This window comes from Traorella sp. mt218 (assembly GCF_055420025.1).
Window position 1 is genome coordinate 1 of the sequence record NZ_JBVAYM010000011.1, and the last position, 57,671, is coordinate 57,671.

Below are 57,671 nucleotides of genomic sequence, written 5' to 3' on the forward strand. Positions count from 1 at the left end.
GACCTACTCCATTATAGCAAAGGAGCTTTTTGTTTTCTTTATCGCTATCGCTTCTTTGGCTCCACTTGCATAGCAAGTGGTTTTATAGAGAATAAAAAAGCTAGCCCAAAAGGTTAGCTTTTTTGTAACATATCACTTCTAAAAGATTTCTTCTTTTATTTTATTATTTCTATCGCATCAATAATTAAATGACAGACAGCCCATATCGCAAAAAATAAATATATGGGTGCCGTTACGATCTTTCTTGTTCTCGCCAGTTTATTAAATCTGTTTTTTATATAATCAATACATACCCCTATCATCAATATACGAATCATGATATCAAGGATCATATCCCATGTCATCATCTTCATCCACCTTCCTAACAATTTTTTACATGATCGTATTTTTTTCAAAAAGCCTCCATGAAACAATACAAAAACAATTTCAAAACTACGATCTCTTGATTTTTTAGTCAAACTTTACATCAAAAAAGCACAAGTTAAAAACTCGTGCTTAATCATACTCCATTCTTATATCTTTGAGGGCTATGTTTCAACATATTCATTTTTTCTCTATTCATCACCCTCATTTTACCATATCCCATTTTCAGTGTAAATGAATATATATGCCTATCCGATCATCTTTTTTATTATAATTCTATCTTGCTCAGATAACAAGCCGGTACCGCTCGTATCAGCCAAACATTGTTGGCAGAGAGATAAAAATCATGACCATCGTCAACCATTCTTTTCGCATCAGCCTTATAAACAACGACCTTTCCATGACGTCTGCCTACCTTAATTGCAGTATCAACATCCCATGACAAATGCACATACAATCTGGATTTGGGCAATAAGCCTTGCTGATCGATCGATGAAACATATTTCTCACCTGTACCATGATATAAGATTTCCGGAGGATTTCTTTTCTCCAATCCAACATCCACCTGTATCGAATGTCCTTGATTGGCGCGAATCATCGTTTTATCGGCATTCAATGCATATCGCTGTTTTTCATCAATACGGACGATTTCTTCCAAATCTGCCATATCAAATGATTTACTTTTATTTTTTTGGATTCCTTCAATCAAATCATTAACGCTGACCCAGCCATGCTCATCCATTTTCAGACCTATTGTTTCAGGTTTATGACGTAAAAGCATGGCAATGAATTTACTGATCTTGGTCAGTTCTGCCTTACGATCATTCATTGATGACCTGTTCCAAATAATCCCGTTCCTTGCTTTTCTTTGTCGGAATAAAATGATTCACAAGATTGATCTTGCCTTTATATTTGATATAGAAGAATCCAAATACCGAGAATACTGCTGCTCCGATGAAATTGACCATCAGATCCTGCATCGTATCGATCAGGCCGATATCCAGATATCCGCTGATCGGTAAAACCGTTCCGTCAACAATGACCTGACTGATATCTTTAAAGGTCGTCATGGAACCATCGGCACTTAAAGAAACAGAATTGATGGCATGTATGATCGTATCCTTCTGGGTATCCATCCCGAAAAGCTGATCCATACTAAATTCAAAGAACTCCCAAACGACACCGATCGTCATTGAAAAGCAGAAAGCAACGATGACCACAAAGATCGGCGATAATTCGAATTGGATCTTTTCACTGTCATTTAAAAGGTTTACAAGCGAAAAGCCGATGGCAGCTGCCAGAAAACCGTTCATCGTATGCAGCATCGTATCCCAGAATGGGAAAAGCAGGTAATAGTCGTCAATTTCTCCTAAGATTTCTGCCGCAAAAATAAATAGTAAAATAATGATTTCCAAGGTCGTTGGCAATTCCACCTTAAAAGTCAGCTGGATAAAACTTGGAACCATAAACAGAATCAATGTTAAGATGCACAAAAAGACATTCTCATAATTTCCATTGAAAAATTGTAATACTCCGACTGCGATGACCGCTAAACGAAGCACCGAATAAACAAGAAAGGTACTTCTATGTTCCCGTATTTCCATCATCAAAGCCTTCATGAAGCGCTTAAATATCGATTTCTTCATATTGTTCCTCCTAATCGATCGTTCCTACCGGTGCAGCATAGACGACAAACTCTTCTTCACCATCTAACTTAAATGTTTCATTACAGCTATGATCATCAAAAGCCGCTAAGCAACAGGTTCCCAGTCCCAATGCACTGCATGCCAGATATAAATTCTCTCCCACATGACCGGCATCGATCAAAGCCGGACGGTGTGCATAAATACCATAGCGCCATTCACAGCGATAAGCCACAAATGACCAATAAAAGATCACATTTGCTTTCACGGCCCATTTCTGTCCTACAAGCGTTTCATCAATGATATCCTCCGCCTGCTCGATACTTCCCAAATATTCCAGCTCATGCGTCAAAGGAAGATAATGATACCTTCCTGCCTTTAATCCCTCCACATGATTAACGATCAGGTAAGTTTCAAAACCATGGCGAGCTCCGCCGCTTGGTACCGTACGCATCGTGGCGTAATTTTCACCCTTGATTTCCTTGACTCCCTGAGTCATATATAATAAATATGATAGCTGAAGCAATGTCATTGCATGCTGCGTATAGACACGGCTGCTTTTTCTTTCCATCAGGATCGTTGTAAAGTCTTTGCTGATGTTCAATGCATCGAAATCCTTTGAAAGAGGAATCACACATTCACTGCTTTTTTCTTTACATAAAGGAGGCTGTGGTTTTTTTAACTGCTGATCCGACATAAAATCACTATATTCATCTTCAGCTCTAAATTTCATAAAATTTCTTCCGTTTCTTATTCTTTCTTTAATTTCTTTTTCTTCCATGTTGTTCTCCTTTCGCAGTAATAATAAAGATTATATCATATCCGATAAGAAAAAAGCATAACTTTTCTATTATGCCTTTATCTCATCATTATTCAGCCAATGATATTGCTGATAGAAAAACTGTCCGGCAAGACAAGTAACAAAATTACTGATGACCATGGCCCACCAGATACCCGCAGGACCCAGATCCGTAAAATAATAAAATAAGTAAATCATAGGAATCCTTAATCCCCATAAACGGAAAGTAGAAAGATATAAAATCAGCCTTGTTTTTCCTGCCCCGCTGAACACACCATGTATATTCTGAAACCATCCCATAAAGAAAATGGTCACAACCACATAGAAGCAGTATTCAAGTGTCAGATTCATCAGTTCATTCGATGCATCACTGACAAACAATAAGACAAGATAACGGGAGGCAAATAAACCAATCAGCATGACGATGGCACTGCATATCGCTGTCAAGATCATTGCCTGTTTAAAGCACTCCTTTGCTCGTTCACGATTGCCAGCTCCGATATTTTGACCGATAAAAGGCGCCAGGGCACCTCCGAAGGCATTGACAGGAATATAATACAGATCAGTCACCTTATTTCCTAAACCATAGGCACTGATGGCGATCGACCCATAACCAACGATGGATTTATTCATCAAAACAAATCCAAAACTAGACAGAAACTGTGCCAAAGAAGCAGGAATACCTACAAAGATCAATTCCTTGAACACCTTCCATTTCATCCTGCTTTTAAAGGAACAGACAACATGATCCCGATCATGAAAAAGAATATAGAACACAAAAGGCATGACCAGGACCTTGCTTAATACAGTAGCAATTGCCGCTCCCAGAACACCCATATGCATAGTAAAGATAAAGAAAGGATCAAGGATCGTATTCAAGATAGCAGCAATCGCATTAAAGACAACAGCTGTTCGTGCATCACCATCTGCCTGCCGAATCGTCTGAAAAATATTCAATATGAATAAAAATAAAAAATCAAAGGAAATACCAAATAGATAAGCCGATGCATCCTGATATATATCCGCAGGTGTCTGCAGCCAATCAAGAATCAAAGACGAAAACAAAAGACAGCCGACACCGATCACAATACCGAACAACATGGCTATGACCAATAAATGTGTGGCATACTCATTGGCCTTTTGTTGATCTGAAGCACCCAAAGCTCTCGAAATCATCGAAATACCGGCAGCACTAAGACCTACGACCAAAGCACTGCCACATCCCATGATCGGTCCGATCAAAGCTACCGCACCTACCTGAAGTTCTCCCATCTTACCAACCCAGAAGGTATCAACGATATTGTATAAAGAATTGACAAGATTGAGCACCATTAAAGGCAGGGCCAATTTCATTAGCCCTGCTTTGATATCCCCGTTCAATAAATATGACTTACTTAATCCGCTCATGGCTACTATTGTAGCACAATCTTTCAAATTATTTTATAGAAATTGTATTTTTTTTATGTCATTTATTTATATTTAGAAATATAAGCATTCAAAGCCATTACATCCCGAGCTTGAAGAAATTTACGTTGATTGGTTGTATGAATACGATCATGAATCAAATGAAATGCCTTTGATATGCTTACCCAAGACAAGGTCGTTCCATTTTCAATTTCTTCATTCGGGAATAGCCTGAATTGTTTTTGTCTTTACCACAAAATAACTATCCTTCAATTGTCTTCACATAAAAGCTGCGATGGCGCGGTCCGTCAAATTCACAAAAATAAATACCCTGCCAGATACCTAAAACCAGCTTTCCTTCATGAACGATAAATGTCTGATTACAGCCAAAAGCACTGCTTTTCATATGAGCCGCTGAATTTCCCTCTGCATGATGATAAAAATCATCATTGGTAGGAAATACCTTTTCATAACCATAGATCATATCGTTGCATACAGCCGGATCGGCATTCTCATTGACACTGATGCCACAAGTCGTATGTACCGTATAAACAACACAGATACCTTCTTTAATATCTAAATCTTTTTCAACCATTTCTGTAATATTGATTAGTTGCTGTCTACGCTCAGTTTTAATTTCATGCTTCACTAAACTCATCTTATTTCCTCACTTTCTTTAATTTTACTCATGATCCATTGATCAGCATATTCGACACACTGTGCTAACGTCAGATTCGAAACATCCAATACACTTATTTCTCTTTTCATAAGCCTTTCTTTCAGAGCCTTTTTCATCAGTTTGTTATGGCAAATGTTCCATCTGTTCAGTAAAAGCTACATAAGACCACTGATTTTCCACCTGTGATGCTGCACATACTCTCATCCATCACTGACGTAAGCACGGTAATCATTTTCCGGGATATCATAAATTTCATGCCGCAACAGACTGCTTTTTATGCCAAGATAAGCACTTTCTTTTACAGCTCATATCGCTAATTTGCTTTGGGTATAATATGATATTTTCCCCGGACAACTAACATCATTATACACGTTTCACCGGCAACTTTCAGTATATTTCCTTAATATAAATAAAAGAGGTCCTTTCAGACCTCAATCGATCACCGTCGGTGTTCGCCCAATACCTACGACCATGCTGACAAGCTTACGCCATGTATTGCATCCGGCAATACCATCGGCACTTAAGGAATTGTTTCGTTGATAGGAAATCAAAGCATTTCGTGTCTGTGTTCCAAAGATACCATCCAGATACTTGGTACTATAACCAAGAGCGTTTAATGCATCCTGAAGAATAATGACATAGGTAGAAGTATCCCCCATCCTAAGCAATGGATAACCACTGCCCGGATTACAGGCTCCTCTCCCATATCTTCTGTCAAAATGAACCCATGTCGGTGTCATGCTTAATGGTTCTACATAACCCCAAACACCTAAATTAGTTGCTACCTGATGGATACGATTACGCTGAGTTTGACTTAAGCGCTGACCGACATCAAAGGATACGCCTGCATAATGTTGGGACTGCTGGCCATGCCCGCCTTCCCAAATACGTTTAAAAGCATAGCCTACCGGAATTCCCGAACCGTAGGTCCTTCTTGTCGCATTCCACGCTTCCATGGCCCGTGTTGTCGTATATAAAAGAGAGCTACGAGAAGAACCACGGAATTCTCTCACTAATAACGTTCGCTCATAAGAATAAGGCATCGGACTGTTTTCATCACGATTTAAAGTCAACATTTTGTTATCTGATTCATCATAAACAAGTATTTTTGTCATAAGAGCCTCCACTCTAATTTATGATTAAAAAATGAATATGTGAATCTTGAATATACATTCATATTGAAAAAGAATTTATATATATCATAGCTGATTTATGTTTTCAAAGAAAACAGAAGAAAAGCAAAATCAAAGCTACAAATTTATCACATAAATTTCATCATTTTCATCTTTCATGATCATAAACGATAAGAGCTTTTATGAAATCAAGTCTTTTAATTTGTTTATCTGTGAGGTCTATGGTAATATTCAAGGATACCAAAGAATATATTGATTTCAGAAACGGAATGATTAAATATTCTTTATGAAGGAGGTCTTTTATGGAAATTATCGCAGGAATCATGATCGTATTGGTGGTTTTGATCTACTATGCTTGGAGCAATTATAGGATTGAACTCACACACTATGATCTTCCATCATCAAAGATTAAAACTTCTTTAAGGATCCTTCATATCAGTGATCTTCATAACAATCAAATATTCATTGAACAATTAAAAAAGATCGTAAAGGATACAAAACCAGACCTCGTTCTTTTAACAGGAGATTTTGTCGCAAGGAATAACTATATGAATGCTGTTGATTTTTTTAAAACACTTACGAATATTCCTGCTTATTATATTGATGGAAATCATGAGCTGGCCATGAAGGCAGAAAAAAGAAATGCCTTTTATGAGCAGATGATTCAAAACCATATCATCATCCTCGATAAAAATCAAAGCGTATGTTTCAAGGACAACATCAAGATCTTGGGCTTGGATGAAGCTGTTATCCGCTACGGTGATGTCAGCAAGAGCACGATCAGAAGAAACGCGTCTGATTTCAACATCCTTCTCATGCATCAGCCTGAAGTCTTTGATAAGTTGGATACTCATGATATCGATCTGATCTTTGCCGGTCATGCTCATGGCGGCCAATGGCAGATTCCTTTGATCAATCAAGGTATATTTGCCCCGGACCAGGGTCTTTTCCCCAAATATACAAATGGTATCTATCAAAAGGGAAACACTAAGATGATCGTCAGCAGAGGAATCGGTACGATGGTTGCCATTCCACGTATCTTTAATCGTCCGCAGGCGATCGTCATGGATATAAACAAAAGCCGAGAGTCTTAAAGATTCTCTGCTTTCTTTGTCTTGATTTTGAATATGAAATAATACATATGAAAGAGCCATACGCATACTAATACGATCTGTCCGATCAGCACTTCATCCATCATCACAAAGCCAATGCTCATCAAAGCTGTTACTAAGACCATGATCTTGATTTTGTTTTTCAAGGTCATTTTCTTTTCATCTCTTAACGGAACGACCACTTTTTTATACATCTTTGTTTCTACAAGCCAGTCATGCATCCTTCTTGAGCTTTTCGCAAAGCAAATCGCACTTAACAGAAGAAATGGAAATGATGGCAGCAAAGGTAACACCGCACCGATAGCTCCGATGGCTAAAGCAATGACTCCGACAATAAAATAAACAATTTTCATATTAACCTCCGATAAAATGTCTGATCGTTAGAAGAGGATGATAGAATAACATCCTTGGACCTGAATAACGCATGACTTTTTTGATTTGTTCCTTTTTGTCAGGCTGATAACAATGAATGCTGCATTTTGAACAAAACATATTTTTTTCCTTAAACGGACACTTTTCTAAGCGGTATTGCGCATATTTTTTTAATTCGACACATTCTTCACACTGCACACCGCCTCTTTTTTTATAATAAAGATCGATCATTTGAATAACGATAGCATTCTTATTCATCAGCTCACTCTCCCGTTTTCCATAGAAATCATCCGATCACACCAGCTGATCGTTGAAGGACGGTGAGATACTAAGAGGATGATCTTGGAAGTCTGTTCCATCAATGCCTTTAAGATAATTTTTTCATTCAATGAATCCAAATTGCTTGTCGGTTCATCCAAAAGCATGACAGCTCCATCATGAAGAAAAGCTCTTGCCAGTCCGATGCGCTGTTTCTCACCGCCGCTTAACGAATCACCACACTCACTGACAGGGGTGTCATAGCCCTTAGGAAGGCTCATGATAAAATCATGGATGCTGGCTTTCTTACAAGCTTTTTGTACCTCTTCTAAAGTTGCGTCCAGCTTTGCGATCTTAATATTATTTAAAATAGAATCATGAAAGAGATGTGTTTTCTGCGTCATATAGCTTTCATGATCACGTAGTGACTGTGTTTTGATCTGGTCAATGGCTTTTTGATCGATCCTGATCTCACCTCGATCACTGTCCCAAAAACGCATCAGCAATTTTAGTAAGGTACTCTTACCGCTGCCGCTTTTACCGACAATACCGATTACCTCATTTTCGGATATATGAAGACTTACGTCCTTTAATATCTCATCATGTTCATAACTGAATGAAACCTGATCGATCTTAATTTCTTTGCCATTGATGGCTTCACCTGTTTCATTTTCAATGATCTGCGGCTTTTCGTCTAAAATTTCTAACACACGTGAAGCAGCAGCAATCGTCGGTTGGATCGTGCTTGCCAGATTAGCAAGCGTAAGAAACGGTGAAAAGGATGAAAACATCGCTACACTGACAATGACGGCCTGTTGTGTGGTCAGCATGCTTTCAGATACAAGCATTATGGAGAAAATGATCATCCCGATCGAAAGAAGAATGATAGCTGAAGAACTCAGTGAGGTATTTTCTGCCTGAACCTCTTTCATTTTCTTTTCAATAACCGATAAATGTTCACTGCGCTCTTTCAACTGGGAAAGCTTTTCTTCGAAAGCATCATATTGAATGATTTCTTTCTGGCCACGCAGATTTTCAAGTACAAAGCTTGATAACAAACCTGATTCATGACGAACCTGATTACCTAAGCTGCCATAGTGATGATGTATCCATAACGGTATTACAAAACCGACAAGGACATAGGACAGTAAAGCATATAAGGCTAATAAAGGATGAAAGATTCCAAAAAAAATCATCATGACAACGATCATGACCATGGCAATCATGACAGGTGAGATCGTGTGAGCATAAAACACTTCCAAAAGCTCAATATCGCTTGTGATAATTGAAATCAGATTTCCCTTATCCTTACCTTCCAGCTTGGCAGGAGCCAGCCTTCTTAATGCGCCAAACACCCGATCACGAATCAAGGCTAAAAGCTTGAAAGCAATATAATGATTGCAAGTCTGTTCACCATATCGTAAAAAGCCGCGGGCAAAAGCAAAAAGCAACAATACAAATATGACCTGTGATACAGCTTCCTGCCGGATGAGCTTCAATAAACCGATAGCAGCCACGACAGTTAAAAAATTAGCACAGATGAAACCAAGCACGCCTAAGATGATGGCTAAGACCATATAGGCAAGCAGAGGCTTGACCAAAACGATCAGCTTGAATAAGACACTCACACTGTTTTTTTTCATAATGACCTCCCCTTCAAGGCTTCCAGTTTTTTCTGGCTCTCCCATAAATTTTTATAAGTACCTTCCTGCCCCAGCAATTCCTCATGTGTACCTTTTTCAACGATTCTTGACTTTTCCATCACATAGATCTGATCGCTCTTAACAACATTCATCAAGCGATGTGAAATCAAGAGGATCGTTTTTTCATCTTTCATTTCTTCCACCAGCTTCATCAGATCATTTTCACTTTCTACATCAATATTAGAAGTTGCTTCATCAAAAATATAGATCTCACTGTCATGCAACAGGGCCCTGGCAAATGCAATACGCTGACACTGGCCCCCTGATAAATTACTGCCATTTTCAAGTATAGGCGTATCTAATCCTTGCTCGCCTTCCAAAAAGTCATAAATCTTCACTTTCTTCAAAACATCGATCATCTCATCATCACCGGCATCTTTCTTTGCCATCAAAAGGTTCTCACGCACCGTCCCTTTGAAAAGCAAGGCATTGCTTGAAAGATAAGTTATTTTCTTCATCCATGCCTTTCTTGAAAAATGAGCCAGATCCTCATCTCCTACCAGAATTCGGCCATGATCGATCTTCATCTCTTTCATCAGCAAAGATGAGATCGTACTCTTTCCACAGCCGCTTTCACCAACGATGCTTGTCATCTGATGTGGCTTAATTTCCATAACGATGTCATTTAAGACATTTTGGTCTTTTTCATAAGCAAAGCTGACATGATCCAGACAAATGCTCTGATCAGCCTTGATATCACTGATCGTACCATCTTCTTCTACCTCTTCATCTAAGAAGCAAAATAATCGGTCACTTGCTGCTATTCCATTCATTGCGACATGAAACAATGAGCCCAGCGTACGCATCGGAATGAAAAAATCAGCTGACAATAAGATGATCAGGATACATTCAGCGATGGAAACAGCTCCACTTTGATATTCAAACAAAGCAACCATCATGCCGATACCAGCGCCACCATAAGCAATCAGATCCATGATCGTAATTGAATTAAGCTGCATCGTTAATACCTTCATCGTTACCTTACGAAATTTCTCTGCCTCTTCATTCATCTTTTCATGTTTATAACCATCCGCCTGATATATTTTAAGCGTGGTCAATCCCTCAAGATTTTCTAAAAAGCTATCTCCCAGCGTCGTATATTGACCCCAATATTTACTTAACAGCCGCTTAGCTAACTTGCTGACAAGAATGATCGTAATCGGAATCAACGGCACACAGATAAAAAGGATCAGAGCAACCTTAAAATTCACAAAAGCTAAGACAGCAAATAAAGTCAAAGGTGCCAATATGCTGTACATAAATTGTGAAAGATAGGAACCATAGTAAATTTCTAACTGATCGATACCCTCCACACACATCTGCACGAGCGTTGACGTGGCAATTCTTTGATGATAGCCGCTGCCTATCTCATTCAGCTTTGTTAAGATCTTTTCACGGAGGATCTTTTTAACCTCCTTGGACGCATCATAGCCATACATCACACTTTTCTTAGAAAGCATAAAACGCAGCGCAACGATCACGATCACACCTGTAAGATAAAGCATCATCTGATTCATCACCAGCGCATTCCTAAGCAGGCCTTCCAGTGTCATTGCAATCAGCATCATCATGATGATATTCAAAATCAGCATGATCCATTGCATCAGCACATTTTTGTAAATAAAGACAAGAGAACCTTTCATTTCCCGTATCAGTCGCTTATTGATCATAGTACCTCCTTGTTAGCCGAATATAACATATAAAGCAAAAAAAATATACTTTTGTTAGTATTGTCTAACATAGTATAAAGGAGTTTTAAATGTTTGTCAAGGCTAACTGAAGAACCAAAGACAAAGACATACATAGTATAAAGCGAAAGGAAGAGTACAAATGGAAAAAGTTTATATGGAAGCACCGAAGCAAGCACGCATGTGGAAACCTGAGGATATTTCACCTTATGATTTTAAGGATGATCTGCCTGTTAATTCTTCTTATGTCATGGATGATGAGAATGATGATGAATTTGATATGGATGCCCTTCTTGACGAAATGAACAGCATGGATGATGAAATGAATTTTGAAGATGATGAAAGTCGTGATATGTATGAGAATGGTAATATTGATTGGCGCTGCAATGAAGATATGAGTCAAAGAAATTGTAAGAATCTTTCTATGGAAAGAAAAACGATCGTAGAGGAAGAAAATCCAAAAAGAGTTACGACTACTTGGATGAGAGTAACAAAGCAATATTGACAAGCATCTGTTATTTTTCTATAATGTTATCAGCAAAGGCGCTACAAAGGAAGTAGTGTCTTTTTTTTGGAGGAACTATGGAAATCAGATTTGAGAAAAGAGCAGTTTTAAAAGAAAAACCCGATTTTGAGCATTTAGGCTTTGGGAAGTATTTTACGGATTATATGTTTGTCATGAATTATGATGATCATCACTGGCATGATGCCCGCATCATTCCATATGCACCCATTCACATGGATCCGGCCAGCATGGTTCTTCATTATGCACAGGAAACCTTTGAGGGATTAAAAGCTTATAAAACAAGTCAAGGTGAGATCCTGCTATTCCGTCCGGAAATGAATGCACGCCGCATGATGAATTCTAATCAAAGATTATGTATGCCTCTTATTCCGGAAAAAGATTTTGTGGAAGCAATAGAAGCCCTTGTAAGAATAGAAAAAGACTGGATACCTTCAAAAAAAGGCACCAGCCTGTATATTCGTCCATTTATGTTTGCCTCTGAGGCCGGAGTAGGCGTTCATGCCTCTGAAAGCTATCAGTTTGTCATTATCGCTTCACCATCTGCTTCTTATTATAAAAACGGTCTGGAACCGGTGAAGATCTATGTCGAAGATGAATATGTCAGAGCAGTCATCGGAGGTACCGGGAATGTGAAATGCGGAGGTAATTATGCTTCCAGCATCATTGCCCAAAGCAAAGCCAAAAAGCTGGGTTACGATCAGGTATTATGGCTGGATGGCATCGAAAGAAAATATGTCGAAGAAGTAGGAACGATGAATGTGATGTTTGTCATTGATGGCAGTGTTTATACCGCTCCTCTTACAGGATCCATCCTTCCGGGTGTGACCCGTGATTCTATCCTTCATATTCTAAAAGACCAGCATATCGAAGTCAAAGAAGAAAAGCTGGATATCGATTTCTTAATGGAGGCTGCTCAGGAAGGCCGCCTCAGCGAGGCATTTGGCTGTGGTACAGCTGCCCTGATCACACCGATCGGTGAATTGCTTTATAAAGATCAAAATGTCATCATCAATGATCACAAAATCGGTCAAATCACCCATCTTCTTTATGACACGCTCTCATCTATTCAGTGGGGAGAAGCTGAAGATATTTATGGTTGGACAAGAAGAGTCAAATAAAAAGTGCCTAGGCACTTTTTTTCAATGATTGTAATTGATTCATGACCTTTTCATAATCAGGTTCATTGGAAACATCTTCAACAATTTCTAAATAGCGAACGATATTATTTTCATCAACAAGCAACACGCTTCTTGAAAACAAACCGATTTCCGGCATGATCAATCCGCTTACATCCGCAAAATCATGATATCTGAAATCACTTGCGGCAATGATATTTTCAGCAGCATGACTCTGGCACCAGCGATCCAATGCAAAAGGCAGATCCATGGATACAGAAAGGAAGGTAATTTCCTCATCCTTTAATAAATCAATAAAATGTGCCAATTCACGTGAACATACCGAAGTATCGACGCTCGGTACAGTAAGAATGATCTTGATTCCTTTTAGATCATTGCTTTTAATTTCATTCATATTTGAATCTACAACGATAAATTCACCCAAATGATCCTTTTCCTTTATATTCTCACTAAGCGGTGTATATTCACCTTTAAATTTTACTTTCATAACAGTAACCTCTTTTCTATATCTTAACTATATACCATTTAGTGAAAAATACCCATTCATATGCCCATACTGTCTTTATTTTAAATTCTTTAATGTTTCACAGATTTTATCCATTCCCTCTTTCTGATTTTTTACTTTTGTCGTGAAATGATTATTCACTAATGATATTTTCAGTTTGATATTCTTTCCCTTTATTTTTATAATACGCTGTGATGGGATGATTCCACGTTTGATTGAAACACTCTCGATCTCTTCAAATGGCAGACATACTTTATCTTTGATCCTATCAATATTTAATGTCCCGACGATTGCTATGACCAGATAATGTTCACTTACCCCAAGATAACAGTAGGTATTGCTGAAAGCTCCAAGCGTCAACACTTCTGCCGTTTCTGCCAATATCGTTCCCCATGCCTTACCACGATAAGTTTCTTCTTTAGGTCGGATTTCTTCTAACATCCGATCCATATCTGTGTCATTCATCATCAATGCCATGTTTTCATCACTTTCTATCGTTCTTATATACAATCACAAAACAGTAAAATCAACATAAATAAAAGAGTAAGCACATCAGTCTATGCTTACTCTTAGATTTTTATTTACTTGCTTCAACCATCAGTTCACAGACAGCATTTGAGAAGGCAATCGGATCTTCCAGATCAAAGCCTTCGATCAACAATGCCTGATCATAAAGCAGATCTGCATATTTTGAAATCTTATCCTTATCTTTCGCATACACATTCTGCAATGCTTTAAAGATCTCATGGTTTGGATTGATTTCTAAAATACGGACGGCCTTCATACCATAAGGATTACCATCCGGCATCTGTGACAATACCTTTTCCATCTCAAAGCTAAGTCCCTCATCAGCACTTAAGCATACAGGATGGCTCTTCAAACGGGTTGACAGCTTCACATCGCTGACCTTATCTTTCAGGCTTTCTTTCAAAGCTTCCAATAAATCCTTATTTTCTTCCTGCTTCTCTTCTACCTGTTTCTTTTCTTCTTCACTTTCAAGATTCAAATCACCCTGTGTGATATTCTTGAACTTCTTAGAATCATATTCCTGAAGTACCTGCAAAGCAAATTCATCAACATTATCCGTCAAGTATAAGATCTCATAACCTTTATCCTTTACAAGCTCAGCTGCCGGCAATTGATCGATCTTATTGACATCATCACCACTTGCAAAGTAGATGACATCCTGTCCTTCCTTCATTCTTTCTACATATTCTTTCAAAGTGACAAGCTTCTTTTCCTTACTGGATGTAAACAGCAATAAGTCTACAAGCATATCCTTGTGGGCACCAAAATCATTGTAGACACCATACTTTAACTGTAAACCAAAGTTGGCCCAGAACTTTTCATATTCCTCACGTTCATTCGCCAGCATCTTCTTCAATTCAGACTGGATCTTCTTTTCGATACGATTAGCCATGACTTTAAGCTGACGGTCATGTTGAAGCATTTCACGTGAAATATTCAGGCTCAGATCCTGAGAATCAACCAGACCTCTGACAAAGCGGAAATGTTCCGGAATCAGATCGCTCGCTTTATCCATGATGAATACACCGCTGGAATACAGCTGTAAACCTTTTTCATAATCCTGCGAATAATAGTTATAAGGTGCATGACTTGGAATGAATAAAAGCGCATCAAAGGTAACAGCACCTTCTACATGTGTATGAATGACCTTTTGAGGATCGGCATAATCATTGAATTTACTCTTATAAAATTCATTATATTCCTCATCCTTGATTTCTGATTTCTTTCTCTTCCATAAAGGAACCATTGAATTTAAGGTCTTTTCTTCTACGACTAACTGTTTGTCATCGCCTTCACCCTCATATCTGGATACCATCATCGTGATCGGATAACGGATATAATCCGAATACTTCTTCACTAGGGTTTCAATCTTAAACTGTTTCGCAAAATCAGAATAATTTTCTTCCTTTGTATCATCCTTCAAGAATAATGTAATCGTTGTACCGCGATCCGCCTTATCACACTCTTCGATACGATAGCCGCTGCTGCCATCACTGATCCAGCGATAAGCCTTCTCTTCATTGTATTTTTTACTTTCTACGACAACTTCTTTTGCGACCATGAACGCTGCATAGAAGCCGACACCGAATTGTCCGATGATATCAACATCATCTTTCTTATTTTCATCAAGCTCCTGTTTAAATGCCAGTGAACCGCTCTTAGCAATCGTACCAAGATTTTCTTCCAGCTCGCTTTCATTCATACCGATACCATTATCACTGATCATGATCGTTTTATTTTGTTCATCCGTACTGATTTTAATCTTTAAGTTTTCTCTGTCAATTCCTTCTTCATTGAAAGAAAGATAATTGAGTTTGTCAAGGGCATCACTCGCATTAGAAATCAACTCTCTTAAAAAAATCTCCTTATGTGTATAAATTGAATTGATCATCAAATCAAGCAATCTTTTAGATTCAGCTTTAAATTGTTTATTGCGACTCATAATTACCTCATCCTCCTTTAGCACTCTAAACATTCTAGTGCTAATAGTATTATACTCCACTTTTTTAAATATGCAAGCACTTTTATGCTAAGAGTGCTAATTTTTTTAATTTTAATAATTTTTCATAAAAAAAGAAGAAGAGGATTACTCTTCTTCAGGAGCAAATGTTGCAACCAGACTATCAGTTAATGTATTGATTGCTTCTTCTGAAGCATCATCTAATGTATAGTTAACAAATTTATCTTTTGTCTGAATGACCACAACATCTTCAAATACTGCAAAGCGTGCATAATTTGGAGCTGAAACGGCATTTAAATCAACAATGAACAATGGTGTTCCATAAACTTTTTTCTGATCGTCAGCTTCTTTAAGATCCAAAGATGAGATCGTATCTGCAACTTCCTTCTTAGCATCAGCAGTATCTGCATCAAATTCCCCTTCTGCCAAAGTAACTGAAGTATCTTCCGGATCATTTACATAAAATTTTACAGTTTCAGTTGATTCCAGTTCCTTCGCAAATGTTGCGGCATCTAAGGTCGTAATAGCTGCTGATTGATCTTCTTTTGATGAATTTCCATTTTCTGCCGGAGCATTGCTACAACCAGCAACAACCAAAAGCAATGCTAAAGCTGATAAAAATTTTTTCATTCTGTATCTCCTCCTGTGTTATCCACACGGATACAATTCTATAACTTTTACATTCGAAAAGCAATTATTTTCAAACAATTATTCTACAATTTGTTAATTTTTTCATTTATATATAAAGCTTTTCAATAATTGCTTCCGTAAATTCACTTGTTGATGCATGACCACCGCAATCCTGAGTCCGTATCTTTCCTTCTTCAAGTACTTGATTGATCGCATTTCGAATCATCTGCGCCTTCTCTTCTTCTCCTAAATATTCCAGCATCATGCAGGCACTTAAAAGCAAGGCTGTCGGATTGGCCTTATTTTGTCCGGCAATATCCGGAGCACTTCCGTGAACCGCTTCAAACATCGCCACATCTTTTCCGATATTGGCACTTGGCAAAAACCCTAAGCCGCCGATCAGACCGCTTGCCAGATCGCTTAATATATCACCGTATAAATTCGGCATGACCATGACATCAAATTTTTCAGGATGCATGACCATCTGCATACAGGCATTGTCTACGATATAAGCATCTGCCTCAATCGACGGATATTCTTTGCTGATTTCATGAAAAACCGATAAAAACAAACCATCGCTCATCTTTAAAATATTGGCCTTATGAATACAGCTGACTTTTTTACGTTTATGTTCAAGCGCATAATCAAAAGCTGCCCGAATGATCCTTTCAGAACATCTGCGAGTAATGATCTTGGTTGCATAAACCGTATTTTCATCAATTTTCTCTTCTTTACCGACATATAAATCCTCTGTATTTTCTCTAAAGATCACCATATCTACATGATCAAAAGGACTTTTGACATTTGGAAGATTTTTAGCCGGACGGATATTGGCATAAAGATCATATCTTTCACGAAGCTGAACGTTACAGCTGCGAAATCCTTTACCGACAGGTGTCGTGATCGGTGCTTTCAAAATGACCTTATTCCGTTCTATGGAATCAAAGGCTGCTTGTGGTATCAAAGCACCATGCGCATAATATTCTGCTTCTCCTACATTAAATTCTTCAAATTCAACTGCTGCCTGACTCGCTTCAATGACCCGTTTGACCTGGGCACAAATTTCAGGACCAATGCCATCCCCTTTAAACAATGTTACTTTTTTCATCTTTCTACCTCTTTTATCTTTCCTACGTATTTTGTTGCCGGACGTACGATCTTATTACAGTAGCACTTGTCTTCAATGTTATGCGCCAGCCATCCGACCATTCTGGCACATACAAACAGCGGAGCAGCTAATTCAAATGGAATATTCAACATTTCATAGACAAGACCACTGTAAAAATCAATATTGCTGGAAACATGCTTATGCTTCTTTTCCCATAAGACTTCTTTGGCACACTTTTCAAAGCGCTGATAGAAAGCAAATTCCTTCTCCATCCCTTTTTCCTTGGCCAATACCGCGGCTTTTTCCTGTAAAATACAGCTTCTTGGATCAGAAAGCGTATAGACGGCATGTCCCATGCCATATACCAATCCTTTACCATCGTAAAATTCTTTATCGACGATTCGTTGTATGAGTCTTTTGATTACGGACTCATCTTCACAATAACCGATTTCTTCAATGACGGCCTTCATCATCTTAATAACTGCCTGATTTGCCCCGCCATGTCTTGGACCTTTCAAGGCACCCACGCTGCCTGCCATTGATGAGTATAGATCGGTTCCTGTTGAAGAGATGACGACATTGGTAAAGGTCGAGTTATTACCGCCGCCATGATCCGCATGGAGCACCAACATGCTGTCCAACACTTCTGCTTCAGTATGCGTATATTTGCCATCACTTCGAGTAAGCCGCAATATCGTTTCGGAGATGCTTTCATCAGGCAGGACACGATGGATGATCAATGACTGATCATCAAAATTATGAATCTTTGTCTGATATGAATATGCAATGATGCTTGGCATTTTTGCCATAAGGCTTAAACCTTGCATCAATGTATTATAAGGAGAGATATCATCGGCTTTCTCATCATATGCATAAAGCATCAAAATGGCCTGCTGTATCTTATTCATCAGATTTTTTCCCGGCATCCTTAAGATATTTAATTCTAAGAAATCTCGCGGCAATGCGGTATTCTGCCGATAATAATCTAAAAAAAGGTTCATTTCTTCATCACTTGGAAGATGTCCGAACAGAAGTAAAAAGGAACATTGTTCAAAACCGCGATGATGATAGAAATCAAAGATTCTCATCAAATCACGGATTTCATAACCGCGATAATAAAGCCTTCCTTCACATTCGATCTTTTCATTACCGATTCTTTCATAACCGACTACATCAGCAATCTGTGTCAGGCCTACCAAAACACCTGTGTGATCTTCATTTCGCAGACCTTTTTTGACATTATAAAGCGAATATATTTCATTGTCGATTCTGTTTTCTTCAATTGCCTCTTCTAATATCTTTTTTAAAGTATTTTCCATTTCATCACCTGTTTCATTAATGTTTCAATTATTTTCATTATATTACATTTAATGTCTTGTTTCAATGAAAACTGTGTTATAATCATGGAGAGGTGATAGGATGAACACAGTCAGTGAAAAAATACTTGCACAGCATTTAATCAGTGGTGAAATGCGTGCTGGAGAACCGATTAAAATAAAAATCGATCAGACATTAACACAGGATGCGACAGGAACGATGGCTTATCTGCAGCTGGAAAGCATTGGGATCGATCGCGTAAAAACGGAATTGTCTGTCAGCTATATCGATCACAACACGCTTCAAAACGGTTTTGAAAATGCCGATGATCATGCTTATTTACAAAGTGTTGCCGATCGTTATGGCATCGTCTTTTCAAAAGCAGGAAACGGTATCTGTCATCAGGTACATCTAGAACGTTTTGCCATTCCCGCTAAAACATTGTTAGGCAGTGATTCCCATACGCCGACAGCAGGAGGAATGGGAATGCTGGCAATGGGAGCCGGAGGCTTGGATGTCGCGGCAGCTATGGCAGGACGTCCTTTTCAGATCGTCATGCCGAAAATCGTAAAGATGGAGCTGAAGGGAAGGCTTCAAAAAGGCGTTGCTGCCAAAGATATCATTTTGAAGGTGCTTTCAATGCTGAGTGTTAAAGGCGGAGTAGGAAAGATCATTGAATATACCGGTGAAGGTGTTTCGACACTCAGCATTCCACAGCGGGCAACGATCACGAATATGGGTGCTGAATTAGGTGCGACCAGCTCGATCTTTCCAAGTGATGAAAAAACGTATGAATTTTTGAAGAAACAGCACCGTGAAAAAGATTTTGTGGAAATAAAGGCGGATGAGAATGCTACCTATGATGAAGAATATGTCATTGATCTCAATGAGCTTGAACCACTTATAGCACTGCCACATATGCCTGACAATGTGGTTACCGTAAAAAGCATGGTTGGCACACCTATCCAACAAGTGAATATCGGTTCATGCACCAATTCTTCTTATTTAGATATTGCCACCGTTTCAAATATCTTAAAGGGACATGTCATTCATCCAAACGTTTCTGCTTCCCTTTCTTGCGGCAGCAAACAGGTGCTTTGCATGCTCTCAGAAAACAATCAGCTGACACCGATCCTTGAAAGTGGTGTACGGCTGTTAGAGTGTACTTGCGGGCCTTGCATCGGTATGGGTCAATCCCCGGCTACCAATGCTTTCTCACTAAGGACATTTAACCGTAATTTTTATGGCCGAAGCGGAACCCTTAGTGCCAAGATAGGTCTTGTATCCTGTGAAACAGCGGCTTATAGTGCCATTCAGGGTGTAATCAGCGATCCACGTGAATGTAATTGTGAATGCGCCAAGGATTTAGATACTTATACGATCCATGATGAAAATATTATTTATCCAAGCTGTTCAAAAGATGTAGAGATCGTACGAGGTCCGAATATCAAACCGCTTCCGGTCAACACGCCGCTTGAAGATACTCTTTTTAAAAAAGTGATCATCAAAGTAGGCGATAATATCACGACTGACGATATCATGCCTGCAGGAGCCAAGATCCTTCCTTATCGAAGCAATATCGAAAAAATATCTGAATTCTGTTTCATGAATCAGAAAGCTTCTTTCCATGATGACTGTTTAAAAAACAAGGGTGGTTTCATTGTCGCAGGACAAAACTATGGTCAGGGCTCTTCTCGTGAGCATGCTGCTTTAGCTCCTATGTATTTAGGTATCAAAGCTGTCCTGGCTAAAAGCTTTGCCCGCATTCATCAGGCAAATCTGATCAACTTTGGTATCCTGCCATGTATTTTTAAAGATGAAGCGGACTATGATACGATCGATGAAAATGATGAATTACGCTTTACGGATTTACATGATCTAAAACCAAATTCAGTGATTGAAGTTCAAAACGTCACAAAAAACAAAACTTATCAAATACTTCTTCCTTATAATGAAGAACAGATCAATATTCTTGAACATGGCGGATTATTAAACACACTTAAATAGACAAAAGCAGTGGTATCCATTGATATCACTGCTTTATTTTATACATGATGCATGATCATGCATCTGTTTTTTCATTCAATAATTTTAGATAATAACTTTTTTCTTCCACAGGTATCTGTAAGGCATCCATCGCTTCATCAACACTTAGCTTCAAGGTCTTTGTCAGACTTTGGATAGCTTCAATGGTTTTATTTTCAATTCCCTGCTTTAAGCCCTTTTCAATCCCTATGCTCTCTACATATGCACCATAATCACACATCCTGCTGACCTCCTCTTCCTCTTTCCCCGTTAGCTTTACATCATACTTCTTCAGTCTTTCTATCTTCTCTTCTGATGACATATTATCTGCCATCACTTGTAAGATATTCATTGATACTTTTTCGCTTTCCTTACACCCTAAGTATAACACAAGGATCTGCTGCTTATCAAAATATTTTTCTTCCTCACATGTTTCCCCAACGATATGCTCCTCCACCATCCGGTACCGGTTGATACTTCCCTGCTTGTACTTCGGTGCATTGAACACGATCCAGATCGATACTACCTTCACGATATCATCATAACAGCCATGATCAAACAATTCCTCCACCTGCATCGACGTATTGCGGGAATTGTAGTAATGTGCCCTGCTTAGGACATGGCTCTTTGATTTTAATTCTCCCTGTGCTTCCAGATTGAGGATCATGGCAATCTTACCCTTGTCTTGCGGTAAAGAAGCATAGACAAGCGAGTCAAAGAAGATGCTGGTATCATCCTCATTATTTTCGTTTCGATGACCGCTGACGGTATGTTTATGTAAAGGCACATCCCCTTTTGGTTCAATGCATTCCATGATCTCATCAATCGGAACATTCATATATTCTTCCAGATAATCTTTCATGATATGAGCCAATACGATCTTATATCTTAGAATATGTTTAAAAAATTGATCCAGTGAAACTTTTTTCTGCATAAAATTTTACCTCCTACTCTTTTATATGCAGTCAAGCTTCATTTTTCCCAATTTTTATTCAAACTTTTTACTTTTAATAATAAAAAACCTCTATGCCTTCCGACATAGAGATCTTATCCGATTTTATGAATCCTTTGATTCAAGATCTTTAAATGTGCACCAATTATAGGAAGCTGATCCAATTGTCCGATATCGACCCATCTCACATATTCATCATCCGGTATTTTTCCATCTTGATATTCATATATTTTCATTTTCCATACCTTATGGGAATATACATGTTTCATTTCTTTTATGAATGTATAGCCCTCTGTATCATAGTTTTCATATTGAGGCAAACGATAAAAATCTTTCATCAGGCCATCCCGATCATCTTTACTTAAAAGAATCTGATGATCTTTGATGATCAAAAGTGTCTGATACGTCAATACAGGAGCTTTCTTAGGTTTTGTTTTCACCGGAAAATTCATCTGTGTCTGATGCGCATAGCCAAGACATTTTTGATTCAAGGGACATTCTTTACAAAGAATGACCTGTGGCATGCAGACCAAAGCGCCCAGTTCCATTAGGCCTTGCGTAAAATCACTCGGATTGCTTCCAATCATCATTTCACTGACGACTGCCTTTACTTTCTTTACCGTTTTCTGTTTTGAAATATCATCATCTATTTCCAGCAGCCGTGTTATGACGCGCAATACGTTTCCATCAACAGCCGGAGCAGGCATACCAAAAGCAATCGAGGCAATCGCCCCTGCCGTATAAGGACCGATACCACTGATTTTTTCCAGTTCTTCCACATCAGCCGGAAGCTGTCCCTGATATTGTTCAACGACCTGTTTAGCACCTTCATGAAGCTTTCGCGCACGATTATAATATCCCAGTCCTTCCCAGCTCTTTAACACCTTTTCCAAGGGAGCGGTTGCTAAAGCAGTAACGGTTGGATATTCTTGCATCCATCTTTCATAATAAGGCAACATCGTTTCAATTCTTGTCTGTTGTGCCATGATTTCACTTACCCATATCGCATAAGGATCCTTACTTTCACGAAAGGGCAGTTTTCGATGGTTTGACACGAACCATTCACATAATTCCTTTTGTATTTCCATATGATTCTCCAAATAAAAAGCTCGCCATTGAGCTTTTTACATATGTTTGACACGATCTCTTTCTTCAGCCCGCTTTGCATCATTGAAGCGATCGACCGTACCTACCAGATAACCGGTGATACGACGAATCTTTTCAAATGACTCCGGTGCCAAATGAGTTTCAATATCAACATCATCGCCATTGAAGTTCAGCTTGACTTCATCAATTTTCTTGCCGGCATACTTTTTCTGTGCCCATTCAACATAAGCTTTACCTTCTTCTTCGCTTATTTCACAATTACTCGTTACCAGCACATCATTTAACTGAATTTTATAAATCATCCGCTTCACCTCCATATATCATCATTATAAAACAGCACTATTCAGATGTCGATTCTTTTGACTGATTTATTTCCAATATTTTTTCTGACTGCAAAGCATCGATACTTGATACCTTATCCAGTTTTTTCTGAATCTGCCGGGTGCGTACACCGACCAGATTATCCAATTCTTTTTGAGCCATATTCAATTTATTTTGTGTATTTTCTAACACTGTACCAAACTTCTCAAATTCACTCTTGACAGCTCCCAATACTTCCCAGACTTCACTGCTTCTCTTCTGAATCGCCAATGTTCGAAAGCCCATCTGCAGCGAATTGAGAAGAGCGGCCATAGTCGTTGGTCCCGCAATATTGATCTTATAATCACGCTGCAAGCTTTCTACAAAGCCTCGGCGTACCACTTCCGCATAAAGTCCCTCAAAAGGTAAAAACATGATCGCAAATTCTGTCGTATTAGGAACATCAATGTATTTATCATGAATATCTTTGGCACTCTTTTTGATAACAGCATCCAATTCCTTCTGGGCAAGTGCGATCTTCGCCGGATCACCTTCATCATAAGCATCTACCAGCTGGGCGTATTTATCTCCCGGGAATTTTGAATCGATCGGCAGATAAACGATTGATCCCGAGCCATCACCGGGAAGCTTTATCGCAAATTCTACGACATTGCTGCTGCCTTTCTTAGTAGCGACATTTTCTTCATACTGCTCCGGAGATAAGATTTCCTCTAAGATGGCTTTTAATTGAATTTCTCCCAAAATACCACGCGTTTTAACGTTGCTTAAAACCTTTTTCAGATCACCTACACCGTTTGCCAGCGTCTGCATCTCTCCTAAGCCTTTATATACCTGTTCCAGACGATCATTCACCAACTGAAATGACTGACTGATACGCTTGTCTAAAGTTTCCTGCAGCTTCTCATCTACGGTAAGACGCATCGCTTCCAGCTTCTTGGCATTATCCTCCTGCAGAGAGGTAATCTTGCTTTCAACAGTTAAACGCATCGCTTCCAGCTTGCTTTCATTCTGCAAGGTAAGACCATTCACTTTTTCTTCTAACTTACTTGTTGTTTCCGACAACTGTTTACGAATGGATTCATTGGTCTGAAATGACATTTCATTCATTCCCTTGATCGTTTCATTCATCTCACGCAAACGTTCGCTCATCAGTTCATTACTGACCTTCTGTGTTTCATTTAATGTTTGAATCTTAGAATGAAGATTTCTCATTTCATCCTTATTTTTATTAGGCTTAAGTAATAAAACAAATAAAAGCACAATGATAACTGCACATAATATATATAAAACTATAAATTCCATTTTCCCACATCCTTATCTTTGTATATTGTAACACAAAAATCATTCCCTTCATAAAAAAAAGCTGCTAGCTGGTGGTAATAGCAGCAAAAAAAGCTTTTAGATAAATATCTGATATGTGAGAAACAGATAAACTGTATATCAAACACTTATCTTCATTCTTCGAACATATAATATAAAAATATATCAGTATAATTTTCTAAAAATTCGTTAAATGATCCCATTTAACGCATATCCATTCATTTTCTAAAGAGTAGCGCCCCTAAAGGACGCTTTTTTAGACGATTATTTGTATTTCTCTTCCAATTCACTTGTATCTGTTCCAAAAGTTTTTAACGGCTGAGCAAAGATCTTCGTATCTTCTTTCTTTTGATTCTTATTTTTAATTTTTTTATAGAAAAAGCGAATCATAAAATAAGCTATGCCGATTACGACCATGACTGTTATGATATCTTTTCCCGTTATAGGCATATTCATAATAGACCTGCCTGTGGTTTCAAAAGTATCCGCTATCATTTCCTCAATGGATAATGAAGTATCATAATAGTTTTTCTCAAAATTTACCCAGAAAATAGTTAATGCTTCCTCATCCATGATCTTATCAGCTTCTAAGCCGCTGAGATAACGGAATTCACCGTTCATTTCTTCTTTTGAATCATCTAAAGATGAAAAATAAGCAAAGACGAAATGTCCTTCATCACTGAATTTTTCTCTATATAATTCCTCTAAATATTGATCAGCCGCTGCTTCATCAAAAGAATCCTGCCAAAATTCATCAGTACCTTTAATCAAAATGATATATGGCTGTACGCCTGTTTCAGAATAAAAATAATTCAATCCTTTTGTTAAGAGATTACTGTCATGTATCCATCCCAGTTCATCCTCATACCACTCTGTTTCTATGACGATCCCCTGCAAAGGTTCCCTTTTTGTCGTATTATCAGGAATATTTTCATCTGTTGATGCAGGTGAATAACCAAGAAAGCTCATTATGGTAGCGATCAATACATAAAAGATAAAAAAATATCCGAAGCCTTTTAATAATATCTTGAACCTAAACTTTCTCGGCTTTCTTGGTTTTGAAGGCTTTGGTTTTCTCCTTACCTTTGCTTTCGGTGGTCTTGGAGGAGGTACATGATAAGTACCATGATTTTCTATCCCCTCATCAAATGAAGATTCATCATAATCATCATAAGGCGGTGTGTACACTACTTTATGTTCAAATGCTGAATCAGGTTTTCTTTCAGGTTCTGGACGCTTATTAGAAGATGTGCCGGTTGATGGCTTTGGTGAAGAGGATGTTGTACTTCTTCCTGAAGTACGTCCGCCGGCACTAAAACCACCGGAAGATCTTCCTCCGCCGCTAAATCCCCCGGAAGAGCGTTTATTCCCTAAACCGCCACTGCTATGTGATCCACTGCTGCTTCGATTTGCTTTACTGCTGCGTGCACTGCTTTCAGAGCTTTTACTGCTGCGCCCGCCACTGCTTCTGCCCATATGACCGCCCCCCATTCTTAATTACATATATTATATATTATTTTAAGTAAAACTGGCTTCCATAATTAAAAAAAAGAGGCCTTTGTAGCGAACCTCCTAAAGTTGGTCCAACTTTAAGGGTTCGCTACATTTCGCCTCTTAATGAATCTTCATGAATTGCTTTCGTCCTCCTGTATTGAGATAAATAAAGAAGACGATATCAAAAAGTAATAATAGTCCATTCAACAATAGGACGATGATCGTAGGTGAAAGATATTCCGTCAGTTTCAATCCCAAGAAAATAATACCAAAGGATGCAACCATGCCACCAATCGACGTAATATATACCGGCATCGACTGTTTCACGATAACCGCAGCATTATCCCAATCCAGACGATAGAAATGTAAGTTTAAGATCAACCCTAAAGCACTGATGAAGAAACTGCTGGTCAATGCCGTTAATACACATAACAGAAAATCACCCATTGATAAGTTCAAAAAGATAAGTGCCATCACGCTGCATATCAGTGCACAAGGTATGATGACCAATAAATTAACGCTCATCTTCGCCATAAAAATATCCATGACATCGACTGGATAGGATTTTAAAGAATCAAAGTTTTTCCCTTCCAGTGATATCGAAGAATTCGTCGTACAGCTCACCAGCGATAAGAATAAGATTGCCCCGCAGAACACCGGCATGATCATTTCAGGCATGACACTCTGTACAAGTTGAATTTCATCTCTCATAAAAATGCACAGATAGGCAAAACCGATCACCAATAATATCGGCATCACCGCCGTATTCATAAAATATACGGTATTTGAGAAATATGTTCTTAATTCTTTATTGAAAAGAGCTTTAAACGATGAATTTGCTTTCGTGGCTCTAAGTTTAAAGTTTTTTACTTTATAACCGGATTTGATCTGTGAATTTAATTTCATGAAATTCTTTGAGAATAATCCGACAAACAAACCAAAGACCACTACATTGATCAAAATACCTAACACATACTTGAGTATATTTCCAAAGACCATGCCATCAAAAAGAAAAGACATGAACGGAAGATATCTTTCCATATTCGCAACCAGCCCCAACAGCTGTCCCGCTTCCTGATCTAACAGACTCTGATAAGCGAAAATAAGTACGAACACGGCTCCCATCAGAATAATATAGAAAATATTATTCATCAGATTTTTATATTTAAACTTTCCTGCCATATACATAGACAAATAAGCAAGAAGCGCTGCCATTACCATTGGTACCAATGGTATGATCAGCCAGGCAATGAAGCCTAACACATAGTACATCAGACCATAATGGCATACAAGACCGACAATTACGATCGAAGGTGCCAATAAAAAGAAACCATAAAAATATTCAAGAAATAAAAAAGATAAAAATTTACTTACAAGTACTTCTGATTTCTTAATTGGCAGTGACATCAAAAGATCATAATCCTTAAAACCAAAAAGATGTCCTCCGGCACTTTGATAACCAAAGACCAGTAACATAAATATCGTTACCATGCCCATGACATATAAAGCAATATACTGATATCCCTCTGGAAATGCCACTACCATTCCCGAAACATAGACGACTGACATATACATGAATAATATTGCCAGCAGTATCAGCATACCAAATCCTGCAGCCTTCTTTTTCTTATTACGGTGTGTGGTCGTTCTAAACAAAAGGCCCTGGATCTGAATCTTCATTAAAAGCCATAAATTAGTCATGTTCAGCCAGCTCCAAGAAAACATCTTCCAGCGACTGATCACCTACGACCTCTTCAACCGTACCATCCTTGATGATCTCGCCGTTTTTAATGATACATACATGATCACATAGCTTTTCCACAACTTCAAGCACATGTGTGGAGAAGAAGATACATCCTCCTTCATCACAGATTTCACGCATGATCGTTTTTAAGATATGGCTTGCTTTTGGATCAAGACCGACAAAAGGCTCATCTAATAAAAGCAGTTTTGGTTCATGAATCAAAGCGGCAATAATTGCCAGTTTCTGTTTCATACCATGGGAATAAGATGAAATGGAATCACCGAGATTTGCTTCCAGTTCAAAGGCCTCACTGTATTTTTTAATCAATTCCATTCTTCTTTCGCTGCTGATTCGATATATATCAGCAATAAAATTCAAATACTTGATTCCTGAAAGCCCATCGTATAATTCAGGATTGTCAGGAATATAAGCCATGATCGATTTACAGGCAATCGGATCTTTTTTAATGGATTTACCATTGATCAGGATATCACCTTCTTCAAAATCAAGAATACCGGCAATGCTTTTTATCGTAGTCGTTTTTCCGGCACCGTTATGACCGATAAAGCCATAGATCTCACCGGATTCAACTTCTAAGTTAATTTGTTTTACCGCAGGCTTTCCATCATAACTTTTAGAAAAATTTCGGATACTTAACATAAATGTCCTCCCCTTTAAACATGCACAGTATATTCTTTTTTCCGATCAGTTACAACCAGAATGACAAATTTGTCAGTCCTTTTTAGAAAAATGCTTTGTAATAAAAAAAACAATAAAAAATCCACATAGGATTCCGGCGCTATCGATCAGTACATCACTTATCTGACCGCTTCTCCCATCAATAAACAACTGCAGCGTTTCATCAAGACAAGCAACCAATATGCTGGTTCCTATGCCTTTTTTCCAACAGCTAAAGGAGAATGCGGCCAAGCCTCCTAACACGGCATATTCACTAAAATGAGCACATTTACGAGTAAATGTATGAAATAACTCAAAATCTACAGGTAAATGTAATAAGCTGTATAGCTGATACGATAAACTGCCTGATAAGTTACTTGACTGGGTCGCCGGAAGAAGTGAATTTGACCAGATAAAACATATCCAGATAACGTATAAAATAAATATTTTTTTACTTTTCATGATTTTATTATATCATTTCATTTAATTATAAACAGAATAAATTGAAAAAATAAGCAAAGTTGACTATAATAATACCGTTACGTTGCATCTTAAAGAGCGACAGTAAGGAGAAAACTATGTCACAATCTAAAAAAGTAAGACGTCTGGTCTTGCTCAGCATGTTTATCGGAATTGAGATCGTGCTTATGATTACCCCTTTAGGTTTTGTACCGATCGGGCCGATCAATGCAACCACTCTTCATATTCCTGTTATTATTATTTCTATTTTATTAGGTACCAAGGAAGGCGTTATTCTGGGAATCGTATTTGGACTGTCTTCGATTTTCACAGCGACTTTTCGACCCACAGCCTTTTCATTCTGTTTTTCACCTTTTTATTCTATTGGTGAGGTCCATGGTAATTTTTCTTCCATACTGATTGCAATGGTTCCGCGTATTTGCATCGGTCTTGGCAGTGGGTATCTTTATAAGCTTTTACGTAAAAAACTCAGTGAATCACCGGCTATTCTGATCAGTGCTGCGGCAGGTTCACTTATCAATACGATCTTAGTCATGTCCGGTATCTGGCTGTTCTTCGGAAGAGAATATGCCGCTACTGCCGGCTTTGCCTATGAAACATTTATGAATGTCATTAAAGCTACCATCTTTACGAATGGTATCATAGAAGCCATTTTAGCGGCCATAATTTTAGCAGCAGTTATCAAGGCCCTCAAGGCAAAAGGAGCACATATATGAAAAAAACTATCGTTGTCGGCATTACCGGTTGTGTAGGTGCCTTTAAAAGTGTTCAGCTCGTCAGTGATCTGGTGAAAAAAGATTTTGATGTCGAGGTCATCATGACACAGAATGCAACCCAGTTCATCGCTCCCTTGCAGTTTGAATCATTGACCCATCATCGGGTGATGAGTGATACATTTGATCGTCAGCACTCTTATTCCACCCAGCATATTTCAATTGCCCAGAAAGCGGATCTGTTTATCGTTGTCCCGGCAACAGCTAATTTTATCGCAAAAGCCGTGCATGGCATCTGTGATGATATGCTGACGACAACTTTTCTGGCTTGCGACTGTCCAAAGCTGATTGCCCCTGCCATGAATACAAAAATGTACACAAATCCTGTTACGCAGGATAATCTCCGCTTATGTGAGAAATATGGCTATGATATCATATCCCCTGTCAGTGGTCATTTGGCTTGCGGTGATACCGGTATCGGTAAGCTGGCAGCACTTGATCAGCTGATGGACGCCATTGAGGAAGGCCTTGTCAAAGAAAAACCGTTAAATGGAAAAAAGGTATTGATCAATGCAGGTCCTACCCGTGAGAAAATCGATCCGGTACGTTTCCTATCCAATCATTCCAGCGGAAAGATGGGCTATTCCCTCGCAAAAGCAGCTCGCAATCTGGGAGCAGAAGTCACGCTTGTCAGTGGTCCTACCCAGTTAAAAGCACCTCGCAACATAGATGTTATCCATATTGAAAGTGCTGAAGAGATGTTCCAAGAGATGACAAAACGATATAAAGAAGCTGACATGATCATTTGTGCTGCGGCAGTTGCCGATTACACACCTGAACATACCAGCAAGCAAAAAATCAAAAAACAAGAAAACGACTTATCCTTAGCTTTAAAAAAGACACAGGATATCTTGAAATATTTAGGTGAACATAAAACACATCAGGTTTTATGCGGTTTCGCAATGGAAACTGAAAATGAAATCGAAAATGGCAGACAAAAGCTATTATCTAAAAATTGTGATCTATTAGTCGTCAACTCTTTAAATAAAGCAGGAGCCGGCTTTCAATATGATACCAATATCGCAACCCTGCTTACTAAAGATGAACAAATTAACTATGATATCATGAGCAAAGATGAATTAGCTTATCATATACTTTCTAAACTGGAGGTTTTATATGCTGCTCGTCATTGATATAGGAAACACAAATATAACGATCGGTATCTATAAAAATGATATGCTGATAGGTAACTATCGTTTAACCACATGGTTCAAAAGAACTTCAGATGAATATGGTTTCATGATCTTAAATTTTTTAATGGACTCTAAAGTAGATGCATCGCAAATCAAAGATGTCATCATCTCAAGCGTCGTTCCTAAGATCATGCATTCATTCACCAACTCTATTCGTAAATATATCAATAAAGAACCTATCCTTGTAGGTCCGGGAATTAAAACAGGCATTTCTATCAAAACGGAAAATCCAAAAAAAGTAGGTGCTGACCGTATCGTTGATTTAGCCGGATGCTTCTACAACTATCAAGGCAATGCCCTTGTCATCGATTTCGGTACTGCCACTACCTATGACTATATTTCTAAAGATGGTGTCTTTAAATACGGTGTAACAGCTCCCGGTATCGGGATCAGTGCAGAAGCACTTTCAACGCATTGCGCAAAACTTCCGGAAATTGAAATTGAAAAACCAAAGACGATCCTTGCGACAGAAACCATTACTTCTATGCAGGCAGGATTGTTTTACGGATATCTCGGAAGTGTTGAGTATATTATTCAGAAATTCAAGGAAGAGCTCCATCAGCCGGATATGCTGGTCATTGCGACAGGAGGTCTTGGTAAGATCATTTCACAAAATACTACAATGATCGATATATATGATCGTGACCTAACTTTTAAAGGATTAAAGGTCATTTATGACAAAAACAGGAACTAAATGTTCCTTTTTTTGCCTTTGTACTTTTTGCCAGCATACTTGTATTTTTTATTTACATTCCAACGGCTTTTCGTTATAATGAGATGAGGTGATCACTATGTTTAATAAAACATCTAACTTTTTTTTTCAAAAATATGGAGATACTTATACAACGCTACCAGTCGATGCCAGTGAATATCCAAAAGAAATACTCCAAATAGATAACAAGGAAGTTTCAACCGCTTTCTACAATGAGGATGATATTTATATCTATGTTGACGAAGGCATCGTCATGCTTTGCATTTCTAAAGAAAACCAATCCAATACCTATGAACAATTTGTGATTCATCATACAATACGCTTAAAAAAACATTCATATTTTAATTTCTTTGCGATAAGTGAAACAGCCACCGTATCCATCTATAAGCGCCATGAAAATGTTGTAACGATCAAACGCATCAATGGTGAACCTATCTTCTGTAAAAGAATACTTCCTACGGTTTCTGTCAAAGAAATTCTTGTTTACTACTATCAAGTAAAAAATACAAACTATGTTTTCGCAGGTGAAACACATCCATATTGGGAATTAACCTTCATTGACAGCGGTCAATTGATCACTGAGGTTGAAGGAAAAGAATATTATTTAAATCAATATGATTGCATGTTGTATTCTCCCGGTCAATTCCATTCACAAAAAACAAGCGATAAAGATGCCTGTTCATATTTGACGGTCATTTTTGAAACAACGGATTTCCCTGCTGATTTACTAAATAATAAGGTCTTCCATGCATCACGCGGAATTATCAATACCTTACAGGAATTTATCAATGCTACTGAACGTAAGGATCCTTTCTATAAAGATCTGTGTATCTGTTATCTGAATGAAGTCATCATTCAGTTTCTACAGTTACAATCAACCAAAACAATTAAACCTGCTTACTCACCAATGCAGCAAAAAATTGAAGATGAGCTATTAAATGAAATTATTATCTATATCAATGATAATATTTATTCACCCATTACCGTTGAACAGCTTTGTCATGAATTTTCAACTTCACGCTCATCCCTCCAACAGCTTTTCAATAAAAATTTAAATACTGCTCCTAAACAATATATCAGTCATTTAAAGCTTAAAAAAGCGAAATATCTCATCAAAGAAAATAAATATACGATATCAGAAATATCTGAAAAGCTCGGTTTTACAAGCATTCATTATTTTTCCAGAAAATTTAAACAGGAGTTTAATCTGGCACCAAGTGATTATGCGAAAACCATCTACAAATAAATAGAATTGCCTAAATAAAACACTATTGCATTTGCAATAGCGTTTTTCATATTAAAGCTTTTCCTGATGAGTTGCATACAGATATTCATCAATCGTATTTACAACACGATCCTTTACTAAAGCTTCCGGATCATTTATAAGTCTGCCTTCCCTCACCTTCGTATATTGGATCGGCATAAACTGGCTCATAAGATTTAACGGCACTTCCGGCAGGCTCCTTAAATTACTCATCAGCTTAGCAATAGCCTGCTGTACTTTTTCATTTGGAAGATAATAACGACAACGATCTGAGAATGAGAATTTACGCTTGATCCTCAATTCATTTTCATTACCAGTATAATACTTAGCCCATTTATCCGGTTTTTCAAGCATGGCTTCTTCTAAAACATCAATTAGATGACTTGTTTCAACATCAGTTCCCTTAAAAACTTCTTCTTCAATATAAGATAAAGCAAACAGACCTTCACGCATTGCAAAAGTAAGACCAGGACCAACCTTTAGAATGCCAACGCCGTCTTCGATTAATTCTTTCAACTTGATTTTTGTCTGATAATCTGTAGAATGACCCTCAAATACCAAGTTTGGATATTCCTTGATTGCAGCCATTAAATCTTTTGCCTTTTCACGATCATATTCTGTACATCCGGCATCCTTTTCCTCGACTCCCGGCTGAACGACAACTGCAATAACTTCATTCCAGGCTTCTTCAAGTCCTTCTTTCTTGAAAGCTTCTTCAAAAGCACTCACCGTTGCCTTAAAATCTTCTACTTTCGTAACTTGAATACCTGAATCTTCCACAGCACCCTGTGCCCCACCCGGAATCGGCACCTCACTACCAACGACATAAACAGGATGAACAGCATCAGGATTTGTTTTTAGAAGTTCCTGATAAGCATCTTCAGCCACTCTTGCCAGGTGTGCTCCACGACGGGATATGATTTCATCACTTAAGCGGGTATTCGGATCATCATCTGCTACCTTCATTGAAGTGTCAATATGAATCTTCGTAAATCCGGCTAATACATAACTGCGAATCAGATCTTCAGCATTTTTCATCGCTTCTTTCTCCGGAAGGTGTGTCCATGTCAGTGGTCCTAAATGATCCCCACCCAGAAATATACGAGAGAAATCATAATCACACTTATCACAAATATCTTTCACAAATTTCGTGAAATCAGCCGGTTTCATTCCTGTATAGCCACCAAACTGATCCACCTGATTTGCTGTTGATTCAATCAGGACTACTGCATGATCTTTTTTGGCACGCTCGATAGCGGCTTCTATAACATAATTATTTGCACTGCAGCAGGAATAAATACCTACATGTTCTCCTGCTTTCTGCTTAGTAACAATTTGTTTTAACGGATTTGTATTCATAATTACCTCCCTTATTAACAAGTTTATTTTAACACGATTCCTATTAATTTTATATATATTAGTTATATTTTACAAATTAAATCATAATTTATGCAAAAAAGAGAAGTCAATCGACTTCTCTTCATGAAGGTTTAGAGTTAATTTTTTTATTTTACTATGCGTGCCAAGGAACTGGGATAAGAGCAGTATAATCTCCAGCCCATACACCGAAGATACATCCAACAATACCGATTGCTAAAAGCAATAAGATACATTTAATTGGAGTCCATCCTTTTTTAGCAAGTAAATAGTAGCACATTAACGTTAAAGCTAATGGGATAATACCAGGTAAGATAGTATTTAACTGTGCCTGAACATCAGTTGTTAAGTCACCGTTAGTGAATACCATACCTAATGCAGTACCAGTACCCATGTTGTAGATCAATGCACCAACAACGAAGATACCCATCATGCTTGCAGCATGTGTAAATTCATGAGCATTCTTAGTTAAAGAGTTGATTGCAGCAGCACCCATGCCATATGACCAGTACATTAAAGCAAAACGTAAAGCCATCTGCACACCAAATGCCAAGATGAAGTAAAGGATTGGTCCTAAAATATTACCTTCCTGAGCAAGACCGGCAGTAACACCAGCTACGATAGGCATGAATGTGTACCAGAACAATGCGTCACCAATACCACCTAATGGTGCAGCAACTGAAATTCTTACTGAACGAATAGTCTGAATAGGAGCCTTATTCTGTTCAAGAGATAATACGATACCCATTACAAATGTTACTAAATAAGGGTGTGTATTTAAGAAATCCATGTTATGAGTCATTGATGCAGCTAAGTCATCTTTGTTTGTATGGATTGCTTCCAATCCCGGAAGGATACTCCATAACCAGCCAGCAGACTGCATTCTTTCATAGTTGAAGCAAGCCTGAAGCTGTAATGAACGCCATACCATCTTGTTAAGAAGTTTCTTATCAAGCGGTTTAGCAGGAGTGCTATCTTTATAAGTTTCAGGTAAAACGTAATTAGATGCCATCACTTGTACCTCCTACACTTGAATTTTTTAATTTAACATTGCTATTGTAGTCGTAAAGAGCAATAGCTACACCGATGAATGCGACGAAAATCAAAGTTGCGCTTGCTACGCTTGAAGCACCGAAAATTGCTGCAGCTGCGAAACCAGCAAGCAGGATTCCCCACATATCGTTTGAAAGCATGATCTTCATTAAGATACCGAAACCAACGAATCTTAACATACCACCAGCAACACTTAATCCACCCATTAACCATGATAATGAAGTAGAAACTTCTGACAATGTTTCAGAAAGAGCAACTCCACCAAAGTAGCAAGCTACTGAAATAACTGCAAATAGAGCACCTAATACAAACATATGCGTGTTCAATACGGCAGTAATTCCTTTAGGATTTGCCTGATGAGCTGCTTCATCAGCTTTATCCATTAATCCAGACATAACTGTAAATACTAAAGTAACTACATACTGTCCGAATAATGCGAAGATCATTGATACACCCATTGCTGCATCAACATCAAGACCAGACTTGATTACAAGAACACACGCAGCAATAGAGAAAATTACAAAGTTAGGAGGCTGAGCCCCACCAACTGGCATGTTACCGATAGCAATAATTTCAACGGTACCACCAACAATTAAGCCAGTTTGCACATTACCAAGGATTGCACCGATTACAGTACAAGCGATAATTGGACGGTATAAAACTTCTGTAAGTGAGAATTGGTCAATTGCAAAGATAAACGTTGCAATCGCTAATAACACTACTTGAATTATTTCCATTGTGTTTTTTCCTTTCTTTAAAAATAAATTTAAATCACAAGATTTTCGAAGACATTATTCAAATATTTTATTAATATCTTCTTTTGCAATATCAGGCACACGTTGAATGAATAGTTCAACACCTAATTCTTGCAAGCGTTTAAATGCCGCAACATCTTTGTCGTCAACGGCAACAGTTGTTGCAACCTGACGTTTTCCATCAGCCATGTGCATATTACCGATGTTTACTTTCTTTATAGGCACGCCACCTTCTACTAAAGCCAGTACATCAGTAGGATTGTCACATACGATGAAAATCTTTTGAGCATCTGAGGCTTTATGGATAGTGTTAATTGTTTTTTCAATTGTCCAGTAACGCGTCTGAGCGTAACTAGGAGCAGCCATATCCATTAAACCTTGACGAAGTGTATTGCCAGCTACCTCATCATTAGCGACAAGAATCAGGTTTGCCCCGATCACACCACACCACTGTGTAGCAACCTGTCCGTGAATCAGGCGGTTGTCAATACGTGTTAATACGATATTTGGCATAAAGTTCTCCTCCCCTTCATATCAGTTTGTAATTATATTAAGACCTCACAATCTTTAATAATTACACTGATATTGTAAAGCGTTTTCAACTATATTTCTTTACTTTTTTTATTTTTTTATTTGCACTTTTTAATATTTTAATTTTTACTTTTTTTAACATTTATAAAAATTATCTTAAATTATGTGAAAATTATCGCAAATTAAAAGCCCTGGATCCAGGGCTTAAATTCCATCTTCGTCAGCAACATCCTCATGTTTTGTAAGCACAAAATGAACGACCTGATCTTTTCCTGTATTTACAGCCATTTCAACAAGTGCATCCATATCGCTCACAAAACCGCGAGCCATTGAAATCTCAATGATCATTCCTAAGTTGGTTCCACCGAGAACCTCAACTCTTTCTTTTCTGCCAACACCCACTTCGACAGCCGTCTTAAAAGGTGAACCGCCGGCAAGATCAGAAAATACCAAAATACCGTCACAATCGCTTAAGCGATCCATTGCCGCATTCAATTCTCTTGTCAGATCATCGACAGAATAATCTTCTAAAAAATCAACCATTTCATATTTTTCAGGCATGCCGGCAATCAGCTTGACGCTTGAACTGATTCCGGTAGCAAAATTGCCATGACCCGTCACTAAAATTCCAATCATATCTTTTCTCCTTCTATCTATTTTTTTGTATATGGGTATAAAATAACACCCTTCACGACACGGTTCACTTCACCGCTTGGACATGGATTATCCGGTGTGATACCATAAGAGAGCGATTTAAATAAAGCCACGCACTGAGCAACTGTAATATAATCCAATCCTAAAAGCACGTTGTTATGCTTTTCGCCATTAAAGGAATAGTAATAATCAACAAGCTCTTTTACCTCAGGGCGATCGGTATTCGTAACCGCAAAGATCTTATTGCCCTTTCGCTGACCGCTCATTTCCTTGATCAGATCAAGCTCATACTGATAAGAATAAGCATCATCGCTCAAATAAATAACGGTCAATGTATTGTCATCAATAATTGACTTTGGTCCATGTCTGAATCCCAATGGTGTATCATACATCGTCGCTACCTTACCGGCTGTCAGCTCCAGCATCTTCAAGGCGCTTTCCTGTGCTACACCCTTTAATGCATTTGCTCCCAGATAAACGATGCGATTGAAATCATAATCCTTTACGATCTCATCAGCCAATGTAAAATCTTTATCTACAAACTGGCTGCCACATTTGATCACGCTTTCTAATTCACTGGCAACTTCATCCAAACGGTCTAATTCAAAGCATAAAAGACATGCTAAATACATATTTGTAAATGAACTTGTCATCGCAAATGACTGGTCATGTGTTTCATCTGTCAAATTGATGGCATAGCAGTGCTTTTCTTCTTTGGCACGTTTTGACAAAGCACCATTCTTATTGCAAGTAATAAATAAATGGTAAAGATTTTCACATACCACTTCGGCAGCCTCAACAGCTCCTATTGATTCCGGTGAATTGCCGCTGCGTCCGAAAGAAATCAGAAGCGTTGGCTTTGTCCTTGAAAGATAGTTTTCCGGTGTTGCGACAATATCTGTCGTACCATAAGACTTACACTTGAAATTAGTTTTCTTATTCAGATAAGAAAATAAGCTGTTGCCCACAAACTCACTGGTTCCTGCTCCGGCTAAAATAATATCATAATCAGCCTGCGAGGTCACCTGTGAAATAAACGCCTTCAGCTCATCCTTGTGATCTTTGATCTGCTGGATCGTTTTTACCCATGTAGCAGGCTGCTGATGAATTTCAGTTGCCGTAAAAACAGCACTTGATTCATCCAGTTGTTCTTTCGTAAAGTTGAATATCATGGTATCCCTCCTATTTTCATCATAATTATAGTGTTTGAGTTGTAAGATTTCAACAAATTAGTTAAAATAGATAATAGGAATATCAAAATATACAAATGATTTTTCCTAAACATAGTTTAAAATAAGTATAGGTATAAAAAGGGAGGAAAATTTATGATTATTCAAAGCAAAAAAGTCTGGATTGCCAATCAGTTTATTCCTGCACAAATCGAAATCATGAACGGCAAGATCGAAAACATCTACCCTTATGAAAGTAAACAAGTGGATCAGGATTACGGTGATAAAAGAATCGTTCCGGGATTCTTAGATATTCACACTCACGGTGCTTACAGCTGGGATACCAACGATGCAACAGAAAACGGATTGGAAACATGGCTAGCCAACATTACACACGAGGGAGTTACCGGCTTATGTCCAACAACAATCACGCAAAGCGAAGAAGTGCTGACAAATGCTGTCCGCCACGTTGCTGAAGTTTATAAGACAAATCCTAAAGGCGCTGAAATTCTCGGTATTCATTTTGAAGGGCCTTATCTTGATATGAAATACAAAGGAGCACAGCCACCTGAACATATCGTTGCAGCTTCTGTCGAACAGTTCAAACATTATCAGAAAGCTGCCGACGGATTGATCAAGATCATTACCTTGGCGCCTGAACATGATACAAATTTTGAATTGACAAAATATTGTTCACAAAACGGTGTCGTAGTCAGCATGGGACACTCAAACGCAACTTATGAAGAAGCTGCCATGGCAGTCGCAAATGGCGCAAGAAGCATGACGCATGTTTATAATGGTATGTCCCCATTCAATCACCGCAGCAATGGTCTGGTAGGTGCCGCTTTCAGATTCAGAGATGTTTTCGGTGAAGTGATCTGTGATGGAAACCACTCGACATTAGCAGCCTTGAATATCTATTTTGAAACAAAAGGACGTGATTATGCGATCATGGTCACTGATTCTTTGATGGCAAAAGGAAATCCTGTAGGAAGCCGCTTCATGTTTGGTGGACATGAAATTGAAATTTATCCGGATGGAAGTGCTCATCTGACAGAAAGTAAATCATTGGCAGGAAGTACGCTGAAGGTAAATGAAGGATTAAGGATCCTTGTGGAAGAAGCTAAGGTTCCATTTGATGCCGCTTTAAATTCATGTACGATCAACCCGGCAAGACTTTTGCGCATTGATGACCATAAAGGTAAATTATGCACAGGTTATGATGCCGATATCGTAGTACTGGAAGATGATTATTCAGTAGCACAAACCTACTGCAAGGGAGAGGCACAGCTATAATGGCCCAAAAGAATCAGCCTTCAGTATCCGGCTTTTCTGTTTATCAGGATAAGCATGGTCGAGATGTCTATTATGACTTTATTACCAAGAACGGTTATCTGATCTTAGAAAGCAATGCCGGCCAATTCAGTTTATATCAAAAACGTTTCATCATACCTTTGATCGTTTTTGCACTTCTTTTAAATTATCGGATCGGCAGCTTCTATTTTGATATCTATATTGCCGCATTAGCTGCCATCATCGTTCTGGTAGGATTAGAGTTTTTATTTCGTTTCCGGTTTTTAAGATCGCTGACAGTCATTCCAAACTTCAGACCTGAAAGAAAAACCAGCTATCTTGAACAGATCAATGAAACTAATGAAAAAAATGTTCTTTTGATCAAGGCGCTTCTATATCTCTTATTTGGTGTTTTATTAGCTGTTTATGCATTTATGAAAGAAATCACTGAATTAGAGCTGATCATCATGCTGATCATTTCAGTTGTGATCTGTATTTATGGGATCATCTATTTGGTTGCACTGGCCAAAAGAAAAAAATAAAAGATAAGGAACTATATAAGTTAAGTAATTTTCTAAAATTACTGACTATACATAGTTCCTTTTTATTATATTTCTCTTAGATAAACAATTAATTTTGCGTATTGATGCCTTTTTATAAATCATTGATCTTCATTCTCTCAAGATCATCTTTTTTATGCTTTCTTTTCGCCCACGCCGATACACTAAAAATTACGATGCATGGGCAATAGTAAGGAATAAATAAAATCAGATAGTAGAGAAAGATCAAAAAGCTTAACGGCATTTCAAGAGCAACTAAAAACATACTAAATCTAATCAACATGACCACCAACAATACAAGACTGAGGATAGGCAGGACATATCGCCAGCGATATACTTTTGTGTAAATCAGATATTGAGCTAAGCCAAGAAGAATCATAGGAATCAACATTCTTCCTATTGAAATAAGTACAAGCCATAACATTCCGCTTACCATCAAATTATCCATACTATTTCTCCCCTTTCTTCTCTTTTCTGTATTCTTGAATCAAAATTTTTGCTTCCTCATATCCAATACGATCATCCAAGGCCATTTTCTTGATCAGTGTGATATAAGGTTCTTCCCTATTTTCACTGCTGATCTTTATTTTTTGGATCAGCCTGTCCAAACGAAGACGAACGGTTGGATATGTCACACCATAAATCTCTGCAATTTCTTTTAATGAACCACTGGCAAGAACAAAATTCTTAATAAAAGTCAGATCTTCATCTTCCAGTGCTTCGATCCACTCTGTTTCCTTCATACCATACTCTCCCTTTCTTCAATAATATTATATCATACTTTAATATTATTAAAAGTATTATTATATTTTTTTAAATAATATTAAAAAATCATGCTCTTTGCATGATTATCTTTTTAAATATACCCATTCCTTATCATTTGAATAAGAAGCATCATATTCATATCCTAAATAATTAAAATGTCTGATTTCCTCTAAATCTTCAATTTGATGTGAGGCCATATAACGCACCATCTCACCACGTGCCATCTTAGCCTCCGTTCCCTTCACCTTTAGCTTACCTTTATCTAAAGAAGCAAATACACAGGTAATCATTTTTCTATTTTCATTCAGATAAGGTTCAATGCATTGTGAATACTCCTTAGAAGCCAAGTTTAAAACGAGATCATCATCATGAAACAATTCATTCGCCAAATCATCTTTCCAAAAATCATATAAGCTTTTATTTTCATTGATATCTAATCTTGTCTGCATCTCCAAACGATAACAGCGGATACCATCAAAAGGACGTAACAGCCCATAAAAACCGGACAGGATCACTAAATGCTTTTCAACATATTCCAACTCATCACTCGTAAAGACAGCCGGTGCCATATGCTGATACTGCAAGCCCTCATAAGCAAAAAGAGCAGGTATCAAGCCTTCATGAAGATCCATCTTTTGAAAGCGCTCATGATTTAACGTTGCAATTTTTTGATTACATTTCATACAATCTGCAAGTTCTTCAATGCTCATCTTCTGAAGTCTATCTTTCAACATTTCAGTCTTATCTAAAAATAATGGAAGCTGATGCCATCCAAAATCTTCATGATCATTCATTTTTTTAGCGGGTGATATTATTATTTTCATACTCTAATGATAACATAAAAATGGGCCCGATGAGCCCATAATCATTCAAAAATTAAAATTTTAGTAATCTTCTACTTCTAATGCAAAGTAAGACTGAGGATGATCACATACCGGGCAAACAGCAGGAGCTTCTTTACCAATATGTAAATGACCGCAATTCAAGCACTCCCAGACAACTACGTCATCTTTCGCAAAGACAACTTTTCCTTCAATATTTCCTAAAAGCTTGCGATATCTTTCTTCATGATGCTTTTCAATAGCAGCAACGCCTTCCATCATCTTGGCAATATCTTCAAAACCTTCTTCATGAGCAACTGCTGCAAATTCCTTATACATATCTGTCCACTCATAGTTTTCACCTGCAGCTGCATCCTTTAAATTTTCAACAGTGCCAGGCATACCGCCATGAAGTTTCTTAAACCATAATTTCGCATGTTCTTTTTCATTTGCTGCTGTCTTTTCAAAATAGTTCGCAATCTGCACATAACCATCTTTTTTAGCTTTTGAAGCATAGTAAGTGTACTTGATAGAAGCCTGTGCTTCACCTGCGAAAGCAGTCATTAAATTCTTTTCTGTTTTTGATCCTTTAAGTTCCATTGTTTTCATCTCCTTTTTCATCATTATACACATAATTCAATTAATTGTTAAGCTTTATTCGAAAGAATATGTTTTCTTTTCAATTCAGCTACGCCTCCAATATGATGCTTGAAAAAAAGCCTATAAAAAACACCGCAACGATTACAACCAGATTCAACATTGACCCATCCTCCTTAATTTTATTTTTATCCGTAAATGAATAAATATTGATTATTATTTATTCTTTATATATTCATATTATATCATTTTTATTTATATATTGATATATTTTTTTGAATAAATAATAAAAAGCACCTCTTAAATGAAAATGCTTCTAGGCTTCCAGAATAACGCTTGAGAAGAAGCCGATAAAAAATGCTGCAACGATGGCAATTAGATTAAACATGATCAGATCCTCCTTACATGTTCAGTATACCCACTAATGCAACATTATTTATGTTTATTTAAAAAAATGACCGATTCGGTCACGTTACTTTTATATAAAAAATTATTTTTTCATTCTTTTTTTGGGAAAAATGACCATTTCATGGATATAAAATAGTAGGTGCCATAAATAAAAGGAGGGAGTACCATGACACCTGTATCTTTTGTATGGAGGGATTACAGATGGGTTTTGAATCCTTCATTCTTCTCCAACTATTCTATGAGAATATGATAGTTGTGAAAGAATGCTGGCGTTTGATCATGCTGTATATCAGTCTGATCAGTCGATAAGCTGTGATCCTCCCTCCTAAATGAAACCCCAGTGTTCGTGGCACTGGGGTTTCCTATTTGTATGGAGTTCATCCGTTATTATTCTAACATATTTTTTTTCATTTGTCATTAACATTTCTTTTTTATGTACTCTGAATGATTCCCGGATAAAGGCCATAAAATCGTTCCTATTCCCCGCTTTTTCCATAATTGGAAAGCACACGTGCGCTTGGATCATCGACCTGACAGCCCTCCCAAGCCTGATTCGGCATCCAGAAACCAGTGATCCATCCGGCTTGCCCCGGATAATATTTTTCGAAGATTTCACGATACAAAAGACTTTCTTTGGTAAAAGGCTTCGCATGATAACTGTATTTCTGACAACGTGCTTCAAACATTTCATCACTGTATTTCTCTTCTGCATATTCTTTTAAATAATCAACCATGGAATGGCCTACCGCATCAGAAAAAGCAGCTTTCTCACGCATCAGGATATCATGAGGCAATAAATCATCTTTTTCAAATGCTTTTCGCAACAGATATTTGCCGATGCCGTAGTGATTCATCTTTAATTTAGGATCGATCGCCATCACGCCACTGATCAGCTTTGAATCACTGAAAGGAACCCTCGCTTCTAAAGAATTGGCTGAAATGCAGCGATCTGCACGAAGTACATCATACATATATAGCTCATGGATACGTTTTTCGCTTTCCTTCTGAAACTCGATCTCATCAGGTGCAAAATCGGTATATTTATAACCAAAAAGCTCATCGCTGACTTCCCCGCTCAAAAGCACTTTGATATTTGTATGTTGTTTGATCTGTTTGCATAACAGATACATTCCGATACTGGCTCGAATCGTCGTAATATCATAGGTTTCCAATGTATAGATGACCTCTTCCAGACAATCTAATACATCCTTTTTGCTCATTAGAAAGGCTGTATGATCACTGCCGATATAATCAGCTGTTTCCTTGGCATATTTAAGATCGATCGCATCTTCACGCATGCCGATGGCAAATGTTTGGATAGGTGTGGATAGCTGTTTCTGAGCGATGGCACAGACAAGTGATGAATCTAATCCGCCACTTAAAAGAAAACCTATAGGTACATCACTATCCAATCTTTTTTTCACAGCTTCATATAGTGTGTCATGAATCATCTGTGCTGCACTGTCAATATCCTGATAGTTTTCTTTGGAAGGAGTTATCGGGTCATGATACTGAATAAACTGACCGTCCACATAGGTCGTGCCGATCGGAAATGGATGGATATCCTCACAAAAATCAATCAATGCTTTGGCTTCTGAAGCAAAGGCAATCTTATGAGTATCTTTGGTATAGCCATAAAATAAAGGACGAATGCCCAAAGGATCACGGGAAGCAATCAATGTTTTTTTCTGATGGTCATAGATGACACAGGCATATTCCGCATCCAGTCTTTCAAATAGACCAATGCCATACTTTTCATACAAAGGCAAGATAACCTCACAGTCACTCTTGCTTGAAAATGAAACTCCTTCCTCCTGCAACTCTTTTTTGATCTTTCTAAAGTTATAGATCTCACCATTGCATACCATCACATTTTTCTTATAATGCATCGGCTGCATGCCGCTCGCTTCAATTCCCATGATCGAAAGCCGGTGAAAAGCTAAGACAGCCTGATCCTGAATTAAAATTCTTGAACAGTCCGGGCCACGATAAGCAATTTTTTGAAAACTGTTTTTGAATACGGACATATCGATCTGATCATCATTGACACATAATATTCCACACATATCTTTCCCTCCGTTTAATTCATACAATAATATCCCTGATACGGATTCTTGGTTTCCGGCAATAGCCGACGATATTTTGAATGAAGCAGTTTTTCTTTATCCATCTTAAAGATTTCACAAAACTCAGAAATCTCAGCTTCAATCTCACTGCCATCCACTACATCTTCATAATTTCGTTCATCAGAAGTAGCAATGCGTACATAAATGACACCGCCATGCTGACCTACGCCCACATTTTCAACCGGATCAAGTTCATCCCTGCGATTTAAGACAATGATCGTCCCACCGGCCAGATACTCTCCAAGGCAGGCTCCGGCTGTTTCGCCGATCATCAATAAAGGCTTGCTGTCACCATATTCTTTCATATGAATTCCGCCGCGTACACCGATATAATCTCGGATGAAGATCTTGCCGCCGCGCATGCCATAGGCACAGATATCACCGCAATGGCCATGAACGATGATCTTTCCGGCATTCATCGTATCCCCTAAGCCTTCTTGGGCATTGCCTTTTAAGATCAGCGTTGAACCATCTAAAAGTCCGCCGCAGTCATTTCCGGAAATTCCTTCAATTTCAATTGTCTTGCCACTGCTGGCAGCTCCGATATAACGCTGTCCGCAACAATTTTCACATACGATTCTTTCACTGCTTTGCATGATCGCTTCATTGATCTTACGGGCAGTTAAATTCTCACAATTGATTTTCATCTTACTCACCTGCATAACGTACCTTCAATATCTCACATTCTTTTTCATTCAAATCGACGGCTGCCAGCATCAGACGGTTGCCCTTCAAAGATTCGATTGAATTGATGCCCATGCCACCCATGATCTCTCTGATCTCATAGGTCCATGAGCGGATCAGATTCACTAAGGCCTGTTTTCCGATCTGAGGATTTAAGCGGGCACATAAATCTTCCCTTTGGGTCGCAATGCCCCAGTTGCAGATACCGCTGTGACAATTCTGGCAGAGATGACAGCCAAGGGCAACAAGGGCCGCCGTACCGATTGAAACAGCATCAGCACCTAAAGCAATGGCTTTTACGACATCCGCTGAATTACGAATACCACCGCTTGCAATCAAGGATACCTGATCACGAAGTCCTTCTTCTCTTAATCGTTCATCAACACTGGCAATGGCTAACTCGATCGGAATCCCGACATGGTCACGGATCCTTGTCGGTGCTGCCCCACTGCCGCCGCGATAACCGTCAATACAGATGATATCGGCTCCGCTGCGGGCAATACCGCTTGTAATGGCGGAAATATTATGTACGGCCGCTACTTTCACGATAACCGGTTTTGTATAATGGGTCGCTTCTTTGATCAGCATGACCAGCTGATGAAGGTCTTCGATCGAATAAATATCATGATGCGGTGCCGGAGAAATCGCTTCGCTTCCCTGTTGGATCATTCTCGTCTTAGCGACGATTTCCGTATTCTTATTGCTCGGCAGATGACCGCCGATTCCCGGTTTAGCTCCCTGACCGATCTTGATCTCAACGGCCGCACAGGCATCAAGGACCTTTTTTTCGATACCAAAACGTCCACTGGCTACTTGTACGATCACATGTTCTTTATCTTTGAAGAAATCCGGATGCAAACCTCCTTCTCCGGCATTATAATATGTATTACATTCCTTCGCTGCTTCTAATATAGACTTGTGCGCCGGATAGGATATGGCACCTAACGACATGGCACTGAAAAGGATCGGTACATCTAATTTCAAATAAGGTTCATCTTTTAAGATCAGTTTCCCATTTTCATCACGTGATACATCTCGCGTTTTTTTACCCAGGAAAACTTTTGTTTCCATCGGTTCACGAAGCGGATCGATGCTGGGATTGGTCACTTGTGAAGCATTCAGCATCAAATGATCAAAGTAACACTTCTGCTTTTGGGAAGAACCCATGCTTGAAAGCAGGATACCGCTTTGTGTCGCCTGTTTATAAATTTCCTTGCATTCTCTTTCTGACCAATAGTCATTGTGGTGCATTTCATTACGGTTCCTGATGATCTTTAGGGCATGTGCATGACAGAACACCACGCATCGCTGGCAGTTGACACATTTCATCTCATCAACGCATAAACGATGATTCTCATCAAAATAATGCACACCATAACCGCACTGTTTGACACAAACTCCACAGGTATCACAGCGATCGCTTCTTAATACCTCATATTCATTGAGCGCATAGATATTACGCATGCTTTTCACCTCGCTTATAGATTACCGCTTCACTTGCCCGAATACACGATATCTTATCCACATCTTCCTTCAAGGCACGTATCGCACTTTCCTCGGAAGCCAGATAAAGCGTCGATTCATTTTCAGCCATCACCAGACTTCGAAGCTTGCACCTGTCATTTAAAGCCATGATACCGTCTTTAAAGCCTACGATGATGGAAAAAGGGCCGCATATCAGATAATCCGCAAAATTCTTTCGCAAATAGGTATAATAGTTTTTTTGTCCATCTTCCATTTTCTCGATCTCGCTCCAAAAAGGTGCTGCCAGGATATGGGCACATTCTTCAAGAGTAAACCCATGATGACGCGTCAGATCATCAATCATATAAGCAATCGCTTCTGTGTCTGTCTGCAATGAACATTTATATCCTACCATTTCCAACATCTTACGATTGGTATCATAACTGGAAATCTCTCCATTATGAACCAATGCCATATCCAATAAAGAAAACGGATGTGCACCGCCCCACCAGCCGGGTGTATTGGTCGGATAACGGCCATGGGCGATCCAGCAGGTTGCCTGATATTTATCAAGCATATAAAAATCACCAAGATCTTCCGGATAGCCCACACCTTTGAAGACGCCCATATTTTTTCCCATCGAAAAACAGTAAGCCCCTTCAATTCTTTCATTGATATCCAGCATCGTCGCAACCATGAAATTCTCTTCTTCTTTCATGGTTCTCTGTTCCAGCGGTAAGACGAAATAACGCCAGATCAGCGGTGAAGAGACCACACCCGGATTTTGTCTTGTTGGAATTTCCTCATACTTAAATACTTTGAATTTATCAAAAAGCTCACTTTCAAACATTCTTTTTGCTGTTAGATCATCAAAAAACATATGAATGGCATAATCATCCTGATACTCCGGATAAATATCATACCCGACAAATCCGCCGCCAAGACCATTGCTGCGTTCATGCATCGTCTGAATCATCGTAATGATCCTGCTGCCATCGATCAGATGTCCATCTTTAGAAAAAATGGCTGCAATGGCACATCCGGCAGGAATCCTTACTTCTCCCTCTCTTTTCATACAACCTCCAGAAATAAAAAAAGACGCTCTAAAAAATAGAAACGTCTTTGTTTGTGTCTAGTTTACATTTTCTTTCATGAAATGTCAATCATTTTTTTCATCAGAAATTTTATTCAACAGTCACTGATTTCGCCAGATTTTTCGGCTGATCGATATCACATCCCATCTTTGCCGCCAGATGATGTGCAAGCAATTGGTAAGGTACGATCGAAACGATTCCCTGAAGGAATTCACTCACCTTCGGCAAGAAGATCACTTCATCTGCTTCTATGCTCTCATGATAGAGATCCTCACGAATCACAAGAAGTATGCGGGCACCTCGTGCCTTGACCTCTTTCATATTCGAGATGCTCTTATCCACCAGCTTCTCATCACTGATCAGAACCATGACCGGTGTATCCTCTTCAATCAAAGAAATCGTTCCATGCTTCAGCTCTCCTGCCGGATAAGCAACCGCCTGGATATAGGTGATTTCCTTCAGCTTTAAGGCACCCTCCATGGACAGAGCATAATCAATGCCGCGTCCGATAAAGAAAACATTTTTCTTATTCATGATTGAAGCAACGAAACCATCTAAATTTGTATCACTGATCAGCTTATCAATATACATATCTATCTTTTGCAGCTGTTTTTCTATCGTATGCAGCTGCAGCGAAGAAAGCCGGTCCATACATGAATTCAATGCCAATAAACAGCATACAGCCACTTGAGCACAATAGGCCTTGGTCGTCGCAACCGATATTTCTACACCTGCCAGTGTCGGCAAGACATACTTGGCTTCTTTTTCAAGCGAACTTCCCTTGACATTGACAATCGCACAGCTATCCACTCCCATCTTATTCACCATGCGAATGGCTGCCAGCGTATCCGCCGTTTCTCCTGACTGTGAGATACAGATGACCAATGTTTTCTCATCCAATATCGGTGAATTATAACGGAATTCACTGGCAACCTCACATTCACAGCGGATGCGGGCATATTTTTCAATCAGATTCTTCGCAAGGACCCCTGCATGATAAGCACTGCCGCAGGCAACAAAATAAATACAGTGATACTTTTTTAGATCGATCATCGTCTTTGAAAGCTCTTGTAAACTGTTTTTCATATAATGATGGATCGTATCCATGACCACTCTTCCTTCTTCATGGATTTCTTTCAATAAGAAAGAATCATAACCACCCTTTTCAATCGTTGAAATATCCATCTCACTCTTTTGTACCTGCACATCGACACGATTGAGATCTGAATCATAACATTCAATTTCTTGATTCGTGATCCTGACGATCTGATCTTCATCGATCGTGGCATAGTTACGTGTAAAACGAATAAACGCACTGAGATCACTTGCCAGAAAATTACCCTCTTCACCGATTCCTAAGATCAGTGGTGAATCCTTACGCATACCGTAAATCACACCTTCTTCATCCTCAAACATGATTGCAAACGCATAGCTTCCTTTTAATATCTTGGCAGCTTCCCGAAGAACCTTTAACTTATTTTTTTCACTTCGATATAGGATTGCCAGACATGCACAGGCAACTTCACTGTCCGTTTCACTCTTAAAAACGATCCCTCTTTGTTCATACGCTTTTTTCAAAGCTGCCGCATTCTCGATGATACCATTATGGACAAGCGTGACACCTTCTACCCGGTGCGGATGAGCATTGATCTCATTCGGTTCACCATGCGTCGCCCATCTTGTATGAGCGATACCACAAAAACTTTCAGGCTTATCCTTGATCTTCTTCTCAAGCTCACTGATCTTGCCCTTTGCCTTTATTATCTCAATTTGACCGCACTGAAAAGAAGCGATACCACTGGAATCATATCCGCGGTATTCCAACGCCTTCAGCCCGCTCAACAAAACACCATGCGCACAAGGTCTGCTGCCGGCATAGCCAATTATTCCACACATTATTATTTTCCTCCTATTAAATGAAATCATTTTTGTTTCAATGTTGATTTTGATTTTTGTATGATTTCTAACGATATTTGCATACCGCAGCAGTACCCGCCGAATCTTTCGATAACCTGCTGTCCTCGTCAACTAAACTAGTCCTGGCGCTCAACTAATATAAATTACGACCCTCCTCATTTATACTAATCTAGTCGTTATTATATCATAATGAATTAAAAAATTGAAATAAAAATCATTGAGTTTTTTGTGATGGAATGCTACCATAATCCCATGGAACTAAAAACGATGATCGAACGATATCTTCCCTTGAATGAACAGGAAGAAAAAGATAAACATTTTATTTTAAAAGCTATGGAAATACATGATAACCTGTTGGAAAGAAAAAACAGATTCATGCATTTTTCTGCATCCTGCTGGATCACCAATCAAACGCGTACAAAGGTATTGATGATCTATCATAACATCTATGATTCATGGTCATGGTGCGGCGGTCATGCTGATGGCGATGCAGATCTATGTGCCGTAGCTCTTAAAGAAATGAAAGAGGAAACGGGGATTGATCAGTATCACTTGCTTTCTAATACACCTTTTTCTTTAGAAGTTTTAACCGTTGATGGTCATGTGAAAAACAATGAATATGTTTCTTCCCATTTACATCTCAACCTGACATATCTTATTGAGGCTGATGAAAAAACACCTCTTATCCTGAATAAAAAAGAAACAAAAGGCATCAAGTGGATACCTGTTTGTTTACTGAAACAGGAAGTAAGAGAAACATGGATGATGGAAAATATCTATCAGAAGCTGATTGATAAGATGAAAGGAGCAAAAGAATGAAAAATATCATGGTTGTCGCAACCGGAGGTACGATTGCCGGCATTGGGGAAAAAGGCAAGACAGTTGCTTATCATGCCGGTGAGATCAGTGTTGAGGACATCTTGCAATCGATTCCCAGCGTAGAAAAAATGGCACATATACAAGAAGTGCAGCTCTTCAATGTCGATTCCAATGAAATGGATGAAGACAAATGGCTGGTACTGGCAAAAAAGATCAATGAACTGATTCAAAGAGAGGATATCGATGGGATCGTGGTCACTCATGGAACAGATACGATCGAAGAAACCGCCTATTTTTTGAATCTGACGATTCACTCCGACAAACCTGTTGTCATAACGGGAGCCATGCGTCCCGCTACTGCCACAAGTGCCGATGGTCCGTATAATCTCTATCAGGCCATTGCATTGGCAAGCAGCGATCAGTCAAACGGACAGGGAGTCATGGTCCTTTTCTCAAATACGATCTATTCCGGCAGAGATATTCAAAAGGTCAATAACTATAAAATTGATGCCTTTGATCAGAAAGCCTTTGGTTGTCTTGGCTATATGCAAGATGAACATGTCTACTTTTATTCAAAGACCTTTAAATGTCATACCTGTCAGTCAATCTTTTCGAAACAGTTGCCTGACACCCTTCCAAAAGTAGGCATTGCCTATTTCTATGCAGGAGCCGATCCTTACATTCTCGATCATCTTGCCCAGGACCATGAAGGAATCATCATTGCCGGAAGCGGAAATGGTAATTATTCTCAGAAATGGCTGCAAAGAATCAATGAGCTTTCAGAAAGCAAACAAATGATCTTTGTAAGAGCCAGCCGTGTTCCTTTAGGAATCGTCTTTAACGATCATGTCTTCGATCCCCATGAACATTGCATCGCTTCCAATACCCTAAGTGCCCAAAAAGCAAGGATCCTTTTATCTTTGGCTTTATCGATCACACATGATCATAATAAAATAAAAGAAATTTTTGAAAATTATTAGCTGCCTCGCAGCTTTTTTTATATTCAAAAGGACGCCTAAGCGTCCTCTAAAAGTCTTTTCGCAGCTGTTTCATCCCTAAAATATTCATCAAAAACAACCTTTGCTTCATTTGGAAATAAAGCTTCAAACTTATCAAAATCAATCGCCTGTTTTTCATATAACTTTAGACATTTCGAAAGAACTTCATCCATCTTTTCCTCACCGATTTGTTTTTCTAAGGCAATCAGTGCCAATGCACCAAAAGAATAAGAGAGGGCTCCCAGTTCTTCATCCGCAAAGCTGTCGATCGGCATTGGAGGTACTTCATAGGTAGTCATGATATTGCGGTAGTCATGTAAATATTCTTTTTCCGTTTCTTCTTTAGATTGGATATGCAGGGCATCACAAACCCGGTACGTAAAATATTGGGTCAGACCTTCATCAAAGAAACGGGCCCGCTGGATATGCTTCTCACAGAGCGGATTCCAATGAATATGAATGATTTCATGGATCAGCTGCTTGGCATCGTTACAGCCTTCTTCTGTAATGAACATCGTATTTGGAAGCACAAAGCTGCCATATCCCTCAGGAATAACGATGATCTTATGATCCTGTATCGCTGCTTTTTTATAATGATTCATGAAATCATTTGTATCATAGATGATCTTCTCAACTTTTTGAATGATTTCCTGTTTTAAATCTTCATAAAAGATCGAACCAAAAAATGTTTCCTGATGATGATATTTTCCAATCACAAAGGTAGGATTAAAGCCTTTTAGACAGCCATCGATCTCTTTTAAATTGCTTACGATACAGCGGTCATCTTCCATCTCAACACAAGCTTCAAAACGATCACTGTCATCGGGCTCAAGCAGATGATGCACGTAAGCTTCATTATCCGGTCGTATAAAACAAGGGTAATAGACCGTTTCATGACGTAAGATATAAAAATCATCACTTGTCTTTTCTTTGACATAAGGATAATTGCCACTCGTACCGTCTAAAATACCTTCATATACTATCTTAAGATTTCCGCTTACCTTGTCAAAATGAATGAGTTTAAAATTAGAATCTGTAATTTCTTCCTGAAAGCATAATTTTTTATCATCACAGAAAAGATGAATGATCTGAAATGACTTATTTATCGCAAAATAATCAGTATCTTTGACATTCCTTATCAATGTTGCTTTGATCTTATTGCTTAAGCGCAGCCATAATTGATTCATGATATCACCTCTTATACAAAAAGGATGAGCAATACCCATCCTATCCGCTTATTATTTGCAATCAAAGCCACTGCTTTCCAATGAATCCAATGTCTGTTCCAATGAAATATAAGATACGTTTTCACCATCAGCCGTAATCAATTCCGCATCCATCAATTCATTGAAATCTGCCTCGGTAAAATCGATCGTAATGTTTTCAATAAGCATATTTCCTGAAAATTCATAACTATATTCTACACCTTTTACATCATAGGCAGATCGATAACTCTCGGCAATCTGTGCCATTTCTTCTTCACTGTAGCCTGTCGTTGTATAATCCATTTCATTTTGAACCGTCTGGCGGGTGATCTCATCCCCGTTTGATTCAAAGGAATTGGTAACGCTGACACCATTCATATCTGCTGTGCAGACCGTTGTCTTCGTGTCACCGCCGTTTGAACATCCTGCCAAACATAAAACACATAAAATCGCTGTTAACTTTTTCATTTTTTCTCCTCTTCTTATTATATCCTTCATCATCATTTCCCTTATCATTCTTTTTCCTCCTTTCTTTCTCTGATTCTATTATACACAAATTTGTAAATAATAAAAGGGGAATTGTCCCCTATATTTCTGTATATTTTCTTAACTCATGGACGAGCCGGCACATCGGCAGACCCACCACATTGGCATAATCTCCTTCAATCTTTTTCACAAACATCATGCCTTTTCCCTGAATGGCATAGCTGCCTGCCTTATCATAATGTTCACGGCTTTTAATGTAATCATCGATTTCCTGATCGCTCAGTTCACAAAAGGTTACATTTGTCACCTCATAAAAAGCTTCATGAACCTGTTGATTGACAAGTGCGACACCGGTAATGACCTTATGTGTCTTACCTGATAAAAGCTTCAGCATCCTTCTTGCATCATCACTATCCTTCGGTTTTCCCAAGATTTCATCACCGATGACAACGATGGTATCCGCTCCGATGACCAGATTGCCTCCATGGCTTTCATAAACTGCTTCTGCCTTCTGTTTTGCCAGCTTCATGACTCCTTCTTCAATACCATTTGAAAGATCAAGATGCTCCTCTATCTTAGGGCTTGCACAGCTAAAAGGGATCCCGCTTATATTCATCAATTCTCTTCTTCTCGGCGATTCGCTTGCCAGTACCACACTTCTCATATTTTCACTTCTTTCTGATAAAAATTATAAACCCATTAGTCATCTTTTTCAATCAAATTTGATTTTTTCAGATGCTTTTGTATTCCATAATAAAAAAGTAAAGCAATGGCCGCATAACAAATCACAAATCCGGCAACGATCCGCATCACCATACCGAAAAAGAATTCTTCAGGAAACATATTGATCATGATCGAAACCCTTGGATCTAACAGCCACAGATCATTAGAAAAAAAGATCTGATGAAAAACGGTCCAAAACCGATTAAAATCAATCAGTGCATATACAACAAGAAAAGATACCACGATCACAAAAGCAAGCGTTACCTGACGAAAACCATCCTTTATTGAAACCAGAGCCGTATCCAGCGATATCTGTTTCTTTTTATATACCGCAAAGATAAACAAAAAAGCAGCGATGCCCATACCTGTCAATAAAAAACAAACTACTCTGGCATTCTGATAAAGCATTCTGACATCCACCATATGAGCCGTTTCCCGCTCATCAAACACTTCCCTCTCAACACCATGGACTTCCTGTACACAGCTGATATCCTCTCTGTTCCCTTTGATATAGCTCAATAAAGCATCCGTCGCCTCAAAAAGAGCTTCATTGCTCATACCGATATTTTCAGCTGTATGCAGCTTTGTATATTCACTTTCATAATAATTCAAATTAAACGCATGAAAATCAATATTGCCAAACAGACAGGCCACCAATATGCCCACTGCCGCAATAACACCTGCGATCCTACTGCTTCTTTCCAACCTGACTCACCCAGCTTCCTACCTTATCCTTTACTTCATCAAAGCTGATCCTGACATTTTCCGGAATAGAAATGACCTTCTCTTTCATTTCCTTTTGAAACAACGACATCAGCGTCTGAATTTCCACCGATCTGAAATCCTCATCCTCGCTCAACAGATTCTGATGAATACCGATATTATAAAGCACCACATGATACATCTCTTCCAATGAACAGTCATTCTGACAATATTCCATGAACTTATGTACCAGCTTTTTCTTATTTTCTTCATCCAGTAAATTTACAAAATGATTGCTGACAAGATCCGCAAGCTTCGCAAGGATCGACTTCTTAGCAGCACTGACAAAGCAGCCATCCACCTTTTCATATGCCCATATCTGATGTGATTCATAGGCCTCCGTTACACTGAGCCCTTTGCATAAAGAAGCGACCAGTACCGGTTCTTTCACATGTGAAAACATCGAGCTGACAGGATCATTTTCATTCTCGATACATAAGAGCTTATTTTTAAAATGAATATCATCGATCCTTTTCTTATACTGCTGCATCATATCATCATTGATGCCCGGAGCATTGAATGTTACGATCTCATCGATCTGCGCCAACTTTTCATTACTGCAGACCACTCCTAAAAACAAAGCAAGATTGCCGCCCTTCGAATGACCGATCAGATGCAGTCTTTTATTCGTATGCAGGCAGTTGAAATATTTCATTGCCCGTAATTGCTGATGCGTCACACCCAGCCAGATCTCCAGATTATCCAGCCAGTCCTCCCAGCCATTTTCATGATCCACAGCATCATAAGATTCACTGCCCCGATAAATCAGATAACAGTCATCCTTATCCTCCAGCTGATAGAAGACAAGACCGCTATGATTATTTTCATTGACATAATTGACGATTTCCAGATCCATAAAATCATAGAAATTCTGCTTCATCACATAGTCATATAAACGCTGATAAAAATCATTTTCTTTATATCCTTTAAGAAAGCACTGTTCCAGATAAGTAGAAAACAACATCCCTTTTCGATATTCGGGAATATCAAAATATGTCAATGCACATAAAGAAGCATAATCCTCCGCCCTATATCTTAACATCCACTTCACTTCTTTCCTGACGGATCATCTGCATATTTCCAAGCATCTGGACCGCCTGCTGATAATATGTCATGTCACTGCACTCGGCATTGACCATCAGCATTTCATTTTCCTTGACACACTGGGCCTGCATGTATAGGCCATGCGATCCGTCATGGAGCTGGTGAAGCACGCTTTTGATCTTCATCTGTCCATCATCAAAATTCAAGCTGTCCATGGAATCCACCGTATTCAGATAACGATAGGCAAAATCCATCTTATCCTGACTTTTATAACCGGTAATCTTCACGCTTAAAAGCGTTTCTTCTTCATTTACAAGATCTAAGATCATCGTATGTCCATCAAAGCTTTGAAGTGCATTTCCTTGGAAATAAATAAACCAGTTCCCATAGACATAAAATACCTCATGCTTACGATAGCCGACATCTCCTTTTGGATATTGATCAACATCAAAGATCTTATTTTCACGATTCAAAAGCCGACATAACATCTGATACTCATCAATCGGCAACGGCAATTCCTTATCCATCTCATGTGCCTTCTCCAAAGCATCACAAATCGATCTTGCAAGATTCAGGGCCGTTTCATCATACAATGAGTTTTCAAATAAACAGTCACACCATAGACTGACCAAAGCAGAATTCCGATAAAAAAGCGCATCCTTTTCTACTTCATTCCAAATATAAAAGCAATGACATGCCTCTTGAAGCGAAAGCTTTTTACACTGATCGGCATACACATAGCCAAACGGTGTGATCACGCTTTTCGGCTTTGCGACAGGCAGATAGCTCTTATCATCCCATGCATATGTAGCCTCATCCTCTTCCTTCATCTTTGAAAAACTATCCATCAAACGATGCATGTAGGGATAAAAGGCCAGATCCTTGATCCGGTTCAGATCATGATCCTCCAGATAATCACATTCATCATCTAAAGATAGATAGATATGACTTTCTTTTTGAAGCTTGTCAAACAGCTCACAGACAAAAGCATGATATCCCGGCCCCACAAGAGCCGTATTTGTTTTCAAAACTGCATAATAATTCGCAATATTGACTTCGATCGTACCGCATGGGCAGACATATATCGTACCAATGCCATGATCAATTTCAAAAGGCAGCTTATATTCATGACATATTTTTTCGATATGTTCGATCAGTATATCTTCATCTTCTTTTGTTTTTACGATTCCTTCCAGGCTTACATGTATCATAAATATTCCTCACATTCTTTTCTATTTTACTCGTTTCAGCCATAAAATACTAGAGGTGAGCCATGAAAACTTTATTTCTTTTGATCTTTATCTTCGCTTCTGTTTTTCATTATCAGTCAGTCATACTGGAAAATCAAAAAACATGGCTTTTTTTCATTGAACAGCTCTTGCCCAGCCTTTTTCTATTATGTGTCCTCATCCAAATGATCCCACTTCCTAAAAAAAATA

General features: G+C 38.5%; 57 protein-coding genes and 1 pseudogene. 12 read left to right on the plus strand and 46 right to left on the minus strand.

Annotated features, from left to right (window positions below; translation table 11 throughout):
* Positions 1-155 precede the first annotated feature (155 nt).
* The 7 genes from ACZYT3_RS06805 to ACZYT3_RS06835 all read right to left on the minus strand — a co-directional run bounded on the left by ACZYT3_RS06805 (position 156) and on the right by ACZYT3_RS06835 (position 6,003).
* On the minus strand, positions 156-395 hold the full coding sequence (locus tag ACZYT3_RS06805) for a hypothetical protein (protein WP_464088132.1): 240 nt from the start codon (positions 393-395) through the stop codon (positions 156-158).
* A gap of 236 nt (positions 396-631) precedes the next feature.
* Positions 632-1,192: an RNA 2'-phosphotransferase gene (locus ACZYT3_RS06810; RefSeq protein WP_464088133.1), complete on the minus strand. Its 561-nt coding sequence runs from the start codon at positions 1,190-1,192 to the stop codon at positions 632-634.
* Positions 1,185-2,009, minus strand: coding sequence for a DUF2238 domain-containing protein (locus ACZYT3_RS06815; protein WP_464088134.1), 825 nt, complete (start codon positions 2,007-2,009; stop codon positions 1,185-1,187). Before ACZYT3_RS06815 ends, ACZYT3_RS06810 begins: the two co-directional genes overlap by 8 nt.
* A 10-nt stretch (positions 2,010-2,019) precedes the next feature.
* The gene (locus ACZYT3_RS06820) at positions 2,020-2,787 is read right to left on the minus strand and encodes a SagB/ThcOx family dehydrogenase (protein WP_464088135.1); all 768 of its coding nucleotides are present in this window, start codon (positions 2,785-2,787) and stop codon (positions 2,020-2,022) included.
* Between the two features lie 69 nt (positions 2,788-2,856).
* On the minus strand, positions 2,857-4,158 hold the full coding sequence (locus ACZYT3_RS06825; RefSeq protein WP_294561869.1) for an MATE family efflux transporter: 1,302 nt from the start codon (positions 4,156-4,158) through the stop codon (positions 2,857-2,859).
* Positions 4,159-4,471: 313 nt separating this feature from the next.
* Positions 4,472-4,867, minus strand: a complete 396-nt coding sequence (locus ACZYT3_RS06830; protein ID WP_464088136.1) for a secondary thiamine-phosphate synthase enzyme YjbQ — start codon at positions 4,865-4,867, stop codon at positions 4,472-4,474.
* 452 nt (positions 4,868-5,319) lie between these two features.
* The gene (locus tag ACZYT3_RS06835) at positions 5,320-6,003 is read right to left on the minus strand and encodes a peptidoglycan-binding domain-containing protein (RefSeq protein ID WP_294562872.1); all 684 of its coding nucleotides are present in this window, start codon (positions 6,001-6,003) and stop codon (positions 5,320-5,322) included.
* Between the two features lie 320 nt (positions 6,004-6,323).
* On the opposite strand from ACZYT3_RS06835, the gene ACZYT3_RS06840 reads away from it, so the two are divergent.
* Positions 6,324-7,115: a metallophosphoesterase gene (locus tag ACZYT3_RS06840; RefSeq protein ID WP_464088137.1), complete on the plus strand. Its 792-nt coding sequence runs from the start codon at positions 6,324-6,326 to the stop codon at positions 7,113-7,115.
* Here ACZYT3_RS06840 and ACZYT3_RS06845 read toward each other — a convergent pair.
* The 4 genes from ACZYT3_RS06845 to ACZYT3_RS06860 are packed head-to-tail and all read right to left on the minus strand — an operon-like array spanning position 7,112 to position 11,136.
* A complete protein-coding gene (locus ACZYT3_RS06845; RefSeq protein ID WP_464088138.1) occupies positions 7,112-7,486 on the minus strand; it encodes a YbaN family protein in 375 nt (124 codons plus the stop codon). The genes ACZYT3_RS06840 and ACZYT3_RS06845 overlap by 4 nt on opposite strands.
* A gap of 1 nt (position 7,487) precedes the next feature.
* On the minus strand, positions 7,488-7,763 hold the full coding sequence (locus ACZYT3_RS06850; RefSeq protein ID WP_294562875.1) for a nitrous oxide-stimulated promoter family protein: 276 nt from the start codon (positions 7,761-7,763) through the stop codon (positions 7,488-7,490).
* Positions 7,763-9,406, minus strand: coding sequence for an amino acid ABC transporter ATP-binding/permease protein (locus ACZYT3_RS06855; protein ID WP_464088139.1), 1,644 nt, complete (start codon positions 9,404-9,406; stop codon positions 7,763-7,765). Before ACZYT3_RS06855 ends, ACZYT3_RS06850 begins: the two co-directional genes overlap by 1 nt.
* Positions 9,403-11,136, minus strand: coding sequence for an ABC transporter ATP-binding protein/permease (locus ACZYT3_RS06860; protein ID WP_464088140.1), 1,734 nt, complete (start codon positions 11,134-11,136; stop codon positions 9,403-9,405). The genes ACZYT3_RS06855 and ACZYT3_RS06860 overlap by 4 nt, the downstream gene beginning before the upstream one ends.
* Before the next feature lie 160 nt (positions 11,137-11,296).
* On the opposite strand from ACZYT3_RS06860, the gene ACZYT3_RS06865 reads away from it, so the two are divergent.
* Together ACZYT3_RS06865 and ACZYT3_RS06870 are read left to right on the plus strand one after the other, a co-directional pair.
* Positions 11,297-11,659 (plus strand): hypothetical protein, encoded by a 363-nt coding sequence (locus ACZYT3_RS06865; protein WP_294562878.1) that lies wholly within the window; start codon positions 11,297-11,299, stop codon positions 11,657-11,659.
* Between the two features lie 77 nt (positions 11,660-11,736).
* Complete coding sequence (locus ACZYT3_RS06870; RefSeq protein WP_294562879.1) at positions 11,737-12,798, plus strand: branched-chain amino acid aminotransferase; 1,062 nt, start codon at positions 11,737-11,739, stop codon at positions 12,796-12,798.
* 7 nt (positions 12,799-12,805) lie between these two features.
* Here ACZYT3_RS06870 and tpx read toward each other — a convergent pair whose 3' ends face one another.
* From tpx to ACZYT3_RS06900, 6 genes are all read right to left on the minus strand, one after another.
* The gene (tpx, locus tag ACZYT3_RS06875) at positions 12,806-13,303 is read right to left on the minus strand and encodes a thiol peroxidase (RefSeq protein WP_294562880.1); all 498 of its coding nucleotides are present in this window, start codon (positions 13,301-13,303) and stop codon (positions 12,806-12,808) included.
* 75 nt (positions 13,304-13,378) lie between these two features.
* Positions 13,379-13,798 carry a hypothetical protein gene (locus ACZYT3_RS06880; protein WP_464088141.1) on the minus strand — a complete coding sequence of 140 codons (420 nt, stop codon included), beginning with the start codon at positions 13,796-13,798 and terminating at the stop codon, positions 13,379-13,381.
* A gap of 100 nt (positions 13,799-13,898) precedes the next feature.
* Entirely contained in the window at positions 13,899-15,791 is a 1,893-nt protein-coding gene (gene htpG, locus ACZYT3_RS06885; RefSeq protein ID WP_294562887.1) for a molecular chaperone HtpG, read from the minus strand.
* Positions 15,792-15,935: 144 nt separating this feature from the next.
* Positions 15,936-16,439: a lipoprotein gene (locus ACZYT3_RS06890; protein ID WP_294562888.1), complete on the minus strand. Its 504-nt coding sequence runs from the start codon at positions 16,437-16,439 to the stop codon at positions 15,936-15,938.
* A 106-nt stretch (positions 16,440-16,545) separates the two neighbouring features.
* Positions 16,546-17,547 carry an isocitrate/isopropylmalate dehydrogenase family protein gene (locus ACZYT3_RS06895; protein ID WP_464088142.1) on the minus strand — a complete coding sequence of 334 codons (1,002 nt, stop codon included), beginning with the start codon at positions 17,545-17,547 and terminating at the stop codon, positions 16,546-16,548.
* On the minus strand, positions 17,544-18,866 hold the full coding sequence (locus tag ACZYT3_RS06900; RefSeq protein ID WP_464088143.1) for a citrate synthase: 1,323 nt from the start codon (positions 18,864-18,866) through the stop codon (positions 17,544-17,546). Before ACZYT3_RS06900 ends, ACZYT3_RS06895 begins: the two co-directional genes overlap by 4 nt.
* 100 nt (positions 18,867-18,966) lie before the next feature.
* Between ACZYT3_RS06900 and ACZYT3_RS06905 the strand changes: the two genes are divergently transcribed.
* Entirely contained in the window at positions 18,967-20,871 is a 1,905-nt protein-coding gene (locus ACZYT3_RS06905; protein ID WP_464088144.1) for an aconitate hydratase, read from the plus strand.
* 55 nt (positions 20,872-20,926) lie between these two features.
* Here the strand turns inward: ACZYT3_RS06905 and ACZYT3_RS06910 are convergent, their stop codons facing one another.
* The 8 genes and pseudogenes from ACZYT3_RS06910 to ACZYT3_RS06945 all read right to left on the minus strand — a co-directional run bounded on the left by ACZYT3_RS06910 (position 20,927) and on the right by ACZYT3_RS06945 (position 28,967).
* Complete coding sequence (locus tag ACZYT3_RS06910; RefSeq protein WP_464088145.1) at positions 20,927-21,823, minus strand: hypothetical protein; 897 nt, start codon at positions 21,821-21,823, stop codon at positions 20,927-20,929.
* A 113-nt stretch (positions 21,824-21,936) separates the two neighbouring features.
* Positions 21,937-22,929: an A/G-specific adenine glycosylase gene (gene mutY, locus ACZYT3_RS06915; protein WP_464088146.1), complete on the minus strand. Its 993-nt coding sequence runs from the start codon at positions 22,927-22,929 to the stop codon at positions 21,937-21,939.
* Between the two features lie 36 nt (positions 22,930-22,965).
* Positions 22,966-23,067, minus strand: a pseudogene (gene nrdD / locus ACZYT3_RS06920) (anaerobic ribonucleoside-triphosphate reductase); the annotation flags it as partial.
* A gap of 220 nt (positions 23,068-23,287) precedes the next feature.
* A complete protein-coding gene (locus tag ACZYT3_RS06925; RefSeq protein ID WP_294561311.1) occupies positions 23,288-24,571 on the minus strand; it encodes a DNA recombination protein RmuC in 1,284 nt (427 codons plus the stop codon).
* A 282-nt stretch (positions 24,572-24,853) separates the two neighbouring features.
* Positions 24,854-26,065 carry a hypothetical protein gene (locus ACZYT3_RS06930; protein ID WP_464088147.1) on the minus strand — a complete coding sequence of 404 codons (1,212 nt, stop codon included), beginning with the start codon at positions 26,063-26,065 and terminating at the stop codon, positions 24,854-24,856.
* Between the two features lie 138 nt (positions 26,066-26,203).
* Positions 26,204-27,784 carry an ABC transporter permease gene (locus tag ACZYT3_RS06935; RefSeq protein ID WP_464088148.1) on the minus strand — a complete coding sequence of 527 codons (1,581 nt, stop codon included), beginning with the start codon at positions 27,782-27,784 and terminating at the stop codon, positions 26,204-26,206.
* Positions 27,777-28,487 (minus strand): ABC transporter ATP-binding protein, encoded by a 711-nt coding sequence (locus ACZYT3_RS06940; RefSeq protein ID WP_294561314.1) that lies wholly within the window; start codon positions 28,485-28,487, stop codon positions 27,777-27,779. The genes ACZYT3_RS06935 and ACZYT3_RS06940 overlap by 8 nt, the downstream gene beginning before the upstream one ends.
* A 72-nt stretch (positions 28,488-28,559) precedes the next feature.
* Complete coding sequence (locus ACZYT3_RS06945; RefSeq protein ID WP_464088149.1) at positions 28,560-28,967, minus strand: VanZ family protein; 408 nt, start codon at positions 28,965-28,967, stop codon at positions 28,560-28,562.
* Positions 28,968-29,083: 116 nt separating this feature from the next.
* On the opposite strand from ACZYT3_RS06945, the gene ACZYT3_RS06950 reads away from it, so the two are divergent.
* The 4 genes from ACZYT3_RS06950 to ACZYT3_RS06965 all read left to right on the plus strand — a co-directional run bounded on the left by ACZYT3_RS06950 (position 29,084) and on the right by ACZYT3_RS06965 (position 32,909).
* On the plus strand, positions 29,084-29,701 hold the full coding sequence (locus tag ACZYT3_RS06950) for an ECF transporter S component (RefSeq protein WP_464088150.1): 618 nt from the start codon (positions 29,084-29,086) through the stop codon (positions 29,699-29,701).
* A complete protein-coding gene (gene coaBC / locus ACZYT3_RS06955; protein WP_464088151.1) occupies positions 29,698-30,891 on the plus strand; it encodes a bifunctional phosphopantothenoylcysteine decarboxylase/phosphopantothenate--cysteine ligase CoaBC in 1,194 nt (397 codons plus the stop codon). The genes ACZYT3_RS06950 and coaBC overlap by 4 nt, the downstream gene beginning before the upstream one ends.
* Entirely contained in the window at positions 30,875-31,645 is a 771-nt protein-coding gene (locus tag ACZYT3_RS06960; protein WP_464088152.1) for a type III pantothenate kinase, read from the plus strand. Before coaBC ends, ACZYT3_RS06960 begins: the two co-directional genes overlap by 17 nt.
* A 97-nt stretch (positions 31,646-31,742) precedes the next feature.
* A complete protein-coding gene (locus ACZYT3_RS06965) occupies positions 31,743-32,909 on the plus strand; it encodes a helix-turn-helix domain-containing protein (protein ID WP_464088153.1) in 1,167 nt (388 codons plus the stop codon).
* Positions 32,910-32,960: 51 nt separating this feature from the next.
* Here ACZYT3_RS06965 and ACZYT3_RS06970 read toward each other — a convergent pair whose 3' ends face one another.
* The 6 genes from ACZYT3_RS06970 to ACZYT3_RS06995 all read right to left on the minus strand — a co-directional run bounded on the left by ACZYT3_RS06970 (position 32,961) and on the right by ACZYT3_RS06995 (position 38,469).
* A complete protein-coding gene (locus ACZYT3_RS06970) occupies positions 32,961-34,286 on the minus strand; it encodes a class II D-tagatose-bisphosphate aldolase, non-catalytic subunit (RefSeq protein ID WP_464088154.1) in 1,326 nt (441 codons plus the stop codon).
* Between the two features lie 154 nt (positions 34,287-34,440).
* Positions 34,441-35,316: a PTS system mannose/fructose/sorbose family transporter subunit IID gene (locus tag ACZYT3_RS06975; RefSeq protein ID WP_464088155.1), complete on the minus strand. Its 876-nt coding sequence runs from the start codon at positions 35,314-35,316 to the stop codon at positions 34,441-34,443.
* Complete coding sequence (locus ACZYT3_RS06980) at positions 35,306-36,094, minus strand: PTS mannose/fructose/sorbose/N-acetylgalactosamine transporter subunit IIC (RefSeq protein ID WP_464088156.1); 789 nt, start codon at positions 36,092-36,094, stop codon at positions 35,306-35,308. The genes ACZYT3_RS06975 and ACZYT3_RS06980 overlap by 11 nt, the downstream gene beginning before the upstream one ends.
* 54 nt (positions 36,095-36,148) lie before the next feature.
* Positions 36,149-36,625 (minus strand): PTS N-acetylgalactosamine transporter subunit IIB, encoded by a 477-nt coding sequence (agaV, locus tag ACZYT3_RS06985; protein ID WP_273398908.1) that lies wholly within the window; start codon positions 36,623-36,625, stop codon positions 36,149-36,151.
* A 222-nt stretch (positions 36,626-36,847) separates the two neighbouring features.
* On the minus strand, positions 36,848-37,279 hold the full coding sequence (agaF, locus tag ACZYT3_RS06990; protein WP_294561323.1) for a PTS galactosamine/N-acetylgalactosamine transporter subunit IIA: 432 nt from the start codon (positions 37,277-37,279) through the stop codon (positions 36,848-36,850).
* Positions 37,280-37,296: 17 nt separating this feature from the next.
* Positions 37,297-38,469, minus strand: coding sequence for an SIS domain-containing protein (locus ACZYT3_RS06995; protein ID WP_294561324.1), 1,173 nt, complete (start codon positions 38,467-38,469; stop codon positions 37,297-37,299).
* A 153-nt stretch (positions 38,470-38,622) separates the two neighbouring features.
* On the opposite strand from ACZYT3_RS06995, the gene nagA reads away from it, so the two are divergent.
* Together nagA and ACZYT3_RS07005 are read left to right on the plus strand one after the other, a co-directional pair.
* The gene (gene nagA / locus ACZYT3_RS07000) at positions 38,623-39,762 is read left to right on the plus strand and encodes an N-acetylglucosamine-6-phosphate deacetylase (protein ID WP_464088157.1); all 1,140 of its coding nucleotides are present in this window, start codon (positions 38,623-38,625) and stop codon (positions 39,760-39,762) included.
* Positions 39,762-40,301 (plus strand): hypothetical protein, encoded by a 540-nt coding sequence (locus ACZYT3_RS07005; protein ID WP_464088158.1) that lies wholly within the window; start codon positions 39,762-39,764, stop codon positions 40,299-40,301. The genes nagA and ACZYT3_RS07005 overlap by 1 nt, the downstream gene beginning before the upstream one ends.
* A gap of 112 nt (positions 40,302-40,413) precedes the next feature.
* Here the strand turns inward: ACZYT3_RS07005 and ACZYT3_RS07010 are convergent, their stop codons facing one another.
* From ACZYT3_RS07010 to glmS, 9 genes are all read right to left on the minus strand, one after another.
* Positions 40,414-40,767, minus strand: a complete 354-nt coding sequence (locus tag ACZYT3_RS07010) for a hypothetical protein (RefSeq protein WP_294561327.1) — start codon at positions 40,765-40,767, stop codon at positions 40,414-40,416.
* A gap of 1 nt (position 40,768) precedes the next feature.
* Positions 40,769-41,062, minus strand: coding sequence for a DUF2089 family protein (locus ACZYT3_RS07015; RefSeq protein WP_294561328.1), 294 nt, complete (start codon positions 41,060-41,062; stop codon positions 40,769-40,771).
* 105 nt (positions 41,063-41,167) lie between these two features.
* On the minus strand, positions 41,168-41,908 hold the full coding sequence (gene yaaA, locus ACZYT3_RS07020; RefSeq protein WP_464088159.1) for a peroxide stress protein YaaA: 741 nt from the start codon (positions 41,906-41,908) through the stop codon (positions 41,168-41,170).
* Between the two features lie 60 nt (positions 41,909-41,968).
* Positions 41,969-42,505, minus strand: coding sequence for a rubrerythrin (rbr, locus tag ACZYT3_RS07025; RefSeq protein WP_294561330.1), 537 nt, complete (start codon positions 42,503-42,505; stop codon positions 41,969-41,971).
* Positions 42,506-43,386: 881 nt separating this feature from the next.
* Positions 43,387-44,976, minus strand: a complete 1,590-nt coding sequence (asnB, locus tag ACZYT3_RS07030; RefSeq protein ID WP_464088160.1) for an asparagine synthase B — start codon at positions 44,974-44,976, stop codon at positions 43,387-43,389.
* Positions 44,977-44,990: 14 nt separating this feature from the next.
* On the minus strand, positions 44,991-45,683 hold the full coding sequence (locus tag ACZYT3_RS07035; protein WP_464088161.1) for a GltB/FmdC/FwdC-like GXGXG domain-containing protein: 693 nt from the start codon (positions 45,681-45,683) through the stop codon (positions 44,991-44,993).
* 1 nt (position 45,684) lies between these two features.
* Positions 45,685-47,184 (minus strand): glutamate synthase-related protein, encoded by a 1,500-nt coding sequence (locus ACZYT3_RS07040; RefSeq protein WP_464088162.1) that lies wholly within the window; start codon positions 47,182-47,184, stop codon positions 45,685-45,687.
* On the minus strand, positions 47,177-48,259 hold the full coding sequence (locus ACZYT3_RS07045) for a class II glutamine amidotransferase (RefSeq protein ID WP_464088163.1): 1,083 nt from the start codon (positions 48,257-48,259) through the stop codon (positions 47,177-47,179). Before ACZYT3_RS07045 ends, ACZYT3_RS07040 begins: the two co-directional genes overlap by 8 nt.
* A 109-nt stretch (positions 48,260-48,368) precedes the next feature.
* Positions 48,369-50,174: a glutamine--fructose-6-phosphate transaminase (isomerizing) gene (gene glmS, locus ACZYT3_RS07050; protein ID WP_294561335.1), complete on the minus strand. Its 1,806-nt coding sequence runs from the start codon at positions 50,172-50,174 to the stop codon at positions 48,369-48,371.
* A 252-nt stretch (positions 50,175-50,426) separates the two neighbouring features.
* Here glmS and ACZYT3_RS07055 point away from each other — a divergent pair, with 252 nt between their 5' ends.
* Both ACZYT3_RS07055 and ACZYT3_RS07060 read left to right on the plus strand, forming a co-directional pair.
* Positions 50,427-51,014 (plus strand): NUDIX hydrolase, encoded by a 588-nt coding sequence (locus ACZYT3_RS07055; protein ID WP_464088164.1) that lies wholly within the window; start codon positions 50,427-50,429, stop codon positions 51,012-51,014.
* The gene (locus ACZYT3_RS07060; RefSeq protein ID WP_464088165.1) at positions 51,011-51,994 is read left to right on the plus strand and encodes an asparaginase; all 984 of its coding nucleotides are present in this window, start codon (positions 51,011-51,013) and stop codon (positions 51,992-51,994) included. The genes ACZYT3_RS07055 and ACZYT3_RS07060 overlap by 4 nt, the downstream gene beginning before the upstream one ends.
* Before the next feature lie 35 nt (positions 51,995-52,029).
* On the opposite strand, the gene ACZYT3_RS07065 is transcribed toward ACZYT3_RS07060, so the two are convergent.
* From ACZYT3_RS07065 to ACZYT3_RS07090, 6 genes are all read right to left on the minus strand, one after another.
* Positions 52,030-53,199 (minus strand): M1 aminopeptidase family protein, encoded by a 1,170-nt coding sequence (locus ACZYT3_RS07065; protein ID WP_464088166.1) that lies wholly within the window; start codon positions 53,197-53,199, stop codon positions 52,030-52,032.
* Positions 53,200-53,250: 51 nt separating this feature from the next.
* Positions 53,251-53,685, minus strand: coding sequence for a DUF1307 domain-containing protein (locus ACZYT3_RS07070; RefSeq protein ID WP_294561339.1), 435 nt, complete (start codon positions 53,683-53,685; stop codon positions 53,251-53,253).
* Between the two features lie 118 nt (positions 53,686-53,803).
* The gene (locus tag ACZYT3_RS07075; protein ID WP_464088167.1) at positions 53,804-54,367 is read right to left on the minus strand and encodes a Maf family protein; all 564 of its coding nucleotides are present in this window, start codon (positions 54,365-54,367) and stop codon (positions 53,804-53,806) included.
* Positions 54,368-54,402: 35 nt separating this feature from the next.
* Entirely contained in the window at positions 54,403-55,131 is a 729-nt protein-coding gene (locus ACZYT3_RS07080) for a TIGR01906 family membrane protein (protein ID WP_464088168.1), read from the minus strand.
* On the minus strand, positions 55,115-56,230 hold the full coding sequence (locus tag ACZYT3_RS07085) for an Mbeg1-like protein (protein WP_464088169.1): 1,116 nt from the start codon (positions 56,228-56,230) through the stop codon (positions 55,115-55,117). Before ACZYT3_RS07085 ends, ACZYT3_RS07080 begins: the two co-directional genes overlap by 17 nt.
* On the minus strand, positions 56,217-57,443 hold the full coding sequence (locus ACZYT3_RS07090) for a hypothetical protein (RefSeq protein WP_294561343.1): 1,227 nt from the start codon (positions 57,441-57,443) through the stop codon (positions 56,217-56,219). Before ACZYT3_RS07090 ends, ACZYT3_RS07085 begins: the two co-directional genes overlap by 14 nt.
* Positions 57,444-57,671: the final 228 nt, after the last annotated feature.

Coding starts and splice junctions, on each gene's coding strand:
- ACZYT3_RS06870 (WP_294562879.1), top strand. CDS start 11,737: ATGGAAATCAGATTTGAGAAAAGAGCAGTTTTAAAAGAAAAACCCGAT.
- ACZYT3_RS06880 (WP_464088141.1), bottom strand. CDS start 13,798: ATGGCATTGATGATGAATGACACAGATATGGATCGGATGTTAGAAGAA.
- ACZYT3_RS07035 (WP_464088161.1), bottom strand. CDS start 45,683: ATGAAAATCAATTGTGAGAATTTAACTGCCCGTAAGATCAATGAAGCG.
- ACZYT3_RS06940 (WP_294561314.1), bottom strand. CDS start 28,487: ATGTTAAGTATCCGAAATTTTTCTAAAAGTTATGATGGAAAGCCTGCG.
- ACZYT3_RS06950 (WP_464088150.1), top strand. CDS start 29,084: ATGTCACAATCTAAAAAAGTAAGACGTCTGGTCTTGCTCAGCATGTTT.
- ACZYT3_RS06910 (WP_464088145.1), bottom strand. CDS start 21,823: ATGCAGAAAAAAGTTTCACTGGATCAATTTTTTAAACATATTCTAAGA.
- ACZYT3_RS06945 (WP_464088149.1), bottom strand. CDS start 28,967: ATGAAAAGTAAAAAAATATTTATTTTATACGTTATCTGGATATGTTTT.
- ACZYT3_RS07045 (WP_464088163.1), bottom strand. CDS start 48,259: ATGAAAAGAGAGGGAGAAGTAAGGATTCCTGCCGGATGTGCCATTGCA.
- ACZYT3_RS06810 (WP_464088133.1), bottom strand. CDS start 1,192: ATGAATGATCGTAAGGCAGAACTGACCAAGATCAGTAAATTCATTGCC.
- ACZYT3_RS06860 (WP_464088140.1), bottom strand. CDS start 11,136: ATGATCAATAAGCGACTGATACGGGAAATGAAAGGTTCTCTTGTCTTT.
- ACZYT3_RS06890 (WP_294562888.1), bottom strand. CDS start 16,439: ATGAAAAAATTTTTATCAGCTTTAGCATTGCTTTTGGTTGTTGCTGGT.
- ACZYT3_RS06970 (WP_464088154.1), bottom strand. CDS start 34,286: ATGAATACAAATCCGTTAAAACAAATTGTTACTAAGCAGAAAGCAGGA.
- ACZYT3_RS06995 (WP_294561324.1), bottom strand. CDS start 38,469: ATGATATTCAACTTTACGAAAGAACAACTGGATGAATCAAGTGCTGTT.
- ACZYT3_RS06845 (WP_464088138.1), bottom strand. CDS start 7,486: ATGAAAATTGTTTATTTTATTGTCGGAGTCATTGCTTTAGCCATCGGA.
- tpx (WP_294562880.1), bottom strand. CDS start 13,303: ATGAAAGTAAAATTTAAAGGTGAATATACACCGCTTAGTGAGAATATA.
- ACZYT3_RS07085 (WP_464088169.1), bottom strand. CDS start 56,230: ATGTTAAGATATAGGGCGGAGGATTATGCTTCTTTATGTGCATTGACA.
- ACZYT3_RS07015 (WP_294561328.1), bottom strand. CDS start 41,062: ATGAAGGAAACAGAGTGGATCGAAGCACTGGAAGATGAAGATCTGACT.
- nagA (WP_464088157.1), top strand. CDS start 38,623: ATGATTATTCAAAGCAAAAAAGTCTGGATTGCCAATCAGTTTATTCCT.
- ACZYT3_RS06895 (WP_464088142.1), bottom strand. CDS start 17,547: ATGAAAAAAGTAACATTGTTTAAAGGGGATGGCATTGGTCCTGAAATT.
- ACZYT3_RS06855 (WP_464088139.1), bottom strand. CDS start 9,406: ATGAAAAAAAACAGTGTGAGTGTCTTATTCAAGCTGATCGTTTTGGTC.
- ACZYT3_RS07060 (WP_464088165.1), top strand. CDS start 51,011: ATGAAAAATATCATGGTTGTCGCAACCGGAGGTACGATTGCCGGCATT.
- yaaA (WP_464088159.1), bottom strand. CDS start 41,908: ATGAAAATAATAATATCACCCGCTAAAAAAATGAATGATCATGAAGAT.
- ACZYT3_RS06865 (WP_294562878.1), top strand. CDS start 11,297: ATGGAAAAAGTTTATATGGAAGCACCGAAGCAAGCACGCATGTGGAAA.
- glmS (WP_294561335.1), bottom strand. CDS start 50,174: ATGTGTGGAATAATTGGCTATGCCGGCAGCAGACCTTGTGCGCATGGT.
- ACZYT3_RS06925 (WP_294561311.1), bottom strand. CDS start 24,571: ATGGAATTTATAGTTTTATATATATTATGTGCAGTTATCATTGTGCTT.
- ACZYT3_RS06975 (WP_464088155.1), bottom strand. CDS start 35,316: ATGGCATCTAATTACGTTTTACCTGAAACTTATAAAGATAGCACTCCT.
- ACZYT3_RS06815 (WP_464088134.1), bottom strand. CDS start 2,009: ATGAAGAAATCGATATTTAAGCGCTTCATGAAGGCTTTGATGATGGAA.
- ACZYT3_RS06820 (WP_464088135.1), bottom strand. CDS start 2,787: ATGGAAGAAAAAGAAATTAAAGAAAGAATAAGAAACGGAAGAAATTTT.
- ACZYT3_RS07070 (WP_294561339.1), bottom strand. CDS start 53,685: ATGAAAAAGTTAACAGCGATTTTATGTGTTTTATGTTTGGCAGGATGT.
- ACZYT3_RS06980 (WP_464088156.1), bottom strand. CDS start 36,094: ATGGAAATAATTCAAGTAGTGTTATTAGCGATTGCAACGTTTATCTTT.
- ACZYT3_RS06840 (WP_464088137.1), top strand. CDS start 6,324: ATGGAAATTATCGCAGGAATCATGATCGTATTGGTGGTTTTGATCTAC.
- ACZYT3_RS06900 (WP_464088143.1), bottom strand. CDS start 18,866: ATGGAAAATACTTTAAAAAAGATATTAGAAGAGGCAATTGAAGAAAAC.
- ACZYT3_RS07005 (WP_464088158.1), top strand. CDS start 39,762: ATGGCCCAAAAGAATCAGCCTTCAGTATCCGGCTTTTCTGTTTATCAG.
- ACZYT3_RS06825 (WP_294561869.1), bottom strand. CDS start 4,158: ATGAAATTGGCCCTGCCTTTAATGGTGCTCAATCTTGTCAATTCTTTA.
- ACZYT3_RS07010 (WP_294561327.1), bottom strand. CDS start 40,767: ATGGATAATTTGATGGTAAGCGGAATGTTATGGCTTGTACTTATTTCA.
- ACZYT3_RS07090 (WP_294561343.1), bottom strand. CDS start 57,443: ATGATACATGTAAGCCTGGAAGGAATCGTAAAAACAAAAGAAGATGAA.
- ACZYT3_RS06935 (WP_464088148.1), bottom strand. CDS start 27,784: ATGACTAATTTATGGCTTTTAATGAAGATTCAGATCCAGGGCCTTTTG.
- ACZYT3_RS07055 (WP_464088164.1), top strand. CDS start 50,427: ATGGAATGCTACCATAATCCCATGGAACTAAAAACGATGATCGAACGA.
- ACZYT3_RS06930 (WP_464088147.1), bottom strand. CDS start 26,065: ATGGGCAGAAGCAGTGGCGGGCGCAGCAGTAAAAGCTCTGAAAGCAGT.
- ACZYT3_RS07065 (WP_464088166.1), bottom strand. CDS start 53,199: ATGAATCAATTATGGCTGCGCTTAAGCAATAAGATCAAAGCAACATTG.
- ACZYT3_RS06835 (WP_294562872.1), bottom strand. CDS start 6,003: ATGACAAAAATACTTGTTTATGATGAATCAGATAACAAAATGTTGACT.
- ACZYT3_RS06830 (WP_464088136.1), bottom strand. CDS start 4,867: ATGAGTTTAGTGAAGCATGAAATTAAAACTGAGCGTAGACAGCAACTA.
- ACZYT3_RS06960 (WP_464088152.1), top strand. CDS start 30,875: ATGCTGCTCGTCATTGATATAGGAAACACAAATATAACGATCGGTATC.
- mutY (WP_464088146.1), bottom strand. CDS start 22,929: ATGGAAATACAAAAGGAATTATGTGAATGGTTCGTGTCAAACCATCGA.
- coaBC (WP_464088151.1), top strand. CDS start 29,698: ATGAAAAAAACTATCGTTGTCGGCATTACCGGTTGTGTAGGTGCCTTT.
- ACZYT3_RS06850 (WP_294562875.1), bottom strand. CDS start 7,763: ATGAATAAGAATGCTATCGTTATTCAAATGATCGATCTTTATTATAAA.
- agaF (WP_294561323.1), bottom strand. CDS start 37,279: ATGATTGGAATTTTAGTGACGGGTCATGGCAATTTTGCTACCGGAATC.
- ACZYT3_RS07075 (WP_464088167.1), bottom strand. CDS start 54,367: ATGAGAAGTGTGGTACTGGCAAGCGAATCGCCGAGAAGAAGAGAATTG.
- agaV (WP_273398908.1), bottom strand. CDS start 36,625: ATGCCAAATATCGTATTAACACGTATTGACAACCGCCTGATTCACGGA.
- ACZYT3_RS07040 (WP_464088162.1), bottom strand. CDS start 47,184: ATGCGTAATATCTATGCGCTCAATGAATATGAGGTATTAAGAAGCGAT.
- ACZYT3_RS06965 (WP_464088153.1), top strand. CDS start 31,743: ATGTTTAATAAAACATCTAACTTTTTTTTTCAAAAATATGGAGATACT.
- htpG (WP_294562887.1), bottom strand. CDS start 15,791: ATGAGTCGCAATAAACAATTTAAAGCTGAATCTAAAAGATTGCTTGAT.
- asnB (WP_464088160.1), bottom strand. CDS start 44,976: ATGTGTGGAATATTATGTGTCAATGATGATCAGATCGATATGTCCGTA.
- ACZYT3_RS06905 (WP_464088144.1), top strand. CDS start 18,967: ATGAACACAGTCAGTGAAAAAATACTTGCACAGCATTTAATCAGTGGT.
- rbr (WP_294561330.1), bottom strand. CDS start 42,505: ATGGAACTTAAAGGATCAAAAACAGAAAAGAATTTAATGACTGCTTTC.